General features: G+C 64.9%; 40 protein-coding genes and 2 pseudogenes. 19 read left to right on the top strand and 23 right to left on the bottom strand.

Annotated elements, in window-relative coordinates:
- Positions 1-110 precede the first annotated feature (110 nt).
- From Q0C57_RS17465 to Q0C57_RS17440, 6 genes are all read right to left on the bottom strand, one after another.
- Entirely contained in the window at positions 111-2,648 is a 2,538-nt protein-coding gene (locus Q0C57_RS17465; protein ID WP_296578111.1) for a strawberry notch family protein, read from the bottom strand.
- Between the two features lie 159 nt (positions 2,649-2,807).
- The gene (locus Q0C57_RS17460; protein WP_058096491.1) at positions 2,808-3,104 is read right to left on the bottom strand and encodes a hypothetical protein; all 297 of its coding nucleotides are present in this window, start codon (positions 3,102-3,104) and stop codon (positions 2,808-2,810) included.
- A complete protein-coding gene (locus Q0C57_RS17455) occupies positions 3,101-3,367 on the bottom strand; it encodes a DUF6117 family protein (RefSeq protein WP_058096492.1) in 267 nt (88 codons plus the stop codon). Before Q0C57_RS17455 ends, Q0C57_RS17460 begins: the two co-directional genes overlap by 4 nt.
- On the bottom strand, positions 3,364-3,780 hold the full coding sequence (locus Q0C57_RS17450; protein ID WP_058096493.1) for a hypothetical protein: 417 nt from the start codon (positions 3,778-3,780) through the stop codon (positions 3,364-3,366). The genes Q0C57_RS17455 and Q0C57_RS17450 overlap by 4 nt, the downstream gene beginning before the upstream one ends.
- 99 nt (positions 3,781-3,879) lie before the next feature.
- Positions 3,880-6,006, bottom strand: a complete 2,127-nt coding sequence (locus tag Q0C57_RS17445; RefSeq protein ID WP_058096494.1) for a ParB/RepB/Spo0J family partition protein — start codon at positions 6,004-6,006, stop codon at positions 3,880-3,882.
- A gap of 159 nt (positions 6,007-6,165) precedes the next feature.
- Entirely contained in the window at positions 6,166-7,128 is a 963-nt protein-coding gene (locus Q0C57_RS17440) for a zincin-like metallopeptidase domain-containing protein (protein ID WP_058096495.1), read from the bottom strand.
- 235 nt (positions 7,129-7,363) lie between these two features.
- Here Q0C57_RS17440 and Q0C57_RS17435 point away from each other — a divergent pair, with 235 nt between their 5' ends.
- Genes Q0C57_RS17435 through Q0C57_RS17415 form a run of 5 tightly spaced genes read left to right on the top strand, consistent with a single transcriptional unit; the run spans position 7,364 to position 13,530 of the window.
- Positions 7,364-7,957, top strand: coding sequence for a DUF6088 family protein (locus Q0C57_RS17435; protein WP_058096496.1), 594 nt, complete (start codon positions 7,364-7,366; stop codon positions 7,955-7,957).
- On the top strand, positions 7,950-8,966 hold the full coding sequence (locus Q0C57_RS17430; RefSeq protein WP_058096497.1) for a nucleotidyl transferase AbiEii/AbiGii toxin family protein: 1,017 nt from the start codon (positions 7,950-7,952) through the stop codon (positions 8,964-8,966). Before Q0C57_RS17435 ends, Q0C57_RS17430 begins: the two co-directional genes overlap by 8 nt.
- Positions 8,967-8,978: 12 nt before the next feature.
- A complete protein-coding gene (locus Q0C57_RS17425) occupies positions 8,979-10,775 on the top strand; it encodes an AAA family ATPase (protein WP_012115023.1) in 1,797 nt (598 codons plus the stop codon).
- Positions 10,776-10,784: 9 nt separating this feature from the next.
- Positions 10,785-12,611, top strand: a complete 1,827-nt coding sequence (locus Q0C57_RS17420; RefSeq protein ID WP_012115024.1) for an ATP-dependent helicase — start codon at positions 10,785-10,787, stop codon at positions 12,609-12,611.
- A 22-nt stretch (positions 12,612-12,633) separates the two neighbouring features.
- Positions 12,634-13,530, top strand: coding sequence for a 3'-5' exonuclease (locus Q0C57_RS17415; RefSeq protein ID WP_012115025.1), 897 nt, complete (start codon positions 12,634-12,636; stop codon positions 13,528-13,530).
- Positions 13,531-13,548: 18 nt separating this feature from the next.
- On the opposite strand, the gene Q0C57_RS17410 is transcribed toward Q0C57_RS17415, so the two are convergent.
- Together Q0C57_RS17410 and Q0C57_RS17405 are read right to left on the bottom strand one after the other, a co-directional pair.
- Entirely contained in the window at positions 13,549-13,962 is a 414-nt protein-coding gene (locus Q0C57_RS17410) for a thermonuclease family protein (RefSeq protein ID WP_012115026.1), read from the bottom strand.
- 52 nt (positions 13,963-14,014) lie between these two features.
- Complete coding sequence (locus Q0C57_RS17405) at positions 14,015-15,256, bottom strand: site-specific integrase (RefSeq protein ID WP_012115027.1); 1,242 nt, start codon at positions 15,254-15,256, stop codon at positions 14,015-14,017.
- 309 nt (positions 15,257-15,565) lie between these two features.
- Between Q0C57_RS17405 and Q0C57_RS17400 the strand changes: the two genes are divergently transcribed.
- The 5 genes from Q0C57_RS17400 to Q0C57_RS17380 all read left to right on the top strand — a co-directional run bounded on the left by Q0C57_RS17400 (position 15,566) and on the right by Q0C57_RS17380 (position 18,445).
- The gene (locus Q0C57_RS17400) at positions 15,566-15,970 is read left to right on the top strand and encodes a transposase (RefSeq protein ID WP_366937850.1); all 405 of its coding nucleotides are present in this window, start codon (positions 15,566-15,568) and stop codon (positions 15,968-15,970) included.
- On the top strand, positions 15,967-16,314 hold the full coding sequence (gene tnpB / locus Q0C57_RS17395; protein WP_108179805.1) for an IS66 family insertion sequence element accessory protein TnpB: 348 nt from the start codon (positions 15,967-15,969) through the stop codon (positions 16,312-16,314). Before Q0C57_RS17400 ends, tnpB begins: the two co-directional genes overlap by 4 nt.
- A gap of 111 nt (positions 16,315-16,425) precedes the next feature.
- On the top strand, positions 16,426-18,009 hold the full coding sequence (locus tag Q0C57_RS17390) for an IS66 family transposase (protein WP_296578088.1): 1,584 nt from the start codon (positions 16,426-16,428) through the stop codon (positions 18,007-18,009).
- The gene (locus Q0C57_RS17385) at positions 17,967-18,236 is read left to right on the top strand and encodes a hypothetical protein (RefSeq protein ID WP_245902218.1); all 270 of its coding nucleotides are present in this window, start codon (positions 17,967-17,969) and stop codon (positions 18,234-18,236) included. Before Q0C57_RS17390 ends, Q0C57_RS17385 begins: the two co-directional genes overlap by 43 nt.
- Complete coding sequence (locus Q0C57_RS17380; RefSeq protein WP_366937851.1) at positions 18,131-18,445, top strand: signal peptidase II; 315 nt, start codon at positions 18,131-18,133, stop codon at positions 18,443-18,445. Before Q0C57_RS17385 ends, Q0C57_RS17380 begins: the two co-directional genes overlap by 106 nt.
- Before the next feature lie 41 nt (positions 18,446-18,486).
- On the opposite strand, the gene Q0C57_RS17375 is transcribed toward Q0C57_RS17380, so the two are convergent.
- The 6 genes from Q0C57_RS17375 to Q0C57_RS17350 are packed head-to-tail and all read right to left on the bottom strand — an operon-like array spanning position 18,487 to position 25,525.
- The gene (locus tag Q0C57_RS17375; RefSeq protein WP_296578083.1) at positions 18,487-20,742 is read right to left on the bottom strand and encodes an AAA family ATPase; all 2,256 of its coding nucleotides are present in this window, start codon (positions 20,740-20,742) and stop codon (positions 18,487-18,489) included.
- Positions 20,743-20,744: 2 nt separating this feature from the next.
- Positions 20,745-22,019 (bottom strand): DUF2130 domain-containing protein, encoded by a 1,275-nt coding sequence (locus Q0C57_RS17370; protein WP_296578081.1) that lies wholly within the window; start codon positions 22,017-22,019, stop codon positions 20,745-20,747.
- A 59-nt stretch (positions 22,020-22,078) separates the two neighbouring features.
- Positions 22,079-22,843 carry a DUF5677 domain-containing protein gene (locus Q0C57_RS17365; protein WP_296578080.1) on the bottom strand — a complete coding sequence of 255 codons (765 nt, stop codon included), beginning with the start codon at positions 22,841-22,843 and terminating at the stop codon, positions 22,079-22,081.
- A 47-nt stretch (positions 22,844-22,890) separates the two neighbouring features.
- The gene (locus tag Q0C57_RS17360; RefSeq protein WP_296578078.1) at positions 22,891-24,096 is read right to left on the bottom strand and encodes a GIY-YIG nuclease family protein; all 1,206 of its coding nucleotides are present in this window, start codon (positions 24,094-24,096) and stop codon (positions 22,891-22,893) included.
- Complete coding sequence (locus tag Q0C57_RS17355; protein ID WP_296578076.1) at positions 24,089-24,334, bottom strand: type IIL restriction-modification enzyme MmeI; 246 nt, start codon at positions 24,332-24,334, stop codon at positions 24,089-24,091. Before Q0C57_RS17355 ends, Q0C57_RS17360 begins: the two co-directional genes overlap by 8 nt.
- A 3-nt stretch (positions 24,335-24,337) precedes the next feature.
- Positions 24,338-25,525, bottom strand: coding sequence for a Fic family protein (locus tag Q0C57_RS17350; RefSeq protein WP_296578074.1), 1,188 nt, complete (start codon positions 25,523-25,525; stop codon positions 24,338-24,340).
- Between the two features lie 785 nt (positions 25,526-26,310).
- Between Q0C57_RS17350 and Q0C57_RS17345 the strand changes: the two genes are divergently transcribed.
- Positions 26,311-28,086, top strand: a complete 1,776-nt coding sequence (locus tag Q0C57_RS17345) for a hypothetical protein (protein ID WP_296578072.1) — start codon at positions 26,311-26,313, stop codon at positions 28,084-28,086.
- On the opposite strand, the gene Q0C57_RS17340 is transcribed toward Q0C57_RS17345, so the two are convergent.
- From Q0C57_RS17340 to Q0C57_RS17325, 4 genes are read right to left on the bottom strand one after another with little or no spacing between them, the layout of a single operon-like run.
- On the bottom strand, positions 28,048-29,220 hold the full coding sequence (locus Q0C57_RS17340; protein ID WP_296578069.1) for a TniQ family protein: 1,173 nt from the start codon (positions 29,218-29,220) through the stop codon (positions 28,048-28,050). The genes Q0C57_RS17345 and Q0C57_RS17340 overlap by 39 nt on opposite strands.
- Before the next feature lie 5 nt (positions 29,221-29,225).
- Positions 29,226-30,143: a TniB family NTP-binding protein gene (locus tag Q0C57_RS17335; protein WP_296578066.1), complete on the bottom strand. Its 918-nt coding sequence runs from the start codon at positions 30,141-30,143 to the stop codon at positions 29,226-29,228.
- Complete coding sequence (locus tag Q0C57_RS17330) at positions 30,140-32,029, bottom strand: Mu transposase C-terminal domain-containing protein (protein WP_296578063.1); 1,890 nt, start codon at positions 32,027-32,029, stop codon at positions 30,140-30,142. The genes Q0C57_RS17335 and Q0C57_RS17330 overlap by 4 nt, the downstream gene beginning before the upstream one ends.
- 7 nt (positions 32,030-32,036) lie before the next feature.
- Positions 32,037-32,615: a TnsA endonuclease N-terminal domain-containing protein gene (locus Q0C57_RS17325; RefSeq protein ID WP_296578060.1), complete on the bottom strand. Its 579-nt coding sequence runs from the start codon at positions 32,613-32,615 to the stop codon at positions 32,037-32,039.
- Positions 32,616-32,783: 168 nt separating this feature from the next.
- On the opposite strand from Q0C57_RS17325, the pseudogene Q0C57_RS17320 reads away from it, so the two are divergent.
- Positions 32,784-33,584: pseudogene (locus Q0C57_RS17320) on the top strand (ATP-binding protein); the annotation flags it as partial.
- A gap of 383 nt (positions 33,585-33,967) precedes the next feature.
- A complete protein-coding gene (locus tag Q0C57_RS17315) occupies positions 33,968-36,049 on the top strand; it encodes an ATP-binding protein (protein ID WP_296578058.1) in 2,082 nt (693 codons plus the stop codon).
- On the opposite strand, the gene Q0C57_RS17310 is transcribed toward Q0C57_RS17315, so the two are convergent.
- Positions 35,994-36,605 (bottom strand): HAD-IA family hydrolase, encoded by a 612-nt coding sequence (locus Q0C57_RS17310; RefSeq protein ID WP_296578056.1) that lies wholly within the window; start codon positions 36,603-36,605, stop codon positions 35,994-35,996. The genes Q0C57_RS17315 and Q0C57_RS17310 overlap by 56 nt on opposite strands.
- 125 nt (positions 36,606-36,730) lie before the next feature.
- Here Q0C57_RS17310 and Q0C57_RS17305 point away from each other — a divergent pair, with 125 nt between their 5' ends.
- Both Q0C57_RS17305 and Q0C57_RS17300 read left to right on the top strand, forming a co-directional pair.
- Complete coding sequence (locus Q0C57_RS17305; RefSeq protein WP_296578053.1) at positions 36,731-39,313, top strand: GGDEF domain-containing phosphodiesterase; 2,583 nt, start codon at positions 36,731-36,733, stop codon at positions 39,311-39,313.
- A 289-nt stretch (positions 39,314-39,602) separates the two neighbouring features.
- Positions 39,603-42,128: an EAL domain-containing protein gene (locus tag Q0C57_RS17300; RefSeq protein WP_296578051.1), complete on the top strand. Its 2,526-nt coding sequence runs from the start codon at positions 39,603-39,605 to the stop codon at positions 42,126-42,128.
- Positions 42,129-42,137: 9 nt separating this feature from the next.
- Here Q0C57_RS17300 and Q0C57_RS17295 read toward each other — a convergent pair whose 3' ends face one another.
- Both Q0C57_RS17295 and Q0C57_RS17290 read right to left on the bottom strand, forming a co-directional pair.
- Positions 42,138-44,423: an NADP-dependent malic enzyme gene (locus Q0C57_RS17295; protein ID WP_296578049.1), complete on the bottom strand. Its 2,286-nt coding sequence runs from the start codon at positions 44,421-44,423 to the stop codon at positions 42,138-42,140.
- Between the two features lie 109 nt (positions 44,424-44,532).
- The gene (locus Q0C57_RS17290; RefSeq protein WP_296578047.1) at positions 44,533-45,747 is read right to left on the bottom strand and encodes an NAD(P)/FAD-dependent oxidoreductase; all 1,215 of its coding nucleotides are present in this window, start codon (positions 45,745-45,747) and stop codon (positions 44,533-44,535) included.
- Positions 45,748-45,878: 131 nt separating this feature from the next.
- On the opposite strand from Q0C57_RS17290, the gene Q0C57_RS17285 reads away from it, so the two are divergent.
- On the top strand, positions 45,879-46,568 hold the full coding sequence (locus tag Q0C57_RS17285; protein WP_296578045.1) for a nitroreductase: 690 nt from the start codon (positions 45,879-45,881) through the stop codon (positions 46,566-46,568).
- A gap of 101 nt (positions 46,569-46,669) precedes the next feature.
- Here Q0C57_RS17285 and Q0C57_RS17280 read toward each other — a convergent pair whose 3' ends face one another.
- Positions 46,670-47,470 (bottom strand): MOSC domain-containing protein, encoded by an 801-nt coding sequence (locus Q0C57_RS17280; protein WP_296578043.1) that lies wholly within the window; start codon positions 47,468-47,470, stop codon positions 46,670-46,672.
- A 261-nt stretch (positions 47,471-47,731) separates the two neighbouring features.
- Here Q0C57_RS17280 and clpB point away from each other — a divergent pair.
- The 3 genes and pseudogenes from clpB to trmFO all read left to right on the top strand — a co-directional run.
- A pseudogene (gene clpB, locus Q0C57_RS17275) lies at positions 47,732-50,284 on the top strand (ATP-dependent chaperone ClpB); the annotation flags it as partial.
- Between the two features lie 139 nt (positions 50,285-50,423).
- Entirely contained in the window at positions 50,424-52,361 is a 1,938-nt protein-coding gene (locus Q0C57_RS17270; protein ID WP_296578040.1) for a hypothetical protein, read from the top strand.
- Between the two features lie 43 nt (positions 52,362-52,404).
- Positions 52,405-53,823: a methylenetetrahydrofolate--tRNA-(uracil(54)-C(5))-methyltransferase (FADH(2)-oxidizing) TrmFO gene (gene trmFO, locus Q0C57_RS17265; protein ID WP_296578037.1), complete on the top strand. Its 1,419-nt coding sequence runs from the start codon at positions 52,405-52,407 to the stop codon at positions 53,821-53,823.
- Between the two features lie 3 nt (positions 53,824-53,826).
- Here trmFO and Q0C57_RS17260 read toward each other — a convergent pair whose 3' ends face one another.
- The gene (locus tag Q0C57_RS17260; RefSeq protein ID WP_296578034.1) at positions 53,827-55,764 is read right to left on the bottom strand and encodes a M23 family metallopeptidase; all 1,938 of its coding nucleotides are present in this window, start codon (positions 55,762-55,764) and stop codon (positions 53,827-53,829) included.
- Positions 55,765-56,393 lie beyond the last annotated feature (629 nt).

Here is a 56,393-nt window from a genome sequence, read left to right as displayed (position 1 = left end):
CATATTATCTGGAGTGAAATCATGGAAAACCGAAGGAAACCTGCGTCTCTCGCCGCCACGCTCGACATAAACTGCGACTGCAAAGAATACGTCTAATGTGGAGCTCCACATTAGACATATTCGCGCGGCGTGATGTCGACGCGAACATCGTTCCATTCCTCGGTCGGGATCTCGGCCAGACGGCGTTCCATCAGGGCTTCGCCGGTCGAGACGATCTGGATGACGGCAGCGTGGCCATCGTTCAGGTCGCGTTCGATGGACCGGATCAGGGTCGGGGTCTTCATCGACGTGAGCAGATGGCCGAAGAAGCGCTGCTTCGCGCTCTCGAATGCCGAGCGGGCGGCGGATTTGGCCTGCCGGTTCAACGTGCCGTCGCTGCCGGTAATGTTGGCGGCCCGCATCGCGGCGTCGAGGTGGTTGTGGATGACGGCGAAGGCGCCAGCGTAGGCATCATAGATGCGGCGCTGCTCGTTGGTCAGGGCGTGTTCGACCAGCTCGTATTCGACGCCATCATAGGAAAGCGAACGGGCGGTATAGAGGCCGAGCGCGCGAAGGTCGCGGGCCAAAACCTCCATCGCCGCGACGCCACCGTCCTCGATCGCCTCCACGAATTCGGCGCGGGTGGCGAAGGGGAAGTCGTCGCCGCCCCACAGGCCGAGCCGCTGGGCATAGGCGAGGTTATCGACGGTGGTCGCGCCGGTGGCGGAGACATAGACGACGCGCGCGTTCGGCAGGGCGTGCTGGAGGCGAAGCCCCGCGCGGCCCTGCTGCGAAGCGGCAATGTCGCCGCGTTCTCCCTTGCCGCCTGCGGCATTGGCCATGGCGTGGCTCTCGTCGAAAATGATCACTCCGTCGAAATCGGAACCCAACCAATCGACGATCTGCCGGACGCGCGAAACCTTCTCGCCGCGGTCGTCGGAACGCAGCGTGGCATAGGTTGCAAATAGGACGCCGTCCGACAGCATGATCGGCTTGCCCTGGGCAAAGCGCGATAGCGGCGTGACCAGCAGGCGCTCCATGCCAAGGGCTGACCAGTCGCGTTGCGCGTCCTCGATCAGCTTGTCGGATTTAGAAATCCAGACCGCCTTGCGGCGACCGCGTAGCCAGTTGTCCAGGATAATGCCCGCAGACTGACGGCCTTTGCCGGCTCCGGTGCCATCGCCGAGCATGAAGCCACGGCGGAACCGCACGGCGTTCTCGGCCTCGGCCGGCGCTGCCTGGACGAGGTCGAAGGTCGCATCGACCGTCCACGATCCTGCGAGAAAATCCGAATGGGCTTCGCCGGCATAGATGACGGTTTCGAGCTGGGCGTCCGACAGCAGATCGGTGATGCCCGCCGGCAGCATCGGCCGATAGGCGGGTTTGGGCGGCGCAATGCTCGCCATGGCTGCCGATTGCACGAGTTTTGTCGGGTGCGCCTGCGAGCCGGAAATGCGGATCGACTGCAATCCGTATTCTTCATAGATCGCATCCGTGAGGTTCGCGCCCTCAGGTGGCGTCCAGTCCACCGTGTCATAGGCGAGTTCGACGCCCTCCGGGTCGATGGACGAGCAAGCGGCCGGGCGCGCGGTTGCGGCCCGTGCGAGATAGCCGCGCACGGTGCGGGGCGCTGAGCCCGACACAAGTGGCGTGATGTCGGGCAGAGAAACCGGCAGGCGTGGTGGAACCTGTGCCGCGATCCATGCGAGCAGTGTGGCGACGTCGGGCGCGAGACCGGCGGATGGCGAGAACATGGCCGGGTCTTCGGCCGGCAGCTTGTCGATGACGGTGAGCCGCGTCTCGATGGTCGTGCCGTGCTTGGCATAGACCGAGCCGTCGATCGTCGCCGTGAAGACGACGCGACCGCGCTCCTGAAGCCGCACGAAGGCATCGCGCCAGGCGGGTTGCTCGGGACCGAAGTTCGCGCCGGTGATCGTTACCAAACGCCCACCGTCGGCGAGCCGCGCCAGAGCCGAGGCGACATGGCGGGCGGCGGCGTCGGCCACGCGGCCGGAGACGTTCGCCATTGCCGAGAACGGCGGATTCATCAGGACAACGGAGGGAATGGCGCTCGCGGGGAGGTGATCGTCGATCTGGGCGGCGTCGACGCGCGTGATAGCAAGGGCCGGAAAGAGCTGGCCAAGCAGATCGGCGCGGGTTTCCGCCAACTCGTTGATGAGCAGCGAACCGCCGCTGATCTCGGCAAGGATGGCGAGCAGTCCCGTGCCGGCCGAAGGTTCCAGCACGATGTCGCGCGGCGTGATGGCGGCAGCGGCAATGGCGGCAAGGCCGAGCGGGATCGGGGTCGAGAATTGCTGAAGCGCTTGGCTCTCTTCGGAGCGACGGGTGTGCGTCGGCAGGAGGCCGGTGATTTTCGACAAAGCGGAAAGCCGTGCAGCCGGGCTGTCGGCTTTACGGAAAAGCGCGCGTCCGTATTTGTGCAGGAACAGGACGGTCGCGCATTCGCAGGCTTCATAGGCCGTCTTCCAGTCCCAGACGCCGGTCACGTCGGAAGCGTCGAAGGCGGTCTCCATGCCGGTGCGAAGAGCGGCGCTGTCGATCCGCTGCCCGCGTTCGAGCAAGGCGAGAAGACGATGCGCAGCGGCTATGATGGCGGACGCACGGACGATGGGCGCGGCCGGAACGGCTACGGGTGACATGATGTTCATGGACTGGAACCTCGGGAGAGCGGGAACGGGAAGCCCGAACGACGCTCTCTCTCGACCGCCCGGACTCACCTCGTCCCGGCGGCCCTCTCACTCTCGAAACGCTTTTCGCGGCCGGCATGAGAAAAGCGCCTCGGCCGATCGGCGGGGCGCTTTGAGGCGTCAGGTCCAGTATCCGTCGGCGATCTCACTGGCGATGAGCATGCGCGCCTTGCGGATCAGGTCATCGCCGCTGGTGTCGATGTGCTCGAAGAACCTGGCGCGCGCGCCGTTCGTGGTCCAATCGGCATAGGCGCAATATTCACGGGCCTCGGCCCGGAATGCCCTCATGTCGCTGGCCCAATGAGGCTTGGGCTCTATGACGACGGTGATGCCGTCCCTGATCTCTGGCCAGGGGAACGACCGTTCGGTGGGCGGCCGCTCGTGATCGGCGGCGAAGATGGCGTCGATGTCCATCATGGCGCCTCTCCCGGTGTGTCGGGATGTATGAAACGGTCAGGATCGCCGGGGTCGGGCGGCAGATAGGCGTCATAAGGATTGCCGTCGGCGAGATGGCCGAAGGGCGTGAAGACGAAATCCCCATCGTCTCGTCCCACTGCGCAGATGACGTAACGCGGAGCGCCGGTCACGGCGTCGAGGCACTCCATGAGCGCGAGGTTGCCGTCACCTGCGGCGCGCAGAAGGGTCTGAAAATTGGTCTGGGCGAAGGAGGGGATGCTCATATCCGGTCTCCTGAGTCGGAGATGGTCTCGGCGAGCCAGCCATCGGTGTAGATCCAGTCCACCGTCTCCCCGGTGGCGAGATCGAGGACATGCGCGCCACCGCCGAAGCCGTCGAGCCGGGGCTTGGAGCAGGTGTTGGCATATTGGAAACCCCAGCGGCCGGTCAGGCCGAACTCCGCGGCGCAGCGCTTCACGAACTGGATCAGCCGCTCGGGATCGCCGGTGATGTCGTCGCGCATCCAGAGCTGGGCGCCGCCATGCTCGGGCTGGATCGAGAGGAGAAAACCCTCGGAAGGCGGTTCTTCCGACGCGCCAGCCTCGGACAGGCGGTTGTATAGGTCGAGCGCGCGGGCGGCGTTCTCCGGCGTGACGACGTCGAGCAGGCACGAGAAATGGGTGAAATAGTCGGCCATGACAGGCTCCTGAAACGAAAATGCCCGGTGCGATGACCGGGCAGATGGAAGATCGGGGTGGGACGCGCGGGACGAACGGAGCCGCCCCGCGCTGTTGCGTTATTCAGCCGCTATGGCGTGCTGGACTTCGTCCTCGTCGTCGCTGGCCGCTTCGTCCTCGCTCTCATCGGTGAGGAAGTCCGGCAGCGCGGTGTTGTCGCCAGCGTCGGCCTGATCGTCCGGGCTGGGCTGATCGCCGTCGAGGGACGCCAGGCGCAGCGGTTCCGGCAGCCAGCCGGTTTCCGCAAGAAGGCGTTCGGCTTCCTTGGCCATGTCGCTCTTCTTCAGGTGATCGATGAGCTGGGCGGCCCGCTCGCCGGCGCCCTCACGGACGGCTTCGAGAATACGGGGCTTGGTCACGCGGCCGAGATAGTTGCCGACCGTGGGCTTCCAGCCAACGGCCACCATGTCGAGACCGGTCGCGCGCGAGAGCCGGTCGGCCTGGGCCAGGCGCACGTCGAGACCGTGCTGACTGACGCCCGAGCCCGAATAGGGGTTCGGACGCTCGAACAGCGCATTGACGCCATAGCTGACGCAAAGCGCCAGCAGCTCCATGCGCGTGCCGTCATCGAGATCGGTCAGCCAGTCCCACAGCGCCTGATCGTCGGCGGGGATGTGATCCCCCCAGCGTTCGTGGCGATCGTTGACCGCCCGCGCCGATGGGCTGTCCTTCAATTCCTCGGACTGTCCCGGGAAGAAGATGTGGCGGACATTGGTCTCGAGGCAGCCGGTCGCGTTGGTGTGGATGAAGGTGTCGCTGAGGAGCTTGTGCAGCAACATCGTCATGGCGACGTGCGGATTTTCCGCCACCGCGTTGCGCAGCGCCACTGTGCGATGGGCCGTCAGCTCGATCACGAGACGCTCGGGGAGTGGCTTGATGCCGTCCTCCTCGTCGTCCTCGGGTTCGGCGGGCTTGCCGCCGATGGTGATGACCGCCCGTTGGACGACCGGCGTGTCGGTCTGGTCGCCCCCGGTTGCCTCACCATCGGGCCCGGCCTGGGCTTCATCCCCGGCGCGGACATAGCCGCGGTCGATCGACAGAGAACCGTCGGCGTCGAGGCTGACGAAGGCGCCGGCGATCGCGATGTCGGCCGGATCGTAGCTGACCGGGCGGTTGTCGAAGGCTTCCAGCGCCTGTTCGATTTCGCCGAGACGCTGATCGATGGCGTCGGGCAGCTCGTCGGCTTCGGAATATTCCGCTTCGATCCGGTCATATTCTTCGCGCAATGCCTCGCGGGTCGCGCGTTCCTCGTCGGTCAGATCGACCGTCGTGCCGCTGAGTTCACGAAGACCATGGTCGTGGCCATAGGGGAAGCTCATGGCGACCTCGATCCACTTCCAGCCTTCCTCGGCGATCTGGTCGGCGGCGCTCTTCAGCTTCTCGGCCACCATGCGGTCGAGCAGGGCCGGGTCTTGCAGCCAGCCGCCGTCGTCGGACTGGAACAGATCGCGCAGCATGATGCCGCCTGCGGCCTCGTAGGCGTCGACACCGACGAAGACGGCCCGCTTGTCCGAAGCGCGGACTGCGGTTTCGGTCAGCATCCGCCGGATCTGATAGGGTTCCTTCTGCCAGCTATCCTTGATCGCATCCCAGACCTGTTCCTGACGGGCATGGTCGGGGCTGACGGTGAAGGCCATGAGCTGTTCGAGCGTCATGCCGTCATCGGCATAGATCTCGAGCAGGGCCGGCGAGACGGACGTGAGCCGCAGGCGCTGCTTCACCACGGTGACGCTGACGAAGAAAGCGGCGGCGATGGCCTCCTCGGTCATGCCCTTGTCGCGCATGGCCTGAAAGGCGCGGAACTGGTCGAGCGGATGGAGCGGTGCGCGTTCCATGTTCTCGACCAGCGACACCTCGTCGATCAGGATGTCGCTGTGGGCGTCGCCAATGACGCAGGGGACCGGAGCATTTCTGGCCAGGCGCTTCTGCTTCACCAGCAATTCGAGCGCGCGATAGCGGCGGCCGCCGGCGGGCACTTCGAACATGCCGGTCTCATGGCCATCGCCATCGAGGACCGGGCGCACATGCAGGCTCTGGATGAGGCCGTGCCGGGTGATGGACTCGGCCAATTCCTCGATCGAGACGCCGGCCTTGACGCGGCGGACATTGGACTGACTCAGCACCAGCTTGTTGAAGGGAATGTCGCGCGCCGACGACAGGGTGATCTTCTGAACGGCAGTTGCCATGATCTTGACTCCGCGACGGGCGCCGAGAGCCTCTCTCTCGACCTCCAACCCGTCACGAAGCGAAGCGCCGCCCTCTCACTCTCAGGAGGGCAGCGCCACGGAAGCGAAAAGGCGTGAAGCCGGAGACCTGCTTTCCCGCCTTTCCGGTTTTCAGGTCGATCATGCTGCCTGCCGTTCACCATCTGCCGAGGCGTCGTCGGAGCTGAGATCGGCGTCCGGCAGGAAGCCGAGCAGCCAATCGGCCGCCTTGCTCGCCTGGGAGGCGGCGCGGACGATGGCGCGATTGTCTTCGCGCAGCACCTCCAGCCAGGAGCCGATATAATCGGCATGACGGACGGTGGGCGCGATGCCGAGGGATGCGCAGCAGAAGGCCGCGTTGATCTCGGCCACCAGTTCCTCGAAGGCGTATTTCCTGGTGCCGAAGCCGCCGGTCAAGTCGCGGCCGAGCCGGGAGGCATGGCCGGTGGCGTGCCCCATCTCATGCAGGGCCGTGCGATGCCAGTTGATCGGCTCGAAATATGCCTGGGGCGGCGGCACCTGCACATAGTCGTGTGCCGGCACATAGAAGGCGCGGTCGCCGCCGATGCGGAATTCGATGCCCGTGGCCCGGATCAGGGCATCGACCTGCGGCTCGATGAGACCGGGCGGAGGCGGTGGAGCAACGATGGCGACATCCTCTGGCAGGCCGTCGCATTGCGCCGCGTTGAACACGGTGAAGCGCTTGAGGAACGGGATCGCCGCCGCTTCCTCGCCGGCCTCACGGGCGCGGCGCTTTTCGTCCTCTGGGGTGAAACGATCGGCATAGACGACGGTGGTGCCGCGTTCGCCCCGGCGGACATTGCCGCCGAGCGACAGGGCCTGACGGAAGGTGATCCAGCTCTGGCCGGGAAAGCCGTGCTGGATCACTGCGCCCCAGAGGATCAGCACATTGATTCCCGAATAATGCCGCCCGGTCGCGGCGTTCCTCGGCATGGCGAGGGGCGCCTTGGCCGTGGCGGTGCCCCAGGGCTGGACCCAAGGGAAGCGGCCTGCCTCCAGCTCGTCGATGATTTTGCTGGTGATGTCGTCGTAAAGGCTCGTCCGGCCGGAGCCGGCACGCCCGTTGCGGTCATTCCTGAACATCGCGGTTCTCCGCGACGGGCGCCGGAGACCTCTTCTCCAGCCCTCAACCCGCCACGGAAACCCCGTCCGCACTCTCACTCTCCAGGGGGGCGTTGCGGGGCTCTCCCCGCAGAAGGGGTCGGCCGAGACCCCGGCTCGGCCGCAGGGGAAGGCTTTCCCCCTTATCCGGCCTGTTCTCATGGGCATCCTTGAAAACTGTCAGAAACTCGCATATGTTTCCAACAGGAGAAAGACGATGACACGGCTAACCGAACAGATTCTGTCGCATGCGACGGGCCTGCCCGAAGGCGCCCCTGTGTCTGCCAAGAGCCTGCTTCACCTCGGAAACCGGGCGGCCGTGGATCAGGCATTGTCGCGTCTGTCCGAGCGCGGGCAGCTCATCCGCGCCGGTCGCGGCGTCTATCTGCGTCCCATCGCCAGCCGGTTCGGCACGCGCACACCTTCGGTCGAGCAGGCTGTCGAGGCCCTTGCGAACCAAAAGGGGGAGATCATCGTCTCGAACGGCGCCGCCGCGGCGAACGCCCTTGGCTTGACGACGCAGGTGCCCGTCCGCTCGGTCTATCTGACCTCCGGGCGCAGCCGAAAAATGCACCTCGGCAAGCAGGTCGTGGAATTGCGGCACGCACCGCGCTGGCTATTGGCGCTGGCCAACCGGCCGGCGGGGGAGGCTGTGCGGGCGCTGGCCTGGCTCGGCCCGGAAAAGGCGGAGGCCGCGCTCACGACATTGAAGCGGAAGATGCCGCCTGGCGTGTTCGGCGAACTGGTCGCCGCCGCGCCGCAGCTTCCGACATGGCTCGCGCAGAGCGTTGGCAAGGCGGCCTATGGCTGACGTCTTTCTCCAGCTTTCGGCCGAGGATCGGCGCGATGCGCTGGGCGTCGCTGCCGACCGCTCGGGCCGGCCTACCCATCTTCTCGAAAAGGATGTGTGGGTGGTGTGGGCGCTGGCGACCCTCTACGCCGCGCCGCTCGGCGACCATCTGGTGTTCAAAGGCGGCACGTCGCTGTCGAAAGCCTATCAGGTCATTCGTCGGTTTTCGGAGGATGTGGATCTGACCTACGACATTCGGGCGATTGCGCCCGATCTGGTCGGGGACAATGGCGAGGGTCTGCCGAAAACCCGAAGCGAGGAAAAGCGCTGGTCCAGCGAGGTCCGCAGGCGGTTGCCAGCATGGGTCGCGGAGACCGTGCAGCCCGTGATCGCGAACGCGCTGGCCGCCGAAGGTCTGGCTGCGGTCATTCGCGTCGAGGATGAGAGGCTCTTTATCGACTATGAGGCGACCGCAGCCGGGTCCGGCTATGTCGCGCCCAGCGTCATGCTGGAGTTCGGCGCCCGCTCGACGGGTGAACCGGCGAGCGGGCGCGACGTCGTCTGCGATGCGGCCGGCCTGATCGACGGGCTGATATTCCCGACGGCGCGGCCGCGCGTCATGCACGCGGAGCGGACGTTCTGGGAGAAGGCGACCGCCATCCATGTCTTCTGCCTCCAGGAACGGCTACGCGGCGACCGCTTCGCAAGACACTGGCACGATGTTGTCCGGCTGGATGAAACCGGCTTCGCGAACGCCGCTTTCGCCGATCGCGAACTGGCCAACGCTGTCGCCCGGCATAAGGCGATGTTCTTCGCGGAGAAGGCCGCCGACCGCACGCCGATCGACTATGCAGCGGCCGTCAACGGCGGCTTGCAGCTCGTGCCGGTCGGCGATGGCGCAAAGGCGTTGGAGGACGACTATGCCCGCATGGTCGAGGATGGGCTGCTCTTCGATGACGCCGAGCCGTTCGAAGCGCTCATGGCGCGATGTACAGATATAGCTGCGCGGGCTAACCGAATGGGGGCCTAAAGGGGGGCGGCGTTGAAGATATTCTCGGTAGGGATCGAAAATTTTCGCGGCATCCAGTCGGCCAAACTGGTGCTGCCTGATCACGCCGTACTGATCGGCGACAACAATACCGGCAAATCGTCGGTATTCGAAGCGATCGATCTCGCCTTGGGGCCGGACCGGCTGAGCCGGCGACCCCCCGTGGATGAGCATGATTTCTATCAGGGGCGCTATCTTCCTAGCCCAAACCCCGATGCTCCCGAGGGCGCGGAGCCCGGCCCCGCGCCGAAAATCACGGTCGAGGTGACGATCACCAATCTGTCGCCGGAGCAGGAGGCACGATTTGGAGCCAACGTCGAGTGGCTGAATACTACTACCGGAGACTTCTATCAGGAGGCCAACCCGGCTGGGGTCGATGCTGCCGAGATCAAGGCGGCGCTGCGCGTCACATTCGTCGGCCAATACGATCCCGATGAGGATGACTTCGTCGGCAACAGCTATTTCACGCGCAGCCTTTCAGAGGATGAGACACCTGCATCGTTCTCGAAGAAGGACAAGCAGCACTGCGGATTTCTTTTCCTGCGGTCGTTGAGGACAGGATCTCGGGCGCTCAGCTTGGAACACGGCAGCCTGCTGGACATCATCCTCCGGCTGAAGGAAATCCGGCCGCAGATGTGGGAAGGGACGATCGGAACGCTCGCAGCCTTCGATGTCGCGAGCGACCCGTCCATTGGCATCTCAGGCGTGCTCGAGAGCATCGACAAGTCGCTGAAGAAATACGTCCCGCGCGAATGGGGAGTGAAGCCGCACCTAAAGGTGTCGAACCTGACGCGCGAGCATTTGCGCAAGGTCATCACCGCGTTCATCGCCACGGGTGCGGGCGATCATGCCGCTCCCTTCTTTCGGCAGGGAACAGGGACGATCAACATGTTGGTGCTCGCGATGCTGTCACAGATCGCCGAGGACAAGCAGAACGTCATTTTTGCGATGGAGGAAGCCGAAACGGCGATTCCGCCATACGCGCAGAAGCGGATTGTCCATGAGCTTCGCAAGCTGTCGGCGCAGTCGATCTTCACGTCGCACTCGCCGTATGTGCTCGAAGAATTCAGCCTCGACGAAACCGTCATCCTCTCGCGATCGGACAATGGCCAACTGAGCCAATCCAAAATCGAGTTGCCTGAGAGCATCAAGCACAAGCGTTATCGGCAGGATTTCCGAACCCGATTTTGCGAGGGGCTTCTTTCGCGCCGAGTTCTCATCGCCGAAGGCGCTACGGAGGCGACCTCCTTCCCGGTCGTCGCGCGGCGACTGGCCGAGCTCAACCCGGCTGCTTATGCGTCTTTGGAAGCCTTGGGCGTCTGCGTGATCGACGCCGGAAGCGAGACCCAGATCGCCGACCTTGGAGCGCTGTACAAAAGTCTTGGGAAACGGACCTTTGCGTTATGCGACAAGCAGACGGATGCCGCCAAGGTGGCCATAGAAGCCCAGGTGGAACGCCTGTTCATGCACGACGAGAAGGGTATTGAGGATCTGATCCTCAAGAACACCACCCAAGCGGCCCTGGAGCGGTTTGCCGATCAGCTCGATTGGCCACAGCATCTGCTCGCGAAATACCCCGACCCAAAAGCTCAGGCTGCTGCCGCGCTCGGGGCCTATTTCAGCTGGTCGAAAGGCAATTGGGGAATCGCTGAGTTCTTGGCACAGTGTTCCGAAGCTGAGATCCCGCAGTGGCTACGGGATGCCTGCGTCACCCTGAAGGCACTGTGTGATCCGCCTCTACAGCCAGCCGAGCCCGAACCCGAAGACGATTTTGCTGACCTGTTAGGATAGGCGATTACTGTGGTCGACCTAACAGAAGCGCAGAAGGAAATTCTACAAGCTGTCGGGCATCAACTCGTCACCGGCGGTCCCGGTTCGGGGAAGACTACCGTCTCTATCCTCAAAGCGGCCAAGATCGCGCGGGAGGAATTGAAGCCAGGACAGCGCATCCTTTTCCTCAGCTTCGCGCGTGCAACCGTTTCGCGCGTGCTGGAGGCAATCGACGAAGAAAGCGCAATCACGCGAGAGGAGAGGCAACGGATCGAGGTCGATACCTACCATTCGTTCTTCTGGCGCATCCTTAAAACGCACGGCTACCTTGTCGGCTTTCCACGACGGATGACGATCCTCACGCCTCCGAATGAGGCGATTGCATTGTCGGCGGTTCGAAGCGGCTACAAGGCGGCCAAAAATCTGTCGGACGAGGAAAAGGCTGAGAAGCGCGCGAAGGAGGAAGCGGAGCGTGTCCGGCTGGCGACCGAAGAAGGGAAGGTCTGCTTCGACCTCTTCGCAGACCGCGTGGCGACCCTGCTTCATGGCTCAGATAAGGTTCGAGCGCTCGTCTCTACGATGTATCCGTACATTACCCTGGACGAGTTTCAGGACACCAGCGCCGATCAATGGCGAGTGGTCCAAGCCCTCGGCGCCAACAGCACGTTGATCGCTCTTGCCGACCCGGAGCAGCGCATATTCGATTTCATCGGCGCCGATCCGGAAAGGCTGAACCACTTCAAGGCCGATTTCGCGCCGACGGTCCACGACCTTGCCGGTGACAACCATCGGAGCAAGGGGACGGAGATTGCCCTATTCGGCAACGACATCCTGACCGGCAATTTTCGGCAGAAGGAATACCAGGGTATCGGCTACGCGCCGTTCGCGTCGAACCCCAACCAAGCTTATGCTTCACTGGTTGGCCAGGTGTTGCAAGCCCGGAAGCGCTTGGTTGAGTCTGGCCGGCGTGACTGGTCGTTGGCCATTCTCGTGCCGACCAAGAAAATGACGCGGATGGTGTCTGACATCCTGCGCGAGCCATTCGGTAATGTTCCGTCGATTTCTCACTCAGCAGCAGTTGATATGGAAGGCCCGATCCTCGCCGCAGAGATCATTGCTTTCCTGCTCCAAAAGTGCGGGCATGACGGAAGTTTCGACGAATTTGTCGAGTTGATGTGCAGCTATTTTCACGGTCGAGGAGGCACGGCGCCGACCAAGGGCGACATGGACGAGGCTGCGCGGTTCCGGAAGGCGCTGTCCAAGTGGAACGAATGTCTAGCGAAAGGACGAACAACGCCTGGTAACAGCGTCTTGCAAGGAACCTTTGCCGTGCACCAGGCAACTGCCGCACTGACATTCACAGGTGATCCGGATGCAGATTGGGTCTCGGTGCGCGACGTTCTGGATACTGGGGCCTGTGAGCGACTGAAGGATGTCGCAAAGGACGTCCGTAACGTGCGTCTGCTTGAGCGCGGTACGCAGCTCCGTCAGGGGTTGGCGCAGGACTGGCGTGACGTCGGCCGCTATAGCAACGCCCTTGCGATCACCCGCCAGTCGTTTGTTCAGGAGCATTTCGCAACAGCCCACAAGCCTGAATCCGGCGTCGTGGTGATGAACATGCACAAGGCGAAGGGAAAGCAGTTCGACGAGGTTGTGATCTTTGAAGGATGGCCAAAACGGTTCAAGGGCGAAATCGTGGCCAATCCTGACCGGATCGTCTTCGGCAATGTCCACGACGGGGTGATGACTCAGGCGCGTCAGAATTTTCGGGTCAGCATCACGCGCGCAAAGGCACGCACGACGATCATGACACCAAGGGATGATGTCTGTGTTTTGCTCAGACCCGTACCGGCATGACTCAAGCCTCTGGGTATGAAGGATGACGACATCTTCTGATCATCTGGAGTCCATGGCGCAGACGCTAGAGGCTACCGGGGATTATCGCGTCATCCGGCGTCTTAAGCCGCGTCCATCCAATATGCCGTCTCCCGCAACGCCCGTCCGACTCGGCATGGTGGTGGATGTCGAGACCACGGGGCTAGATCCCCAGCGTGACGAGATCATAGAACTCGCCATGACGCCATTCAGCTACGGCTTGGATGGCACCATTTTCAGCGTGGGCGACAGCTTCCAAGGGCTGCGTCAGCCGAGCGAGCCTATCCTCCCGGAAATCACCGCGATCACGGGCATCACCAACGAGATGGTGGCCGGCCAGATCATTGATCCCGCCGTGGTGGCCACATTCGCGGCGCCGGCTTCACTCTTCATCGCGCACAACGCGGCGTTCGACCGCCGCTTCTTTGAACGATTCAGTGACGTGTTCTCGACGAAGCCGTGGGCATGCTCGCTCAGCCAGATCGACTGGGCGGCGGAAGGATTTCAGGGCGCGAAGCTCGCCTATCTCGCTCAGGCGGCCGGCTTCTTCTATGACCGCCACCGCGCGATGCACGACTGTCTTGCGACGATCGAGCTGTTGGCGATGCAGCTGCCCCGATCTGGTGTTACGGGCCTTAGCCGCCTTCTGGATGGTGCTCGTACTGTCTCCTGGCGCATCTGGGCGGAGAACTCGCCCTTCGACCTCAAGGATGTTCTCAAGGCGCGGGGATACCGCTGGAACGGCGATCCCGGCCCGCATCCCCGCGCTTGGTATATCGACGTTCCCGAAGCCCAACGCGAGGCCGAGGTGCGGTTCTTGAGCACGGAGATCTATCGGTATGAGGTCGATCCCCCCGTCCGGCGGATCGATGCCTATGATCGGTTTTCAGATCGCATCTAAGCGCCACCAAGGGTCGGGCTAACTCTTGCGCTGGTCGTATCCGTTGCCGCCCTCGACGTTTCCGGCCGCCTTCAATAAATCCCCGATGGAGCGTCCGCCGATCCGGCAGGTGCCGACTACACGGTCGTAGGACTTATGGTTGGCGACGCACTCCGCGTTCCGACCCATGGCAAGTCTTTCCAGCGCGGCCTTGGCAGCAGGGCCGGTGGGGGAGTGGAGTTCGGGCGCGTAGAAATCTTCCAGCCGGATCTCCACCCAGTTGGCTGGCCCTTGGCCCACGGCCACGCACAGCGAGTCGCCGTCGCCGACATAGACCACGGGACCGGAGAAGTGTGCGCCCCGGTGGAGATAGGACGGCATCGGGCCGCGGTCGGGAATGGCCTTGCAGGGATCGGCCTTGGCCGCGGTCGCCGTGGTCAGCGTCGCCAGCAACGCCAGGCCGATTATAGTCGTTTCTCACTTCCTCTTTATAGGCGCCGGAGGCTCATGCCGCCGCTTTCATGCGCTTCTTGGCGAGCATGGCTCGGACGAACTTGTCCCACTTCGCCATGCCGGCACGCTTCTCAACCATGTAGTTCCAGCGGTCGTAGTGCTTCGAGCTGACATCCTGCAAGGCGTGGTTCTGGAGACGGTCGCGGATCTCCTTCGGGACTCCCGCCTTGCCAGCCAAGGTTTTGAAGGTGCGACGGAGGTCGCGGTTGGTCGCATGGGGGATCACGCCGCGATCCCGCTGGCGCCAGATAAAGCTGTAGAGTGTGCCGTGGCTGACGGGCTTTGACGGGTCTTTGGCGGAGGGGAAGAACCAGCCGTGTTCGTTCGGGATAATCGACTCGATCAGTTCCGCGGCCAACAAGGGCACCGGAACAGCGTGCGGCTGAAGGTTTTTGGTCTTGGTCCAGTCGATGATCCGTTCCTTGGCATCCCATTGATCGACATGGAGACGGGCGATTTCCTCGACCCTCTGGCCAGTCAGCATGATGATCTGGACGGCGCGGGCATAGGAAGGATGAACCGGCGTGTCGGGGCATTCGAGCCAGCGATAGAGTCGAACGAACTCTTCCTCGCTCAACCAGCGCGTTCCGATCGTCTTGGGTTCCGTCGGTATGCCCGCAGCGGGGTTGTAGGTCAGCCGGAAGCGGCGCGCAGCGGTGGAGCGATAATCGTGCTCGGATTTCAGGCCCCAGCTAAAGGCAGATCGAATGTAGCTGCGCACATGATCGGCCATTGAACGCTTGCCGCGTTCATAGATGGGCCGGATGATCGCCGTGATCTCATCCGGTTCGATGTCGCGGGCCGGGCGGTTGCGTCCGAGCGTATCGGCGATCTTGTTGAGGCCCTTTTCCGCCTCCTTCCAGGACGACTTCCCGCCCTCCTTGAGGTAGGCGACATACGCCTCGAAGAGGTCGGCGACGGTTCCCGGTCGCGTGTCGCCGGCAACCTTGATGCTACGGCCTTTCTGGATCAGCTCCGCGAAGTCGCGGTTGAATATCTCGCGGGCCTTGCTGAGGGGCATCGAGGGATACGAGCCGAGCTTCTTCTTGAGGCGCTTCTCATCGCGCCATTGCTGCGCCATCCAGTCTGCGGTCACACGGGTAGGCATAGGCTTCATCACGAGGACCAGCCGGCCGGTTCCGTGACCCTCGCCATCGACAAGGCTGAGCTGCTTGCCGGTCGTTTCCACCTGCTTCAGGGCTCGGCGAATTTCTCCATCTGTAAGGCTTGGCACTGGGGTTCTCCGTCGGCTTCCAACTGGGGTCGCTCGACGGGTTCGTGGGGTCGGCGACTGGGGTCAAAAAGGGCCTTGATCCCCTTAAAACCGACCCCAATATGCCACAATGACCGACTCTACGACAAGCCTAAAAGCTCTTGTGTTTCAAGGTGATGTGGCGTGATTGAACGTGATCGAAAAGGCCAAGTGGGATGGTTATGCACTAATCGCGGGCGGCGGGTTGTATGCATCCGGCGAAGGCCGCCTTGCGCTGAGTGACGCAAATCGTTGAGCACTGTGAGTATGGACAGCCATACTGACAGTGTCTTGAGCCGCCTCGACATGGTGGAGACTGGGCGCCGTCGCCGCTGGAGCGAGGGCGAGAAGGAGCGGATCGTGCTGGAGAGCATGGCCGGTCCGCGCCAGATCTCCGCGACGGCGCGGCGGCATGGGATCGCGCGCTCGCAATTGCTGGCTTGGCGGCGGGCGCTGTTCGTCGAGCCCAGTGCTGCACCTGCAGGCTTTGTCCCGATGATTGTGACGTCCGAGACTGACCGGCGTGAGGACGCCCGGATGATGGGCGCGGGAGCGCCGTCGGCCTTGGCGGTCGCCGCGCCGACGCCGGGGCGGATCGAGATCGTGCTGCGCGGCGGTCGGCGCATCATAGTCGAGGGCGCGGTGGATGCCGATACGGTGTTGACCCTCGCACGCGGCCTCGAGGGGCTCAGGTGATCCCGGTTCCGGTCGGCGTGAAGGTGTGGCTGGCGACCGGCCACACGGACATGCGGAAGGGGTTCGCCTCCCTGGCGCTGGTGGCACAGGAGGTCTTGAAGCGTGATCCGCTGGGCGGCCACATCTTCTGCTTCCGCGGGCGTCGCGGCGATCTGTTGAAGGTGATCTGGCACGACGGGCAGGCGGCGAGCCTTTACGTGCGTCGCTTGGAGAAGGGTCGCTTCCTGTGGCCGTCGCCGGCCGACGGCGTCCTCGCGATCACGCCCGCTCAGATGGGCTACCTGCTCTCCGGCATCGACTGGCGCAATCCGGTGGAGACCTGGCGTCCGACGGCGATCGGATAGAGCTTCGAGTCTTGTGTTTGCTGGCGGATGTGATTCCCTCTCCTTGTGAACGCGCCCGCTGAATCGCCCGTCCCGCCGACGCTGCCGACTGATCTGGCAGCGGCGCATGCGATGATCCTGGCGGAGCGCCAGGCGCGTATCGAGGCGCAAGCCGAAGCCCTCACCGCGAAGGCCGCGGCGTCATCGACCGAGGCGACGATCGTGCATCTCAAGCTGATGATCGAGAAGCTCAAGCGCGAGCTCTACGGTCAGCGCTCGGAGCGCACGATGCGCCTCATCGACCAGATGGAGCTTCAGCTCGAGGAGCTCGAATCGAAGGCGACCGAGGACGAACTTGCGGCGGAGGCGATGTCGCGCCAGGCATCGCTGCCCGTACGGGCGCGCGGTCGTCCTGTCCGCAAGCCCTTCCCGGAGCATCTGCCGCGCGAGCGGGTCGTGATCGCAGCACCGACATCGTGCCCGTGCTGCGGCTCGATGAAGCTGTCGAAGCTCGGCGAGGACGTGACGGAGACCCTGGAGGTCGTGCCGCGGTCCTGGAAGGTGATCCAGACCGTGCGGGAGAAGTTCACGTGCCGCGCTTGCGAGATGATCACACAGCCGCCGGCGCCCTATCATGTGACGCCGCGCGGCTTCGTGGGGCCGAACCTGCTGGCCATGGTACTGTTTGAGAAGTTCGGTCAGCACCAACCGCTGAACCGGCAGAGCGAGAGATACCTTCGAGAGGGCATCGACCTCTCCGTCTCGACGCTCGCCGACCAGGTCGGCGCGGCGACTGTGGCGCTGGCGCCGTTACATGACCTGATCGCCCGGCACGCCATGGCGGCGCAGAGGCTGCACGCCGACGACACGACGGTGCCGATCCTCGCCAGGGGCAAGACCGACACGGGCCGGATCTGGACCTATGTGCGCGACGACAGGCCCTTCGGCGGCGCCGATCCGCCGGCGGCGCTCTACTTCGCCTCACGCGACCGGCGGCAAGAGCATCCGGACGTGCACCTCGCGACTTGGAGCGGCATCCTGCAGGCCGACGCCTATGGCGGATACAACGGGCTGTACGATCCCGCGCGTCCGGGCGGGCCGGTCACGTCGGCGCTCTGTTGGTCGCATGCCCGCCGGGGCTTCTTCGAGCTCGCCGACATCGCCGCGAGCGCACGGCGCGGGCCTGGCGCCGCGCCCGTGTCGCCGATCGCCTTGGAGGCGGTGAAGCGCATTGACGCGCTCTTCGCCATCGAGCGCGAGATCAATGGCCTGGACGCCGACGAGCGCCGCCAGGTCCGGCAGGAGCGCAGCCGCCCGATCGTCGACGACCTGCGCGCCTGGCTTGGCGAGCAGCGCGTCAAGCTCTCGCGCTCGGCGACCGTCGCCAAGCCGATCGACTACATGCTCAGGCGCTGGGACGGCTTTGCCTCGTTCCTCGACGACGGACGGGCCTGCCTGTCGAACAATGCCGCCGAGCGGGCGCTCAGAGGTTTTGCCCTCGGTCGAAAAGCCTGGCTCTTCGCGGGCTCCGATCGCGGCGCCGAGCGTGCCGCCGCCATGGCGACGCTGATCCAGACAGCGAAGATGAACGACGTCGATCCACAGACCTGGCTCGCCGACGTGCTTGCCCGCATCGCCGGAATGACCCAAGGCCGGCTCGACGAGCTTTTGCCGTGGAACTGGCGCGCGCCGTCGATCACAGCAGTCGCGGCCTGACGATGCACGTCAACAAGGTCCACTCCGTCCGGACCTTGGCGCTCGTCGCTCGCGATCTCGACAAGGACGAAGACTGGCTCGCCGATCTCGCGCTCGACATGGAGCCGGAGGACGGGCTGATCTGGGTCTACGATCCGCAGCACGAGGACGGGACCATGGCCTTCACCGAATACGGCGTCGAAAGCCTGCTCAACCTCATCGAAATCCATCGCAGCAGGCCAAAATAGGCCTGCCGCGGCCTACGCCGGATGATTACGGCGGGTTCGCCAACCTGGCGGATCGTCTGCATGACGGCGTGGTCACGGATTTCATCGACTTGCACGCGGGCGGCCTTCATTTCCCGACCTTCAATCTGGCCGATGTGGTGATCACGCTCGGAGCTGCGCTGCTGCTGTGGACCGCTCTACGAGAGCGCCAGACCGTGCAGGGTTCTTAACTTATGCGCAGCACGATCCGTGATTGGCTGCGGGTACCAAATTAGTATAGTCCGATAATTCGCTGAACGCGCTGACACTGGGCGCGGAGTGCAATGGGCTCCGTCACCAGTGCTCCCCCGTGCATGGTCGGGCGGGTGTACTCGTTCAAGGCAAGAAGATCAGCCGTCGACGCGTGCATCGGATCCGTCGCACCGGACGCCTCGATCGCGGTGGCCATCTCGTGGAGATAGGCATCAGCGGCAAATCGTCCCGGAAATCTGTTCTTGATGAAGTCTTCGAGGAACGGCCGGATCGCCTTGTGGACCCCGGCGTGATCGGTGCCGGCGAGCAGTGTTCCGTGCTTCGCATACTCGGTGATCATTTCGTAATGTCGGATGTAGGTCGTCTTTAGCTCCGCCTCCGACGACCAGACCTTGATATCTCCCACACCCTGGTCCGTGCAGCTAATCTGATAAGCTTGGACGTCGGCGCTGGGAGCATCACGCTCAATCATGTGAAGGAAACGGGCATCGTGCGAAAACACGATCGTCTGACAGGCCAGCTTTGCCACTGCTCTGATCTGGCTGGTGGTTTCAAACTGCCGACCCATGTCCTGGCTATTGAAGGGGTCGTCGAAAACTACAACGGCGTCTGCGATATTCGGATCCGCCCGTACCTGGCAAAGGAAAAGGGCCAAGGCGAGAGTGCTCTTGTCGCCCGCGCTCAACACCGTTTTGAAACTCGGCTCATCGTTGGAGCGGTCTCCGACCTTAACCTTGTGAGAGCCGACAGCGAGCGCATAGTCTGTGTTAGGCTCACGGCCCACATAAGTAGCCTTGACGTCGACAATCGAAAATCCAGCACCGAACAGGGCGAGTAGTTCATTGATTTGAGTCTGCCGGGTGGCAATCGTGGTTTTTGAGTAAGCGGTCAGCGCGGTTTGTGCGGCCTTCTTCTCGGTGTCCAGTTCCTTTCGCCTATTGTCAGCGGCGATGTAGTCGTGCACCGCAGATTTGACCGGCTCAGCCTGCTTCGCCTGCAATGCCTTCCAGGACTCATTGATCCTGTTTGCCTCGGCCACGTCGATCGCTGCCGTGGCCGCTTTGGCCGCATCAACCGCCGCAGCGCAGGCTGCAATATCTACATTGTAGGCGTCCATCAGAGCGAAGGCGTCTTCGAGGATTTGGGCAGCTGCACCAGGACGTACGACGGCAAGCGGGTTGGCAACCTTCAGCTGATAGAGGCCATCCAGAGTCTTGAAGGCGTCCACGCACGCCATGCGCTGATCGGCGCTCATGTCGGGGATAACGGGAAGCTGGCAAACGGTTTTCCAGAATTCCACATCAACGCCGTTGCCATCCAGCAAGGCTAAGAATGTTGCACCTTCGACGCCGAAACCGGCATTCAACTCAGCCAAGCCTTCATCTCGATCCGTGGAAAGCTGGGAAAACGCCTCGCTGAAATACCCCTTGTAGACCCCAATTAGGTCGAGGTCCGCGGTAGGCTGATTGCAGAAAGGGCAGCTCTCTCCGTCCGCATGATCTGCGCCGAACTTCAGCCAGGCCTCGCCTCGCGCTCCCAGTTTGTGCAGTTCAAGCTGTGCCCTGATGCGCGCTGTTGCGTCGGCCGAAACGGAATCAAGTGTCCTGCTCAAAACATTCAGGTGATGACTTAGCGTCCCGGCCGAGATCACCCTCAGGTTCGCCTTCTGGCGGACGACATGGGCGTTTTTGGCGAGCTCGAGCTTGCGGCCGTAGTCTTCAACCTTCTCGGCGATATCGGCAGGCACGGCATTGCGGCAAAAGCTCTCGACCTTGTTTTCAGGGATGACAGGCAGCCTCGCCCTGATAATCTGAGAAGCGCCCCTGATCTTTTCGCCTAGCTCGCGCTGTTCCTTATCGAGATCGATGATCTTCTGCGCCAAGGCGACGCCGTCCTGTCCCAGGATTATCGGTAAAAGACTACGTTTGTTGTCGCGGGTTACGCTCTCCCCAATGTGAAGGTTCTGGTGGACGAACTCCTGGTCAAAAACGTGAATCATCCCCGGGCATGAATTCCAGGCAACCCCCGCGAAAGTGAATGACTTTCCGGCTGCCCAACTGAGCCGCACTGAAGACGGGTTCACCGCCCCCAGTCGGCGGCGAGCGGAGATGTGGTGTCCCTTCGATTCTGAAGCGGATCGAAGGATCGAACACAAAGTGCTTTTCCCGTAGCCGTTCCTTGCGAACACGAGGGGCAGTTTCGGAAACTGTGGCGCCTTGTGTTTGAAACTCGAAAAGCGCCCTATCTCATCGATCTGCTCGAACTTTAGAAGCATGGTTAGAAAGCCTCGTCAGATTTAGCCTCAATCGCCAGCACATCCAAGCTCTCAATTTCCTGAAGCGCCCGCCCGGCAATACCCTGCAGATCCCCGTACATCCCCACCGTCGATTCTATGACCCCCCGGATCTGCTCCTCGCGCTTCGCCCAAAGCCGTGTCATTGCTTTTCGCTCGCGCTCTAGGTCCGCCTGCATGTCACCGAACCGCTCGACGATTGCCTCTATCCGGTGCCGGAATCGTGGCCCGGTCAGATACTGGTAGACCAGCTCCATCTTCGTCTGCTGACCCTCTGATGCCTGACGTGCACTGGCCAGCTCCACCAGGGTCTGGCGTAACGCCAGGGCAACAGGAATCATGCAACGCGGCTCGGTGACCCACACGCCGTCAACCTGGTCAAAGGTTTCCACACCCTTGGGCAGTGCGTTGGATACGATGAGCGCAACTTCCGCCTTGGCGGTCCGCTGATCTTCGCGAAGCTTCGGCAGCCACCCGTCACTCCAGTTCTTGGTACGCTTGCTCTCCCAAAGAATGGTCCCGCAGACCTGTCCCGACGGTCCGACAACCCTGTGCAGCACGTCCCCACCAAACTCTCCCTTGGGTACCGGCTCGATGATGTCCCGAGGGAACTTCGCCCGCAAAACGGCCTCCAGCTCGATCTCGAAGGCCTCGCCCTGGAGCTGCTGAGAGCCCTGCTCAGCCTTCCGACGTAGCTCCTCGATTTGGCGCTGCATCGAGGCAATCTGCTCTTCTTTCTCAGTAACCTTCAGTTTGAGGCTATCCTCCGCTTCTTGCTTCGCCTTGTCGCGGACCACCACCAAGGATTCCTGGACCTTCTTTTCGACCGTTAGATCCAGCTCGCGCTTAGCATCGTCTAGCTCACGCTGCTTCTTCATCAACTCAGCCTGGACTTTCTGAGCTTCCCCGAGCTTGACGTCCTTATCCGCTACAATCTGCTGAAGCTCGGCCACCTCCTTGGCCCGTTGCTCTAGGTCCGCACCAAGCGCCAGCCGAGCCTTCTTCGCCTCCTCGGCGGCTACCTTCTCACGCTCGATCTTCAGCTGTGCTGCCACCTGTTCGGCTACAGCGGCTTTCGCGTGCTCAACGGCGGCTTGTTGGTCGCGAACGGCGGCCTCGCGGGCCTGGATTTCCTTATCCTTGAGCGCCAGCTTCTGTTCAAACTGATGCCGAGTCTGTTGAAGCAGAGGAGCTGCCAGCGACTCCGTGAGCTTCATCTCGTGCTGGCAGTTGGGGCATACAATCACGGGCTCTGTCATGCTCTGACGCTCTCATAGATTGTATTCTAGATCAATGAAATCTGTCTGGATCTTCGATCTCACCCCAGAAACTGGCGGACAAGCTCGGCCTTCTTTTCCGCGACCCAGATCTGGGTGAAGAGCGGCTCGATGCCAGTGAGCCGCTGGACTATCTTTCCTGCCGGAATCCCCATCACGTCTAAACACAGACAAAAGGCGTGGCGCCATTGCCGCGGCTCGATGCTCAGCTCAATCTCTTTCATACTCCCAAGATTGCGCCTGTATAGCCACGTAGAATAATGTCCACCGTGAGCATATTGCGATGCGTGGATATAGTGCTGTGCCATGTCTCGGCCAAAGACATCACTAATCATGACCACGATTTTGGGCATTCTTGGAATGTGAACGTATCCTTGCTCCGCGAGGGCTGTTTTGAGGCTCTCGTAGAATTCCTTGATGGCGTCATTCTCTCTATCTTGTTGAATGAATTCATCTCCCTTGCGCTGTGCTATCCGAGTGCGTGCAGAGATATCTCGCTCAAGATGGGCGATATAGCGGCACTCTCGTTCAAACGGATCTTCTGGACTGATTAGCCAGGCGGCTAGCGTAACAGACTCTAGGGCCGCTCGGGCGAGGACCATGGCACTGGGAACATAGTCGGGAGACGAACGCGAAAGCTCAATAACAGCGTCGATGTGGCGTACTCCTTGAAGCAGCAACAACAGGGCTTCTACCTCGGACTCATATCGCCCAACGCTGGCCCCGAGAGGCAGTGACCTGTAGTGTGCCTGCATATCGCCGACAATCTTGCCCGCATAAACGACTGCAAAGTTAGGTATTGCCATAGCGAGACCTCAGCACGCTTAAGCCAAATGCGGCGTCTAAGCCTCAATCAACGGTGTTTGAGAGCGGCTGCCGCTGGATCGTAGACAAAATCGGTGATTGTCCCGTCCTTGATCCGCTCGACGGCCTCGTCAATCACGAACAGCGGCACCAGGAACCATTCCCGCGGGGTCACAGGCTGGCCAAACCGGTCCATGATCTCGATGTTCAACCGCGCCGGGCCAAAGACCTTGTGGATGAGGTTCTCGAGCTTCACCCGATTAATATTGAACAGCTTGTAGGTCGTAACGACCTCCACATCTGCCATCAGGAAGGTGGGCTCCAGCCGCGCATTCGCGAACCGACGTTCAACCGCACCTCCGGTCACACCGATCTTATGGATCAGCTCTCGGCTTGCTGAGACCGTGGGGTGGTCGGATTTGCTTCGCAGTACATAGATCGTGCCGCTTTCCAGGTCCTCGGGCTCGGCGGTATCGGCAAAGAGGGGACCGGCCGAGGGCTCCGAGATCCTCCGTCCTGCCTCGTCCTTATAGAGGGCGCGCTGGAGCGATCGCAGGAGCAAGTTGCTCTCGGTTCCGTTGTCATAAATCACCCGCATACGGGCGTCGAATTCCCCATTCGGCGCGCGGATCGGATCCCCAATCTCGGCAACATAGGCCATCTGGCCGCCCAGGATCACGAAGCTACCCTGGGTGATGTCGGCTTTCAGGAAACCGGCGTCCTTGCGGAAGAGCAGGGCGGTCCGCACCCCATCTTTCAGCTCGCGCTTCACCCGCTCAAACAGCGGTTTGAAGTCCGCAAAGTCCTCGCATTTCTGGCGGTTGGCGATCTCTTCGGCTTCCCGCTTCTCGGCAACCGAGCGGACATGGCGAAGCTCGCCAATATCTGGGACCTCAGCCTCAACGCCCAGCAGAGTCAGCAGCGCGTCATCGTCCAGATCGTCGGGCACCGTGGCTGAGGAGGGCAGGGGAGAGCCCTCGAGGAGCTTTTGATGGTCAAGCGGGGCTAGGAGAGCCCGACAGTCTTCTTGGGCCCTGAGCCGGTCCAGCCGCACGGCATAGAGACGCTCGAAGATGTCTCGGCCCTCACCATGCTGTGGCGCGCGACCATGGGTCTCCACGAAGCGCTGAATGTCCTCAAATCCGGCGATGATCCGCTCATCCCGGGCGCTGCGGCCGCTGCTGGGTTTGGCCTCAACCTCGACGCCCAGCTCCTGGAGCAGCGCGTCGTCCTCATCGGTGAACTGCCTAGCCATCGGCGACCTCGGCCTTCATGCGCGCAAGGAAGGCCACGCCCTCGGCCATCCGCTTTTCCCAAGGATCGGCCGCCGTGATGGACGGCAGCCGGCCGCGCTCGAGCTTGAACTTCAATGCGCGCTTCAGGGCCGTCTCTTTGCGCCCAAACGCCTCGAGGAAGGCATAGGGAAACTCGGCGGTGTCAAAAGGCTGCTCAGCGAGCGCTGAGATGGCTTCTTCGATTTCAACGGCGTTCATGGATCAGGGCGCAGTCTTCGGCGAGAGCGGATCGGTACCTTGGTTGAGGATACTCAGGTACTTCGCGTAAGCGTAGAGGCGGCGGCGGCGCTTTCCTGTCATCTCCCGCACGATCCCCAGCTTCATCATCGCGTCGAGGGACTTCTGGACGGTCGGCTCTGAAAGCTGGAGCTGCTTGGCGGCCGCGGCCACGCTCGTCAGAGGACGCCGCTGAAGCATCTCGTGGACCCGCAATGCTGACGGGCCACCCCGCCCTATGCCTGACAGCGCCTTTCGATCGGCCTCGAACAACGCCAGGAGCTGGCGGGCTGTGTCCGTCGCCTGGTTGGCCGTCTCCACCACCCCGGTCAGGAAAAATTCGATCCAAGACTCCCAGTCGCCACGCTCGCGGACGGCCTGCAGAAGGTCGTAGTAGGTGCTCCGCTGCGTCTTGAAATAAAGACTGAGGTAGAGGATCGGCTCGCGAAGCGTGCCCTCAGCACACAGCAGAAAAGTGATGAGCAGCCTGCCCAGGCGCCCATTGCCATCCAGAAATGGGTGAATGGTCTCGAACTGGACGTGCACGAGAGCCGCGCGAACCAGTAGTGGCAGGCTCTTGTGGTCCTCATGCATGAACTTCTCGAGCTGCCCCAGGCACTCCATGACCTGATCGGGGGGAGGGGGCACAAACAGCGCATTTCCTGGTCGGGTGCCGCCGATCCAGTTCTGCGTCCGGCGAAACTCCCCAGGCTGCTTGCTGCTGCCGCGTCCTTCACTCAGCAGAATCTCATGGATCTCGCGGATGAGCCGTAGAGAGAGGCGAAAGCCTCCCCGAAGCCGGTTGAGGCCATGCTGAAGCGCCCGTACGTAGTTCGAGACCTCTGCCACGTCGTCGAGGGGAACCTGCGGGATCTCGTCGTTCTCAAAAAGCAGTAGATCGGAAAGGGACGACTGCGTGCCCTCGATCTGGGACGAAAGCAGGGCCTCTTTCCGAACGTACATGTAGATGAACAGCGGCGAGTCGGGCAGGACCGTCGTGACCCCGTCCAGCCGGCCGAGTGCCGTGGCGGCCTGGTCAAGCAGCGGAACCAGAGGTCCTAAGTTCACCTCCGGGACTGGCGGTAAGGGTGGGGGAATAAAGGCGCGCACGGCTTCATCGCCGAACACCGACGTCACATAGCGGCCGAGCCGCGGGTTGGTACCGGTGCTCAAGCCAACGAACCTTTGCTTACGAATCGCATAAGCAAACGATAGCGGATTATCCTTTGCTTAGCAGGCCTAGTGCCTACCGATTGACCACTTTCCTGATTGACCCTCGGAGAGTACCGCACCACCTTAACATAACGGCCATTATGCGAACTAAGCTATTGATTGTATGCGCATAACGTATGTTATGGACCCTGCTAGCACCTTCAGGGTTAACATTCGTGGTCGTCGGGCCAACCGCAATGCGGACAGACGCCCGAGCCTAGTCCCCCTTTGATCCATGATCGGCTGCTGGGCCTCCCGAGTGGGGCTGGCTGCGACTGAAACGCCTCTTGTACTCTCGTGGTCGGCTGGATCGCGCCCCAACATTCTCGCTTGAAATGACGAAGACCCCGCCGAGTAGCGGGGCCTTCAGGGTCAAATGTCACGTTATGGGTGGATTGCGCCACGTTAACCCGGCATTTGGTGCCAAGTTATCTGTCGCTCCACATCCACAACCCGATACGCGCCCTTGGTGCGCTGATCGAGCTCCCGCAGTCCGAGCATTCTGAACAAGCTCTGCCCTTGACCAGAGGCCGGTTCCATCCGGAATGTTCTCATTTTTGAGCTGGGGCTCTCACGATCAATTTGAGTGACCAGCTGACGCCGTGCCGAGTGCCACGGAAATAGTGGGCTCGGCTACCGGAATGTCACGGGGTAAAGGTCGTGCGAGCGATCGTCGCCTCGGTTAATCGCGGATCAACCGGGAGCATTTAAGCCCGAGAGCCGGAGCGTTAGCAGCGAAGTCATCCGTGAACAGTTTGCATCTGCCGCAGTTCAAGTTCGACAGCCTGCCGCAGGATAATCGCGAGTGGGAAGTTATCGCTGCGGGTCGTGTAGGACGGCCAGGTCCGATGTCAGGCGAGGTGGAAGCTGAACTGCTCCTTGCCGAGGCAGGGTGGAGGAATGGCGCTGCGACCCAGAAACCGGAGATCAGAGCCGCCCCTGTCGCCGTCTCCTGGCTGAGCGGCCTGCGCCCGGGGACGATGGTGCGAAACGGCGAAAGAGTCGGGTCGATAACTGGGCAGTATCCCGGTCGACTATCGTGGCGCGCCGTAACTTTGACGCGCGAGAGATCGCATCCGGTCAGCGAGGAGCTGAGGGGCTTCGTCGATGCGGCTGATGAACTGCCTCATCCTGCACACCCCATCGGGGAATTTCAGGGGCTACGCTATTTCGCCGTCAGGCTGAACCGCTACGCATTAGCCTTCGTGCCAGTCCTTGAGCTCCTCATGGCGGTCTTCCGCCTAGGCGGGCCCTGGCTGCGGCATATGATGGAGGGACTTGGTCTGCCGGATCGCCCGGAGGCTGGCCGGCTCGTTGATCTTTCTCCGGAGAGCTTCAGCGTCGAGGATGGTTTGCTGACGTGCCGCGGATTTTCCCATCCGGGGTCGTATCCGGCGCCGATTCCTCTCATCCTCGGCAACGAGGAGCGCTACCGCTCCTACACTGCCGTTTTCAAGAAGCTGAGCCAGTCGGACTTCCTCAACAGCCCCCAGTTCGTCGACACGTTGTTTCCCCAAAATGTCGGGTTCGTCTGCGATCTTGAGACCGATAAGGTAAGGTTGGCTCGCACCGACGCTACAGGGGCGCTGATGGAGCCGCGTAGACCCTTGCTTGTGACGCGGATCCGGACGGCGCGATTTGAGTCGGATGTGCGGTCAGTCAGGATGTTTGTTCCTGATCGAAGTGCGGGCGATCGGGACGTGCCGACGCGGGTTTCCGCTCAGATCATTGACGACGGCGAATTGGTCGCGGCGCAGCCCGCTTTGAAGCTGCGTGCTTCACCAAGCCGATCGCTCGAGGCGAGAGAGTTTGCGGTCGATGGTGAGCAGCCCGCCGAGATCCCCATATCCATCATTACCGACCCCAGCCGATCGGCCCCCCGGCATTACCGCCGCAAGTCCGATGACCAGATCCAGGTTGAGGGCTCTTCGACTGGGTCGCCGCATGGAAGGACAGCGAAGGTTGAGCCTGCGTCTCTCCAGCCAACAAAGATGCACAGCGGGATCACGAGCCGGATGCAGCAGCTTATCGACGCCCTCGAGGCCGCAGCGCGGATGGATGGAGCGCTCTTCAGACTGGAGCCTCCTCCAGCACCATATGATGCCGGGGACGGCCTATGGAAGGTCGATGATAGGGACCTGCACAAGCTGCTTCCATGGATCAGACCGGGCGGCCTATCCCGGAGGATTGCGGTGATGTCGCTGATCTCCCGGGAGGGGGTGCTCTACACATTTGACGGGGAGAGCCTGGCGTCAGGCGGGGAGCGCTCAGCGCTGCTTGTATGGTCGCCTGGCCCTCCGCTCCCCTCTGTTGCTCTCTATGACATCATCATCTCACTGGCGATGGCGAACGGCACGTTCCGCGAGAGCCAGATCGTTCCTGGCCAAGACCCGGACCGGCCTTCGGCTGCGCGGGGTAGAACGCTGCCTGTCGCCACGATCCGCCATCGCCCCGCTCGCGTCCTGCCGGACCAAATGGCGAAGTCAATCCTGCGAGAGCGGGACCGCCTCCGCGGGCTCTAGCGCGGGTACCAGAGGGGGCGCCAGGACGCGGGCGACGGCTTCCCGATGATGAATGCTGTCTCCGATCAGACGCCGCAACTGGCGACCGCTGACCCCGTTTCCGCGCCTGGCGATGTAGCGTGCAGCTTCTACGACTTCCTCGACGGGGGGACTATAGGTGCGTGGCCGCAGTCCAGCATCCACGACGGTTCGAAGAGCGTGAGGAACATTCGGCATGTCCCGCAGAGCCCATGAGTGCCACATTCCGGCCGCGGACATGCAAGCGAGATAGGTGTGCGGCCAGTCGTCGACCAGAGCGGTGATCATAGCATGCATACGGTGACGCTCGTCGGCGCTGAGGAACTCCACCTCACCTCGACCACCGACGAAGACGAAGGGCCGGTCGCTGACGTTCGAGAGCCCGCTGAGAACTGTTCGCAATGCCTGCGAGCGCGGTCCGGAGATGATGGTCCGGCCCAGCTGCCTCAGCACGCTGAACATCACCGGGCTGTAGTGGAAGGTCGATGGTCCAAGTGACCCCCAGCCAGAGCGCAAGGCGTCCTGGGCCATCTGGTTGAATCGGACCGCGTGAGGATGCGCGGGTTCAGTTGCAGCCTCTCGGAGGTCGGTGTTGCAGGCCCAGCAAACGTGAAGCGCACGTGATCGGAACGGCATGAGCGGTGAGGCACAGCCGTTACAACGGTCGAGCAGCATCCGCTGGTGCTCGAGGCATACTGACGCAACAGCAAGACGCCAGCGCTTGCGAAGATACGGCCGCTCGTCAGCTGCAAGGCAATGGGGGCAGTATTGCTGGCCTGGCAGCTTCCGGTCGCGGTTGCGGACGCCGACGGGCAGAACCCAGGGATAGATGCCCCGCGACCCGCAGTCCGAGAAGAGAAGCCCGTCGAGAGAGCCGAGGGAGGTCGACGCTGCCACGTCTGCATCCGTGCCGGTGCCGAAGGCCATGCCGGCGATGACCCGGGGATCGCTCATGAGGTCGATGTCCCGGCTGAGCACTGGCGGCTCCGAGCGCCAATAGGTGTGCACGAAGGCGTAGGGGATGAAGAACATTCCGACCGCCGTTCTCTGGATCCATGACGACAGGAGCTCGTCCGGGAGGGGCGGTGGTCTGAACGCGAAACGCGACGGGAACATTACTCTTAAGGTTCGGGCGCCAGAGTGCGAACTGCACCCAATCTCCTCAGGATATTTTTCGCGTAAATGGTTGAAATAACGTTGTCTGCAGTGATGCGTTCCGTACCGTCTTCGACCGCGGCGATCGCGGCGTGATACAGAAGTTCAGATAATCTACCCGTGAGCCCCTCCGAGAGGTTATAGAGCAGGTCGACCATCTCGGACTTCGAAAGGGGCGAGGGTTTCTTTAGCGGGATGAGACGCGCAATTGTTCTGAGGAACGTGGGGAACTCGTCGCCTCTCTCGAGCCTCGGCATCTCGATGTCGATGAAGCGCTCCTTCAGCTCAATGCTTGCACTGATAAACTCATATGCCTCGCGCGTGCCGGATAAAACCATTGGCCGCCGTATCTTGTTAGACAATTCCTTGATTTGCCGGAGCATTTCGGCTTTTGCGTCGTGGGCGGGGATGACGTTATGGATCTCGTCGAAGATGGCGAGGCGTAGCCCCACCTCTTCCATGAGTTTACGGGTGACCGGCGACAGGGCGTCGTTTTTACCGTAGGGGTTGAACACGCGACCGAGCTTGGTCAGCATCAACTCGAAGAATTCCGTGCGGTTGTTGTCCGCCGGCATTGAAATCATGATGACGGGGATGTTCGGGTAGAGGCTGGCTCTTACCTCACCCCCTTGGACAGCCTCTTCCATCTTGTCTCGGACATATCGCTCGAGAAGCGCCGTTTTGCCGACGTTTGAGTCTCCCCAGAGCAGAAGAATAGGGGAGCGCGCCTGATCGCCCCGCAAAACGAGTCGGTCCATCTCGCGGTAGATTGCTTCAACTGTCTTGGTTTGCACGAAGATGCGAGGCCAGAACTCATAGATCCTGACCTTGATCGGTTCGGAAGCCAAATGCCGGACGTCTGGGTGAAGGTGATCGAGGGTCATAGTTTGAACTTGAAGATATCGTCGTAGTCTTCCTGCGCGGTGGCTGCGTCGATGGTGTCCTTAGCCGCATTCAATGCAGCTTTGACCGAGGCCGCAACAGGGTCGTTGAGCAGCTTGGGATTCTGAGCGTTGCTCATCTTCATGCCACGAAGTGCCTTGGCCTTGTCGCGACGCATATTTTTTGTCTTCGTTTTAGCCTTATCGGCAATATGCTTTCGGTCTTCCTGTGCCCTGATCTGGTTTTCCTCGGTGCTCTTGTCGCCGTGAGACCTCAGAATTCGTAGAAGTCGGCGGTGCTGCCACAGGTTGATCGGCTCGCGCGAGGGCGTCACCCAATGGACCTGGATGTAGGTCTTGGCGAATGGATCCATCACATAAATGTACGAGATATCCCGCGGATCTCTCCTCATCCGCATCGGGATCCGTTCACCCGTGGCGTATCGCTTCTTAATTGCTGTGAGCTGAGGGCTGTCATAGTGAATATGGTCGAGGAGCAAGCCCTTCTGGGTCAGTTTTCGATCGAAGAACGGCATAAGCTCGATTCGTAGGGCCTGCGGATCTTCGGGTGGCATCGGAATCGTTTTCTTCTGCTCGCCTGTGGCGGGATCAAAGAAATACGAGTTCCACTTTTGAAGAGGCGTCATTCCGCCGAACCGTTTGCTGGGCGTGTTAATGTGTTCCTTTAGCAAATTGATTAAGTAGAGTTCGAACTCATCGATTGTGAAGATGGCCTCTTTGCTTGGGTTGCCTCTCCTGGTGGTGTGGTTTGACCCGGTAGCTCCCGGCAGGTGGTCGATCTTGCTGGCCAACTGCTTGAAGCGGTTCTCGATTGCCCCTCCGAAATGCGGCGTCCGCACTGGTCGGTGCTGGAGGTCGATACCCCAGCTTTTGCAGAACGTGCTAATCATCTCGCCGCGGAAATCTTTGGCGTTGTCGAGCTGCAGAACTCTGGGTGGTCCCCACACGGGCCACTGCATTTCCACCCCAAGGCGGCTCAGAAGCTGGTCCTTGGGTATCATGCCTTCATACAGCGTCACCCCGATGAAGCCTGCGTTGGGGGGTTCGTAGCTGAGATAGTAGCCGTAAGGCATGCCCGTCGCGATGCAGGTTGCCAGGCAGAGAACGGGGCGGCCGACCGACTCTCGCGTGGCGTCGTCCACCAGGATGCAATGCACATCCCAATAGTCTGCTTGGACGCAGGAGAGGGGACCGGTTGCCAGGGGGTGGCTGCCGCGGTTCTGACGGTAATGATGGTCTGCGACACGCCTTCCTTTTTGGGCGACCTCGACCGCATACGGATCGCGTCGTTTGACCTCGTTTATTCGGCGCACCAACGTCCAATAGGGCGGAACATTGCAGCCTAGCGCCCTGCAAATGGCGGGCAGCATTTCTTTATGAATCGTTTGGTATTTGAGAGGCTTCTTGCAGAGAATGTGGCGTTGTATCGCCGTTTCCATTGCCTGCTCCGCCGCGCTCTGCTTGACCTTGCTTTGGGCTCTGGGCTTCCAGGTGCGATCGGGAAGGAACGCGGATATGTCGTCGGTCGCCTTATACGCCGCGATGCGCCTGTAGGCAGTGGCTATGCTGAGACGGAGATCGGGACGATTGCGATGCGGGGCGATGAGCTCGCCAAGAGCTTTTCGTCCTTGTACCTCGCCGTCTAGAACGGGTTGAAGGATATCCCGGGTCTCGGTGGCGATGGCCAACTGCTCGGCGGTCAACACGTCGATCGCGAACCGGCGGTCTGGTGACGGGTCTGGGCGCTGGTGAAGGTCCGACGCCTTGTAGATGGTGATCCCGTCCTGGTTCTCGTGGCGCACACCGATGTTGTCAAAATTCGCAACACCGGTGACGAAGCCTCTGCGCCCGCCGGCGTAGACGACCATGCCGACCTCAATCCCGTGCGTCTTCCTCATGGCGAGGCATGCCCTGAAGTACCAGCATAGTCCACCACAGACATTTGGTGGTTCCTGTAACAGGGCGGTTGAGATCGCACTCGATGAACCCCCGCGAGACCCAGTGCCAAATGAACTCTTGCGCCTCGAAGGGGCGAGCCCCAGCACGCAACAGGACGTTCTCCAGCTCGACTAACTCGAAAGGCTCTTGCCGCCATCGGAACACCTCTGATGCCGCATTGTACCACTCGTCCTTCGGCCGGTAAGAACGCGCCTCAATCATCTTGCGCGCGTTGACCAGACGGGGCGTTTCGATCGACCGGTCTGTAATCACCCGGAAGCCGATGCCGATTTCTTTCAGCACCTGACGTGCGGCACGAAGCTTAGGCGCCAGCGAGTAATGCTTGTCCCTCAAGATCGCGAATGGCTTGACCTCAAATGCAACAGTTTGGGAGCCGTACGGCCATTCGACATCAGAGCGCCACGTTACGAGCACGTCCGGTGTGTATTTTCGCTCCTTGCCGCCCACGTCGACCATCACGGTCGGTTGCTGTGTGGCTATGCTCTTCAGCAGCACGTCGGAGTCCAAGATCGCGAGGAATTTGCCCTCGAGAGCCGACTCGTACTGTAGCGGGGCGTCTGAATATCGACTGGGAAACCTCCCTGTGATGGCAAACCTGCCGAGGGGCACTTTACGCATAATGTCTCCTACGCGATTCGTCTCATATGTTCCGCAAAATGCGCAATTCGTCTCAACTATGTTGTCTCGCGGAAGGGGCGCTTGGCGGGTGCGATGGCTCCTCTGGGCACGACTCTGTCTCACTACCAGTGTAAATGCTCACTGATCGGGGGCGGGTTGCGCGTCCGGCCGGGGGAGGTGTCGCTCGCCCATCACGGCGTTCTGTTCCTGGACGAACTGCCCGAGTTCCAGCCGCATGTGCTGGACGGGCTGCGGCAACCGATCGAAGCCGGCGAGGCCGTCATCGCCAGGGCCAACCAGCGCGTCAGTTTTCCCGCCCGGTTCCAGCTCGTGGCCGCCATGAATCCCTGCCGCTGCGGCAAGGCCACCGAACCGGGCTTTGCCTGCCCGCGCATGCCCAACCCCCGCTGCATGGCCGATTACCAGGCGAAGATCTCCGGGCCCCTCATCGACCGGATGGACATGGTGATTGAGGTGCCGGCGGTCTCCGCCGCCGATCTGATCCTCCCGGCGCCGGCCGAGGGGAGCCCGGAGATCGGCCTGCGGGTCGCGGCGGCACGGGCGCTGCAGCAGGCGCGCTATGGCGGGCGCGGGCTTCCCGTCAGGCTGAACGCCCATGCGCCGCCAGCCCTTCTCGACGAGGTCGCGGCCCCGGATGCGGCGGGTCTTGCCCTGCTGCGCGACGCCGCCGAGGCCCTGCGGCTGACGGCGCGGGGTTATCACCGGGTCCTCAAGCTTGCCAGGACCATTGCCGATCTCGACGGGGCGGCCGGCGTCAGGCGCGTCCATCTCGCCGAGGCCATCAGCTATCGCGGGGCAACGGATCGGGTGCGGGCCGCCGCCTGATGCCGCGCGCGGCGGGGCTGTCTTTGTGAGGACGCCGCAGGCGGCGGGACGTTTGTCGTCCTGGCGCCGCAAGTGGCGGGGTGTTCGTCGCCATGGCCCCGCAGGCGGCGGTCTGTGTCCCCTGGCCGCGGGCCTCATGCCTGTGTCCCCTGGCCGCGGGCCTCATGCCGCGGGCCTCATGGCGCGGGCCTCATGGCGCGGGCCTCATGGCGCGGGACTCATGCCTGGCTTCCCCCTCATGCCTGACTTCCCCCTCATGCCACAGACCTCATGCCACAGACCTCATGCCACAGACCTCACCCCGCTCAGCGGTCATGGTAACCCGGCGTCAACCCTGTCTGTTTACGCTCTGCCCATCGTTCGGGGTTGCGTGGAGAGTTGCGGTGGATGCTTTCGCCCTGGTCGCGGGTGGCGCGGCAGCCTTCGGCGTGGCCGCCGTCGCGGCCCTTCTGCACCTCGCCCATGGCCGCCGGGCGCTGCTGCGCAAGACGGCGGCGCTGGAGGACGCGGTCGAGGCCCTCACCGACCGGGTCTTCGAACTGGCCGAGAGCGAGGAGCGGCATCGCGGGCTGATCGATGCCCAGGGCGATCTCATCGTGCGGCGCGACCGCCAGGGAACCATCACCTTCGCCAACCGGGCCTTCGGCGATCTCGTCGGCCTTGCCGCGGCCGATCTGGTCGGCCTCGATCGCGGCCCGGTGGTGATCGACCGCGCGGAAGAGCGGCGCGAGGCCGACGGCTCCTGCAGTGCCGACGAGCTGATCGCCACGCCCGCGGGGCATCGCTGGATCGCCTGGCGCCACCATCCGATCCGCGATGGCGAGGGACGTTGCGAGGAGATGCAGTCGGTCGGCCGCGACATCACCGACCGCAAGGCCGCGGAGGCGGCGCTGGCGCTGTCGACAGCCCGGGCGGAAGGCGCCAACGAGGCGAAGTCGCGTTTCCTCGCCACCGTCAGCCACGAGATCCGCACCCCCCTGAACGGCATCCTCGGGATGGCGGACCTGCTGCTGGATACCCCCCTGTCGCCGGACCAGAAGACCTATGCCGATGCGGTCAAGGGGTCCGGCGAGGCGCTGCTGGCGCTGATCGACGAGATCCTCGATTTCTCGAAGATCGAGGCGGGCCGCCTCGACCTCGACGTCGCTCCCTTCGACCTGCTGCCGATCATCGAGGGCGCGGCGGAGCTGCTCGGCCCGCGCGCCCAGGCCAAGGGGCTGGATGTGGCGACCTCCGTCGCCCCCGACGTGCCGCCGCGGCTGACCGGCGATGCGACGCGTCTGCGCCAGGTCCTGCTCAATCTCGCGGGCAATGCGGTGAAGTTCACCGAGACCGGCGGCGTGACCATCGCGGCGACGCGCGACGACGATCATCTCGTGCTCACCGTCGCCGATACCGGTCCGGGGATCGCACCCGCCGATATCGAGCGCATCTTCGGCGAATTCGAGCAGGGCGAGACGACCTTCTCCCGCCGCCATGCCGGCACCGGGCTCGGTCTTGCCATCTCGCGGCGCATCGTCGCCCTCATGGGCGGGACGCTCACCGTCGCCACCGCGCTCGGTGCGGGCGCGACCTTCACCGTCCGGCTGCCGATGACGATCGCGGCCACGGCCGGCCCGGCCGATGAGGGCCTTGCAGGTCTGGCCGTGCTGATCGTCTCGCCCTCGCCGATCGAGCGCGCGGCGCTGGCCCAGCGGCTGACGGCGCGCGGGGCGGTCGCCACGGCCTGCGAAGGCCTGCCGGACCTTGCGCCGGGGCGCTTCGACACGGCGATCCTCGACTACCGCCTCGGCGAGGACGGTGTCGCCGCGGTCCTGTCGGTGCTGTCCGCGCGGGTCGAGCGCACGGTGCTCCTGGTGCGGCCGGCGGAGCGGTCGGCCGTGGCTGTCTGGCGCCAGAAGGGGATCGGCGGCTGGCTGGTGTCACCCGTCCGCGAGGCCTCGCTCCTCATGCAGATGCGCGGCCAGGGCCCCGGCCCGGCGGAACGGGAGGCCGAGGGGGAGGGCAGGGCCGACCCGCACGCCGTGCCAGCCGGCCCGTCCCTGACGGTGCTGATCGCCGAGGACAATGACATCAATGCGCTGCTCTGCCGCAAGCTCCTTGAAAAGCTTGGCCATCGGGCCGTCTGGGTGAAGGATGGACGCGCCGCCGCGGCCACGGCCCTCGACCCGGAGGCCGGCATCGACCTCGTGCTGATGGACATGCAGATGCCGGAATGCGACGGCCTGTCAGCGGCCAAGCTGATCCGGGCAGGAGAAGGGGACGGCCGGCGTCTGCCGATCGTCGCACTCACCGCCAATGCCTTCCCCGAGGACCGGGCCGCAGCCATCGCCGCCGGAATGGATTCCTTCCTCACCAAGCCTCTCGACCGCGACCGCCTGGCCGAGGCGATCGACCTCCATGGCAAGGTCACCACGCCAGGCCCCGCGCCCGCAGCGCGGCGGAAAGGGAAGGCGCGTCGGTGAAATGGACCGCGTCCATGCCGAAGGTACGCGCTGCCTCCACGTTGCGGGGCGAGTCGTCGATGAAGAGACAGGCCTGCGGTGCCAGGGCATGGCGCTCGCAGAGGACCGCATAGATCCGCGGGTCCGGCTTGTTGATGCCGACATCGGCGGAGAGGACCAGCCCGGAAAAGGCGTCGAGGAAGGGATGGGCCGGCCGCGTCCGGTCGAAAAGCTCCCGCGAGAAGTTCGAGATGCCGTAGACCGGGCCGCGCGCGGCGAGGCCCTCGAAGATGGCGCGGGTGCCCGGGACCTCTCCCGGCACCGCGTCCAGCCAGTTGTCGTAGAAGGCGGCGAAGACCGGGGCATGGTGGGGAAAGCGGGCGGCATGGTCGGCGACCGCTTCGGCGACCGCCCGCCCGGCATCCTGGCGGGCGTGCCAGTCCATGAACCCGACCTCCTCCATAAAGGCGTCGAGCGCCGCCCCGTCATCGAAATGCGGCGCGAGCGCCGCCCGCGGCTCCCAGCGCAGCAAAACCTGGCCGATGTCGAACACGGGTATCGCGTGAGTTGCCGTCATGAGCGCCGTCCCCCGGGAAATTAACCGTCATGTAACGGTCAGATCGCGGCATAGTGGTGGATCGTAACGAACTGATAACGCCCTGAAGGGACAATCTGCGCAACAAGACTCAGGGTCCGCTCCAGATGCCGGGAACCAGAAAGGCGATGCGGAAAGGCGGCGATGTGCCGCTTCCCGTATCCTCCGCTCGCGAGGCCGGCCTGCTCAAGCGCGCCCTGGCGATCGCCGGCATGGGCTATTGGCAATCTGCCGGGCCCGACAGCCAGACGTTGTGGATCTCGCCCGAACTCGCATCCCTGTATGGCCTTGCCACCGCAGAGGGGGTGATCGCGGTTGACGCCATCCGTGGGCGCTATCTCGGCACCGCAGCCGACGACCTCCATCGCGGTCTTCTCCTGTGCTGGAGCGAGGGCCTGCCCTACCGCGTCGAGGGCCAGTATCGTCATCCCGATGGACGGGTCATCGATCTGTCCGTCCATGGCGAGGCCGAGCGCGACGCGGCGGGCCGGGTCGTTGCGGTTTCGGGGATCGTCCGCGACGTGTCCGAGGAAAAGGCCGTCCTGCGCTCCTTCGCAGCGAGCGAGCAGCGCCTCGCCGACTTCATCAGCACGGCCTCGGACTGGTGCTGGCAGACCGATGCCGACCATCGCCTTCTCCCCAATGCGCTCCCGGCCGAAAAGAACACGGCGATCCAGACGATTGCCGCAGGCCATGTCGCCCGCTGGGACCTGCCCTATCTTCCCGAGGATCGCGACGCCATGGCGCGCCACCGCGCCGATATGGAAGCACATCGGCCGTTTCGGGCCTTCACCTATTCGCTGATCGGTCCCGGCGGCGACAAGGCGACGATCCGCACCAGCGGCAAGCCCGTCTTCGATGAAAACGGCGCCTTCCAAGGGTATCGCGGCACGGCCAGCGACGTCACCAAAAGAAAGGCGACCGAGGAGCTTCTCGCCCGCCGGACGACGGCCCTCGCCGAAGCGCAGCGGCTCGGCCGGATGGGATCCTGGCATTATCGGCTGGGCGACGCGCAGGTCACCTGGAGCGAGGAGCTCTATGCGCTGACGGGATATGATGCGGCGACGCTCGACATGTCCCACGCCAACATCCTCTCGCATTTCGCCGCCGACGATGCCGCGCGCCTCCAGGACATGCAGAAGCAGGTGCTGAAATCCGGGGGGGCGACCAGTGCCGACCTGCGGTTCCGGTGTGCCGACGGCCGCGTCGGCGATTTTGCCGTCAACTGCAAGGCGGACGTCGTCGCCGGCAGGATCGTGGGCGTCATCGGACTGGTGCAGGACATCAGCGAACGCAAGCTCGCCCACCGCCAGCTGGAAGAGCTGGCTTTCACCGATCCACTGACCGGCCTCGCCAATCGCACGCAGTTCAAGCGGACGCTGACCACCATGGTCGGACGCGCCCTGCTCGAGGATTGCTTCGGGGCGCTGTTGCTCATCGACCTCGACCGCTTCAAGGAGGTCAATGATTCCCTCGGGCATGCCGCCGGTGACGAATTGCTCTGCCGGGTCGCCGGCCTGCTGCGCCAGCAGCTTGGCGCGGAGGCCTTCATCGCCAGGCTCGCGGGCGACGAATTCGCGGTGCTGATCGAACGCCCGACGCGGCATGACGACATGCGGGAACTGGCCGACGGGCTCATTGCCCTGATCTCCGGCCCGCTCGACCTGGCCAACGGCGAAGCCTTCATCGGCGCCACCATCGGCATCGCCAAGCTGCCGGAGGATGGGGCGACGACGGAACTGGCGATGCGGCACGCCGACCTCGCCCTGTCCATGGCCAAGGAAACCGGTCGTGGCCGGTGCATGGTGTTCGAGACCGAATATGCGGAGGCGGTCGAACAGCGGATGATCCTGGCGCGCAACCTTCGCTATGCGATCGAGCAGAACGAACTCCACGCCCACTACCAGCCGCAGGTGGAACTTGCGACCGGCCGTGTCATCGGCTTCGAGGCGCTGCTGCGCTGGACCCATCGGGAACGCGGCGCGATCTCGCCGGCCGAGTTCATCCCGGTGGCCGAGAGTTCGGGCATCATCGTCGACCTCGGTCTGTGGATCCTGCGGGAGGCCTGCCGCCAGGGGCGCGCCTGGCTCGACCAGGGCCTGCCTCCCCGCGCCATCGCCGTCAACGTCTCGCCGGCGCAGTTCTGGAACCTGGATTTCGAGACCGCCGTCTCCGCCGTGCTCGCCGAGACGGGCCTGCCGCCCCACCTTCTCTGCCTGGAACTGACGGAGAGCCTTTTCGTCGATCAGAGCGAGCACCAGATCAGCCGGACGCTGGGGGCGCTCTCCGCCCTCGGGGTGCGTCTGGCGCTGGACGATTTCGGCTCCGGCTATTCCTCGCTCGGCTACCTCACGCGCCTGCCCTTCGACCGGCTGAAGGTCGACAGGTCCTTCGTCGACGGGGTCTCGACCCAGCCCGACAAGCGCAAGCTCCTCGGTGGCATCATCGCCCTGTCGCGCGGCCTCGGCATGTCCGTGGTCGCGGAAGGGGCCGAGCGGCCGGCGGAGGTCGACGTGCTTCGTGAACTCGGCTGCGACGTGGTCCAGGGCTATGTCTATTCGCGTCCCGTGACGCCGGACATGGCCCCGCTCGTCGCCGAGTCGATCGAGCGTTCGCCACTGGGCGAATGGTCCCGCCGCCCGGCGCGGCTGGAACGGGCCCTGCCGACCGTCGCCGCACTGACGGTCTGAGGCAAGGCTTCAGCCGCCGCGTTTCCCGGTGTTCGCGCCGGATCGTTCTCGGCGCGCGCTGCAGGCGCTGCGTCCCGTCGCCGACGCAGCCGGGCTGGCCGATGCCATGGACGAGCATGCCGGCTGCCTGAGCGGCACCCCCTCCAAGGGCACTAATGGCATTTGATTACATTTTGTTCAGCGCTTTTGCGTTACGTCATGTCGAGCAATTGTGCTGCAAGTCTTGTTCGGGATCTTGAAACTGTCGAGCGCCGCCCCCAACCATGTCCAATCAGTCGGCACCGGAGACATGAATGCGCCGCTCCCCGAGCCTTCCGGGCACGCCAGCCGCGCCATGCGTATCGCCGGGGTGGGTTACTGGGTCGTCGAAGCGCGTGATCCCTCGACAAGCTGGGTCTCCCCGGAATTCGCCGCCCTGATCGGCGTGTCGTCTGCCCCGGTCCGCATCGATATGGTGCGAAGCCGCTACCAGGGCGACGGCGCCGTGCGGATGGAGGAAGCGTTCCAGCGTTGCCTTTCGGATGGGACGGCCTATGCCATGAACGTGGTTTACCTCCATCCCGATGGGCGGGTTCTCTCACTGCGTTTCCATGGCGAAGCAGAGCGGGACGCGTCGGGAGCCATCGTCCGCGTCATCGGTATCGTCACCGACGAAACCAGCGAGACCCAGGCGTTGGAGAAGGTCGCCGCCTCGGAACAGAGGCTGGCGGATTTCCTCGACACCGCGACAGACTGGTGCTGGCAGACCGATGCCGCGCACCGTTTCGAGAAGTTCGACGCGGGCAGCGCGGCACAGTCGATCGACATCCGCCTCGTCATCGGCAAGCGTCGCTGGGACCTCGACATCCCGGCTTCCTCCCGCCCAGAACTGGAGGCTGTGCGAGAGGCGATGGAGGCCCGCCGGCCGTTCCGCAATCTCGACTACACCGTCAATACCCGCATGGGACCCCGCCGTGTCCGCACCAGCGGCAAGCCGATGTTCGACGCGGACGGAACCTTTCGCGGCTATCGCGGCACGACGAGCGACATCACCGAGCTGCGCGAGACCGAGCGCCTGTTGCTGAAGCGGTCGGTCGCGCTTGCCGAGGCCCATCGGCTCGGCCGCATGGGGTCGTGGTCCTATCTCCTGGGCGACGCGAGCGTGACCTGGAGCGAGGAGCTCTTCTCGGTCACCGGCTTCGACCCGGCGACCTTCGACAGCTCCCGCGAGGCAGTCCTGGCGCTGTTCTTGCCGGAGGACCGGCAGAAACTGCTGGACGTGCAGCGCGCGGTTCTGAACGATGGTGGTGCGCATAGCTGTGACGTGCGCCTGCGCTGTGCTGATGGCTGCATCCGCGATTTCGCTTTGACCTGCAAGGGCGAGGAGCTCGGAGGCAAGGTCGTCGGTTTCGTCGGCACCGTGCAGGACGTCACCGAGCGCAAGCAGGCGCAGCGGCAGCTTGAGGAACTCGCCTATGCGGATCCGCTGACCGGCCTCGCCAATCGTGCGATGTTCAAGCAGGCGCTGACCAAGGTCATCGGCAAGACCCTGTTCGAAAGTCGCTTCGCGACGCTCTACCTGGTCGATCTCGACCGGTTCAAGGAGGTCAACGACGCCTTCGGCCATGCTGCGGGCGACGAACTCCTCTGCCGTGTGGCCGCCATCCTGCGCCGGGAGTTCGGCGAGACCGCCCTGATCGCGCGGCTGGGGGGCGACGAGTTCGCGGTGCTGATCGAGCGGGCCCACCAGCACGAGGATGCCCGGCTCATCGCCGACGACCTGATCCATGCACTGTCCGGGCCGATCGACCTGACCAGCGGCGAGACCTTCGTTGGCGCCACCATCGGCGTGGCGATGCTGCCGGAGCACGCGACCTCGACGGACCAGGCCATGCGGCATGCCGATCTCGCGCTCTACACGGGCAAGGAGGCGGGCCGCGGCCGCTCGGTTCTGTTCGAGCCGGCCTTCGCCGCAGCGGCGGAGCAGCGTCTGCTGCTGGCCCGCGACCTGCGCCATGCGATCGAGGACCAGGAGCTTCACGCCGTCTATCAGCCGCAGGTGTGTATCAGCTCCGGCAGGGTCATCGGCTTCGAAGCGCTGCTGCGCTGGACCCACCGCGAGCGCGGGGCGATCTCGCCGGCGGTGTTCATCCCCGTCGCGGAGAACTCCGGCATCATCGTCGACCTTGGCCTGTGGATCCTCCGCGAGGCCTGCCGCCAGGCGAAGACCTGGCTCGACCAGGGTCTGCCGCCGCGCACCATGTCGGTCAACGTCTCGCCGGCCCAGTTCTGGGCCATGGATTTCGAGACGGCCGTCGCCGCCGTGCTGGCCGAGACGGGCCTGCCAGCGGAGCTGCTCTGCCTCGAACTGACGGAGAGCCTCTTCGTCGACCAGAGCGAGGAGCGCGTCAGCCGCACGCTCAGCGCGCTGTCGCGGCTCGGGATCAAGCTCGCCCTCGACGACTTCGGTTCGGGCTACTCGTCACTCGGCTATCTGACGCGGCTGCCCTTCCACCGGCTGAAGGTCGACCGCTCCTTCATCGACGGCATCGCCAGCGACCCGGCCAAGCGCAAGCTGCTCGACGGCATCATTGCCCTGTCCCGCGGCCTCGGGCTCGCCACCGTGGCGGAGGGCGCCGAGAAGCGGGCCGAGGTTGACGTGCTGCGCGACCTCGGCTGCGACTCCGTGCAGGGCTTCGTCTACTCCCGCCCGGTCGGGCCCGACGCGGCGACGGCGGTGGCAGCCTCCATCGAGGCAGAGCCGCTACCGGTCAACCGCGCACCATGCCTCGTCCCCGACGCCGAGACGACGGCGATGACCGCCGCCCTCGGCTGACCCCGGTCGTCAGCCGCCGATATTGTAGGCCGCCAGCGCCGCCATGTTGACGAGGTCGGAGTCGCGGGCGCCGAGCGGCACGATCTGCACGGGCTTGTCGAGGCCGACCAGCAGAGGCCCGATGACGGTGGCGCCGCCGAGTTCCTGCATCATCTTGGTCGAGATCGATGCCGAGTGGAAAGCCGGCATGATCAGCACGTTGGCCGGTCCGGTCAGGCGGCAGAACGGATAGGCCTGCATCAGTTCCGGATTGAGGGCGACGTCGGCCGACATCTCGCCGTCATATTCGAAATCGACGCGGCGGGAATCGAGGATCTTCACGGCCTCGATGACCTTCTCCGAGCGTTCGCCCCTGGGCTGGCCGAAGGTGGAGAAGGCGAGCAGCGCCACCCGCGGCTCGGTGCCGAGGCGGCGTGCCGCATGGGCAGCCTCGATGGCGATCTCGGCGAGATCGGCGGCCGAGGGCATCTCGGTGATGGCGGTGTCGGCGACGAGCACCGTGCGCCCGCGCGACAGCACGATGGAGACGCCGATGAGGCGGTGGCCCGGCTTGACGTCGATGACGCGGCGCACCTCCTCGAGAGCCGAGGAATAGTTGCGGGTGACGCCGGTCACCATGCCGTCGGCATCGCCGGCTTCCACCATGGCGGCGCCGAAGATGTTGCGGTCCTGGTTCACCATGCGCTGGCAGTCGCGGTACAGGTAGCCGTGGCGCTGCAGCCTCTCGTAGAGCTGGCTGGCATAGTCGGCATTGCGGGTGGAGAGCCGGGCATTGGCGATCTCGATGCCCTCCTTCAGGTCGATGCCGGCGGCCTGCGCCGTGGCGCGGACCCGGTCCTCGCGGCCGACGAGGATCGCCGTGCCGAGGCCCTGGTTGACGAAGCTCTGGGCGGCGCGGATCACCTGTTCCTCCTCGCCCTCGGCGAAGACGACGCGGCGCGGCGTGCGGCGGGCGCGCTCGAAGATGCGGGCGAGGACGCCGGCGACGGGATTAAGGCGGGCGGTGAGCTGCGCCTTGTAGCCGGCCATGTCGACGATCGGCCGGCGGGCGACGCCGGTCTCCATGGCGGCCTGGGCCACGGCGGTCGGCACGGCGATCATCAGGCGCGGATCGAAGGGAACCGGAATGATGTAGTCCGGGCCGTATTTCGGCCGTCCGCCGCCATAGGCCGCGGCGACGTCGTCGGGCACGTCCTCGCGCGCCAGGGCGGCGAGCGCATTCGCGGCGGCGATCTTCATCTCCATGTTGATCTGCGTGGCGCGCACGTCGAGGGCGCCGCGGAACAGGAAGGGGAAGCCGAGGACGTTGTTGACCTGGTTCGGGTAGTCGGAGCGGCCGGTGGCGACGATGGCGTCGGAGCGCACCGCATGCACCTCCTCCGGGGTGATCTCCGGATCGGGATTGGCCATGGCGAAGATGATCGGCTTCGGTGCCATGGACATGACCATCTCGGGGGTGAGCGCGCCCTTGACCGACAGGCCGAAGAAGACGTCGGCGCCCTTCACCGCCTCGGCGAGGGTCCGCGCATCGGTCGTCACGGCATGGCCGGACTTCCACTGGTTCATGCCGTCGGTCCGGCCGCGCCAGATCGTGCCCTTGGTGTCGCAGAGCGTCACATTGTCGGGCGTGAAGCCCATGGCCTTGAGGAGCTCGACGCAGGCGATGCCAGCGGCGCCGGCGCCGTTGACGACCAGACGCGTCGTCTTGATGTCGCGGCCGGTGATGTCCATGGCGTTGATCAGGCCGGCGGCGGCAATGATCGCCGTGCCGTGCTGGTCGTCATGGAACACCGGAATGTCCATGAGCTCCTGCAGGCGCTGCTCGATGATGAAGCACTCGGGCGCCTTGATGTCCTCGAGATTGATGCCGCCGAAGGAGGGGCCGAGATAGCGCACCGCATCGATGAACTTGTCGGCGTCCTCGGTGTCGATCTCCAGGTCGATGGAATCGACATCGGCGAAGCGCTTGAACAGCACCGCCTTGCCTTCCATCACCGGCTTGGAGGCGAGCGCGCCGAGATTGCCGAGGCCGAGGATGGCGGTGCCGTTGGTGATCACGGCCACCATGTTGCCGCGCGTCGTGTAGTCGAAGGCGCGGGCCGGATCCTCGGCGATGGCGAGGACGGGAACCGCGACGCCCGGGGAATAGGCGAGCGACAGGTCGCGCTGCGTCGCCATGGGCTTGGTCGGCACGATCTCAAGCTTGCCGGGCTTGCCGACCTGGTGGAAGGCCAGCGCCTCCTGGTCCGTGATGGTCGGGCGGTTGCGTCGGCCGGTCGTGTTGTCGGTCGCCATGTCGGGTTCTTCTTGCAGCGTTCCTCGGAAGGGACGGGGACCATAGGGTTTGCCCACCCGGACGGCAACGGGCCGTGAGGGGGAGAGGGCTGCGCCCGTCAGGCCGCCGTCAGGCCGCCTTGCCGGCCGCCCAGCCCGACGACCAGGCCCACTGGAAGTTGTAGCCGCCGAGCCATCCGGTGACATCCACCGCCTCGCCGATGAAGAACAGGCCTGGGACGGACTTCGCCGCCATGGTCTGCTGATCGAGGCCGGCGGTGTCGACGCCGCCGAGCGTCACCTCGGCGGTGCGCCAGCCTTCGGTGCCGGCAGGGCGGATGCGCCAGGCATTGACCGCCGCGTCGATGCGGGCGAGCACCTTGTCGGAACAGTCGGCGAGATTGCCGGTGAGGCCCTGGCTCGCGGCGACGGCCTGGGCGAGGCGCCGCGGCAGGATCTCGGCGAGAACCGTCTGCACCGCCTGACGGCCGTTGCGGGTGCGGGCGGCCTTCAGGCCCTCGACAACGTTCACGCCGGGCGCCAGCGAGACGACGATGTCGTCGCCCTCGCGCCAGTAGCTGGAGATCTGCAGCACGGCGGGGCCGGAGAGGCCGCGGTGGGTGAAGAGAACCGCCTCGGCAAAGCGCGTCTTGCCGTGTCCCACCACCGCCTCCTCCACCGCGATGCCGGCCAGAGGCGTCAGGGTCGCCAGCATGTCGGGCGCGAAGGTGAGGGGGACGAGCGCCGGGCGTGGCGGGACGACGGCGAGGCCGAAACGCGCGGCAATGTCATAGGCGAGGCCGGTGGCCCCCATTTTCGGGATCGACTTGCCGCCGGAGGCGACAACCAGCGAGGCGCAGCGGATGGTCCGGTCGGAGAGCCGGACGGCAAATCCGTCCTCGGAGCGCGCGATGTCCTCGACACCGGTGGCGAGCCTGAGCGTCACCCCGGCCCGGTCCATCTCGTCCGTCAGCATGGCGATGATCTGGCGTGCCGAGCCGTCGCAGAAGAGCTGGCCCAGGGTCTTCTCGTGCCAGGCGATGCGGTGGCTGTCGACCAGGGCGATGAAGTCGCGCTGGGTGTAGCGGGCGAGCGCCGAGATGGCGAAGCGCGGGTTCTGCGACAGGAAGTTCTTCGGCGACGTGCCGAGATTGGTGAAATTGCAGCGGCCGCCGCCGGAGATGCGGATCTTCTCGCCCGGCGCCTCGGCATGGTCGATGACGAGAACGGAGCGGCCGCGGCGCCCGGCCTCGATGGCGCACATCATGCCGGCCGCGCCGGCGCCGAGCACCAGGACGTCAAAGGCCGTCGTGGCCTTGCGGCCGGATCCGGAGAGATGGGTCATCACCGAGCGGTAGCCCCGAAGTGCCCCGGCTGTCGAGCGGTTCCGAGCCCAGGGCATGCCGAACGGCGGATGGCGAAACGGCCGGCGAGCAGAGACGATGGCGGCAGCCCCCGAACGATCCGGCGAGACCGATGACCAGCCCCCTGCCAACCGATGCCGAAGCCTTCGACCGCCTGATGGCCGCCCGCCATTCCTGCCGCGCCTTCCGGCCCGAGCCGATCCCGCGGGAGACGATCGCGGCGATCCTGACGACGGCGCAGAAGACCGCCTCCTGGAACAATACCCAGCCCTGGCAGGTGGTGATCGCCAGCGGCGGCGCGGTCGAGCGCTTCCGCGCGCTGATGCTGGATCTCGCCGCGCGTGGCGCCGAACCGGCCCCGGACTTCGCCTTTCCGCGTGAATATCGCGGCGCCCTGCTCGACCGGCGGCGGGCCTGCGGCTTCCAGCTCTATGACGCGGTGGGCGTCCAGCGCGGCGACAAGGCCGCCTATGCCCGCCAGAGCCTGCGCAACTTCGCGCTGTTCGATGCGCCGCATGTGGCGATCATCACCACGGATGAGGCGCTCGGCGCCTATGGGGCGCTGGATTGCGGCGCCTATGTCAGCAATTTCATGACCGCGGCGACGGCCCATGGCGTCGCCACCATCGCCCAGGCGGCCCTGGCGGTCCATGCGGCCGCGATCCGTGACCATTTCGGCATGGCCGATGACCAGCGCGTGGTCTGCGGCATCTCCTTCGGGCGGGCGGATGAGAGCCATCCGGTGAACGGCTATCGCACGGTGCGCGCGGAGCTCGGCGAGGTCGTGCGCTGGGAGGATTGAGGGGAGAGGGGGGGTGCACACCGCAAGTGCGTCCTTCGAGCCTCGAAGGACGCATGTCGGTCTTGCTACGCATCGCTTGCCCGCGCCTTGCGGGACTGCCCTCAGAACGGGACGCCGGCCTGGTCCTCGTCGGTGATGGCCAGCCTGTCGCCTTGGGCGATGCGCCCGCCCTGGGCGACGGCGGCATAGATGCCGCAATCGGCATGGCCGTAGCTGCGCATCAGCACGGCGGGGATCATCAGGTCGCGGACGGCCGTGGCCGGATTGACGGTCGTCGCGGCGCAGCGCTCGGTGCGCTTCAGGCCGCGCAGGGCGGCACCGCCGAGGGTGATGCGCTTGCCCACCCAGGCGAATTCGGCAAAGGCCGGCACGCCGTCGACATAGATATTGGCGCGGAAGCGGATCGGGTCGATGGCGGTGCCGGTCTCCTTTTCCAGAGCCCGGACCGTGGCGAGATTGATGAGGGAGACGAAGCCGGAGCGCGAATCCATGAAGCGGAAGCCGGGCGGGCCCTCGAGCACTTTCGGCGCGCCGGCGAGGTCACTCGCCAGGAACATCCGGAAGAAGTCCTCGATGGCGGCGCGCCCCGCCGATGTTCTGAGGTCGCCGCGGGCGACCTCGACCTCGTCGGCGACGATGGCGAGGCTGTGGCTGGCGTCGTCATAGCGGGTCTTGAGCTTGGCCAGCGCCGCCTGGCGGGCGAGGACGAGGAATTTCTGCTTCGGCTGGTGCTCGGGATTGGCAGGGTCGAAGCCGGAGGGACCGTTCTCGATGGCGAAGAGCCGGTCGCCGGGGAAATGCGCGCCACTGGTCAGCGGCGCCTCGGCGAGAGGCTCGGCGGAAAGCCCCTTCACGGGATAGCGGTAGAGGGCGGTGATGCGGGCAGCGGGTGTCTCGGTCATGGCCTGAGGTGGCCCGAGGGGGCCGTCGCGGTCAAGCCCGGGGGCACGGTCCGGGGCTCCTGCGGACAGGGCAGGGGGCGTTTCCGGTGACGGCGCGGCCGGTTTGACGCGCCTCAAAAAGTCCGCCGCGGTCTCTTCTCACAGCCGCGTGACACCCCCATATCCGACGCGTGCCGGTCGCTTCGGGAGCGGCACATCCAACGGTCGGACGTTTCCTTCGGGCTCAGGCGAGACGGGCGGAACGGGCAAGGGAGTGACCTCATGAACATCGAGAAATACACCGAACGCTCGCGCGGCTTCATCCAGTCGGCGCAGTCCCTGGCGCTCCGCGAGGGCCATCAGCAGTTCCAGCCGGAGCACCTTCTGAAGGTGCTCCTGGACGATCCGGAGGGCCTTGCCGCCGGCCTGATCCGCCAGGCGGGCGGCCAGCCGCAGCTGGCGCTTCAGAAGACCGAGGAGGCGCTGAGCAAGATCCCGAAGGTGCAGGGTTCGGGGGCCGGCCAGATCTATCTCGGCCAGGGCCTCGCCCGCGTCTTCGACACGGCTGAGAAGGCCGCCGAGAAGGCCGGCGACAGCTTCGTCGCGGCCGAGCGGCTGCTGCTCGCCCTGGCGCTGGAAAAGGACACCGAGGCCGGCAAGGCGCTGGCCGCTGCGGCCGTGACGCCGCAGGCGCTGAACCAGGCCATCGAGGGCCTGCGCAAGGGCCGGACCGCCGATTCCGCTTCCGCCGAAAACGCCTATGACGCGCTGAAGAAATATGCCCGCGACCTGACCCAGGCGGCGCGCGAGGGCAAGCTCGATCCGGTCATCGGCCGCGACGAGGAGATCCGCCGCACCATCCAGGTGCTGTCGCGGCGGACCAAGAACAATCCGGTTCTCATCGGCGAGCCCGGCGTCGGCAAGACCGCCATCGTCGAGGGCCTTGCTCTCCGCGTCATCGACGGCGACGTGCCGGAGAGCCTGAAGGACAAGGCGATCCTGTCGCTCGACATGGGCTCGCTCATCGCCGGCGCGAAATATCGCGGCGAGTTCGAGGAGCGGCTGAAGTCCGTGCTGTCGGAGGTGACCGCCGCCGCCGGCGGCATCGTGCTGTTCATCGACGAGATGCACACGCTGGTCGGCGCCGGCAAGGCGGACGGGGCGATGGATGCCTCGAACCTCCTGAAGCCGGCGCTTGCCCGGGGTGAGCTGCACTGCATCGGCGCGACCACGCTCGACGAGTACCGCAAGCATGTGGAGAAGGACGCGGCGCTGGCCCGCCGCTTCCAGCCGGTCTTCGTTGGCGAGCCGACGGTGGAAGACACCGTCTCGATCCTGCGCGGCCTGAAGGAGAAGTACGAGCAGCACCATCAGGTGCGGATCACCGATGCGGCCATCGTCGCGGCGGCGACGCTGTCGAACCGCTACATCACCGACCGCTTCCTCCCCGACAAGGCCATCGACCTCGTCGACGAGGCCTCGGCGCGGCTGCGCATGCAGGTCGATTCCAAGCCCGAGGAGCTCGATGAGCTTGATCGCCGCGTCATCCAGCTCAAGATCGAGCAGGAGGCGCTGAAGAAGGAGAGCGATGTCGCATCCCGGGACCGGCTGAAGCGGCTGGAGACCGATCTCGCCTCCCTCGAGGCGCAGTCGGCCGAGATGACCGCCCGCTGGAAGGCGGAGAAGGACAGCCTGGGGCGCGCCGCCGAGATCAAGAAGCAGCTCGACGAGGCTCGCACGGCCCTCGCCAATGCCCAGCGCAAGGGTGACTGGGCGAAGGCCGGTGAACTCTCCTACGGCACGCTGCCCGCGCTGGAGAAGGAGCTCGCCACCGTCGAGCAGCAGAACGAGCAGGCCATGGTCGAGGAGGCGGTGACCGCCGACCACGTCGCCCAGGTTGTCTCGCGCTGGACCGGCGTGCCGGTCGACCGGATGCTGGAGGGCGAGAAGGACAAGCTCCTGCGCATGGAGGACGAGATCGCCCGCCGCGTCGTCGGCCAGGGCGAGGCGGTGAAGGCCGTGTCGACCGCCGTGCGGCGCGCCCGCGCCGGGTTGCAGGATCCGAACCGGCCGATCGGCTCGTTCATGTTCCTCGGCCCCACCGGCGTCGGCAAGACCGAGCTGACCAAGGCGCTCGCCGAGTTCCTGTTCGACGACGAGACCGCCATGGTCCGCCTCGACATGTCCGAGTACATGGAGAAGCACTCGGTCTCCCGCCTCATCGGCGCGCCGCCCGGCTATGTCGGCTATGACGAGGGCGGGGCGCTGACGGAGGCGGTGCGCCGCAGGCCCTATCAGGTCGTGCTGTTCGACGAGATCGAAAAGGCCCATCCCGACGTCTTCAACGTGCTCCTGCAGGTGCTCGATGACGGGCGTCTGACGGACGGGCAGGGCCGGACGGTCGATTTCCGCAACGTGCTCATCATCATGACCTCGAACCTCGGCTCCGAGCTTCTGGTCATGCAGGGCGAGAACGAGGAGGTGGATGCGGTGCGCGACGGCGTCATGTCGATCGTGCGCGGGCACTTCCGCCCCGAATTTCTCAACCGCGTCGACGAGATCATCCTCTTCGGCCGGCTTAAGCGCGAGCAGATGACGACCATCGTCGACATCCAGCTGAAGCGCCTGCAGAAGCTGCTCGACGAGCGCAAGATCGTCCTCGACCTCGATCCCGGCGCCAAGGCCTGGCTCGCCGACAAGGGCTACGACCCCGCCTATGGCGCGCGCCCGCTGAAGCGCGTGATCCAGAAATATGTCCAGGATCCGCTGGCCGAGAAGATCCTCGGCGGGACGATCAAGGACGGCGACAGGGTCAGCGCCGCGGCAGCCGGAGACCGGCTGGTCTTCGAACCCGCGACGCCGGCCATGGCGGCGGCCTAGCCGACGGCCGCACCGCATCCGGACTTATAGCCCTCTTGCCAGACCGCCCGATCGGGGTTTCGATCGGGTGGTCTCGTGGCTTTGGAGGGACGCGATGGCTGCTCGCTCGGGTGGAGACAAGGCCGCAGCCAAGACGACGCCTGCTCCGGCTCCCCGGACGGCCGTCCTCGTGTTCCACGGTATCGGCGACCAGCGGCCGATGGAGACCCTGCTGGGCGTGGTCGATGCCGTCCTCGGCAAGCCCGAGACCGATCGCGCGGCAGCGCGGCGCAAGGGCGCCATTCCCCGCTGGATCAAGCCCTATGTCGGCAAGGACGGCTCCTTCGACCTGAAATCGGTGACCACGCCGGCGCTCGGCCTGACCGAGAAGCGGCGCTACGATTTCTTCGAACTCTACTGGGCCCATCTGATGAGCGGCACGCGCTTCGTCGCCGTGCTGCTCTGGCTCTGCGACCTCGCCAAGCGCGACCGCTCCAGCCTTCCCGCCGATGCGCGCTGGATCTGGTTTGCCGCCGTCACGCTCCTGACCGCGGCCCTGCTTGCCGCCGTTCACCTGCTCTGGGTCGTGGGAACAGGATTGATCGGGCTGTCATGGCGCGACGTCGCCGCCCGTGCCGGCCTTGCAGCGCCGCAGGCGACCGTGTCGTTCCTCGTTCTTGCCGTCCTCGTCGGCGGCTTCGCGACCTTCGGCCTGCGCAAGGGCTGGGCGACGGGGCTGGGCGTGGCCGGAATCTTCCTGGTCTTCGCCGCCCTCGCCGCGTGGCACCCGCTGGCGCTCCTGACCCTGGTGCCGGCGCTGGCCAGCCTCGTCATGTTCCTCGGCCCCGTCGCCACGGCCTATGGGGTCGCCGGCACGGCGGGGCTGTCGCTTGTCGTCGCCCTCTGGGGGCCGGTCTGGGCCTTCGTCGGGATCGGCCAGGCGGGCTGGCCCGAGGGCGCCCGGCTGCTCGACATCGCGCTGCTGACGCTCGGCCATCCGCCGACGACGCTCTGGCTTCTCGTCTTCCTAACGCTCTTCGTCTTCCTCGCCTGGGTGTTCCTGGTTCCCTATGTCGGTGACTGCGCCCGCTACCTGCGCGATGCGCCGGACAATATCGAGGCGCGCAACCGCATCCGGAAGCTCGGCCTGCAGGTCCTCCAGGACCTGCACGACCAGCGCAACGGCGACGGCGCGCCGCGCTATGACCGGATCGTCGTCGTCGCGCACAGCCTCGGTACCGTCATCGCCTATGACGTGCTGCGCGCCTTCTTCGTCGAGCAGATGGCCAGCGCGCGGCTGACCGACAGGGTCATCGCCGCCTTCGCGGCCATCGACGGGCTGCCAGCCGATGCGATCGGGGAGGGAACCTATGCGGTCGCGGCGGTGGATGGGGGGCTCGCCTGGCAGCGGATCGGGCCGGGCGGCACGCCATCGGCAGATGCGTACCAGGCGACGGTCCGGCAGGCCTTCGCGACTTTCACGGCGGAGCAGGTCAGCGTGGCGAAGGGCCAGATCGTCGCTTCGCCCTGGCGCATCAGCGATTTCGTCACGATGGGCAGCCCGCTCGCTCATGCGGCCCTGTTGATGACCGAAGCCGGGACCAACAAAGCCCTCGACGAGAAGGTGTCGCTGCGGGAGTTCCCGGTCGCGCCGCCCGCCTTGTCGCCGGGTGAGGACGGGCGCGTTCTCTTCGCACCGAAGACCCAGAACCCGGGCATGCCGCCGGAGCGCCCGCGCCTGCAGCACTCCGCCATGTTCGCCCTGACCTGCTGGACCAATCTCTATTTCGCCCAGCGCGCCGGGGTGAAGGGCGATTTCATCGGCGGGCCGATCCCGCCGGAGCATTCGCCCGGCACGATGAACGTGCCGCTCGAGACAGCGATCTCCGGAGGCTATTTCAACCACATCCATTATTGGACCGCGGAAGCGCCGTCCGGTGATGGGACGGCGCATCTGCGGGCGCTGAAACTCGCGGTCCTCGGTGTCGATGCCTGCCGTGAGGTGAACAGGACGCGGCGGATTCTCGCAGCCGGCGAGACACTGGCGCTCTGATCCCTTGCTTGCCGCCCGCGCGGCTCGGCCCTAGAAGGTCCGCATGACACAGATCGCCCCCATTCACGTCGTCGGCGGCGGCCTCGCCGGTTCCGAAGCCGCCTGGCAGATCGCCGAGGCCGGCGTTCCCGTCGTGCTGCACGAGATGCGCCCCCTGCGCGGCACCGAGGCCCACAAGACCGAAGGCCTCGCCGAGCTCGTCTGTTCGAACTCGTTCCGTTCCGACGATGCCGAGACCAATGCCGTCGGCCTCCTCCATGCGGAAATGCGGCGCACGGGATCGATCATCATGCGCATGGGCGATGCCCACCAGGTGCCGGCCGGCGGGGCGCTGGCGGTCGACCGCGACGGCTTCTCGCAGGCGGTCACCGCGGCGCTGGAGTCCCATCCGCTGATCACCATCATGCGCGAGGAGGTGGCGGGACTGCCGCCGGCGGACTGGGACAGCGTCATCGTCGCCACCGGCCCGCTGACCTCGCCGGCGCTCGCCGCCGCCATCGGCCAGCTGACCGGCGAGAAGGAGCTCGCCTTCTTCGACGCGATCGCGCCCATCGTCCATTTCGAGTCCGTCGATATGGACAAGGCCTGGTTCCAGTCGCGCTATGACAAGGCGGGGCCTGGCGGGACGGGGGCCGACTACATCAACTGTCCGCTCGACAAGGCCCAGTACGAGGCCTTCATCGACGCGCTGCTGGCGGCCGAGAAGACCGAGTTCAAGGAGTGGGAAGGCACGCCCTATTTCGACGGCTGCCTGCCCATCGAGGTGATGGCCGAGCGCGGACGCGAGACGCTGCGCTGGGGGCCGATGAAGCCGGTGGGGCTCACCAACCGGCACAATCCCACGGTCAAGGCCTATGCCGTCGTGCAATTGCGGCAGGACAACAAGCTCGGCACGCTGTTCAACATGACCGGCTTCCAGACCAAGCTGAAATATGGCGCGCAGGCCGCCATCTTCCGCATGATCCCCGGCCTTGAGAAGGCCGAGTTCGCGCGGCTCGGCGGCATCCACCGCAACACCTATCTGAACTCGCCGAAGGTGCTCGACCAGACCCTGCGGCTGAAGGTCGAGCCGCGGCTGCGCTTCGCCGGCCAGATCACCGGATGCGAGGGCTATGTGGAGAGCGCCGCCATCGGCGGCATGGTCGGGCGGTTCGCGGCGGCCGAGCGGCTGGGCCGGGAGCCGTCGCTGCCGCCGGTGACGACGGCCCATGGCGCCCTCATCAACCATATTACCGGCGGCCATGTGTCGACCATCGACGAGGGGCCGCGCTCGTTCCAGCCGATGAATGTCAATTTCGGCCTGTTCCCGCCCTTGTCAGAACCGGCGCCGAACAAGGGTCCGGATGGCGAGCGGCTGCGGGGCAATGCCAAGACCCAGGCGCGCAAGCGGGTGCTGAGCGCCAGGGCGCTGGCCGATTTCGACGCCTGGCTCGGCGGCGCGGCGCGGGGCGCCGCCGCATAGGTGTCAGCGCGAGGGTGCCGCCGCGGTGACGCGCGTCTCGGCCCGGTCGCGCGTCATCAGGTTGTCGATGCGCTCGCGCTCGGCGCGGAAGGCGGCGAGCATCGGGCCGGCCAGTTCGCGGCCGCGGGGGACGCGGACCCGCATCGGATCGACGAAGCGCCCGTTGACCATCACCTCGTAATGCAGGTGCGGGCCGGTCGAGAGGCCGGAATTGCCGAGATAGCCGATCACCTGGCCCTGGCGGACGCGCGCGCCCTCGCTGATGCCGCGGGCGAAGCCCGACAGGTGGGAATAGGTCGAGGTGTAGCCGTTGGCGTGCTCGATCTCGATGCGCCGACCATAGCCGCCGGACCAGCCCGCCTTGGAGATGACGCCGTTGCCGGCGGCGACGATCGGCGTGCCGATCCGGTCGGACCAGTCGACGCCGGAATGCATCTTGTAATAGCCCATGACGGGGTGGCGGCGCATGCCGAAGCCGGAGCGCATCTGGCCGCCGGCGATGGGCTTGCGGATGAGGAACTTGCGGGCCGATTTTCCCTGCTCGTCGTAATAGTCGACGATGCCGTCGGCGGTGGAATGGAAGCGGTAGTAGCGGCGGGTCTCGCCGGCGGTGGTGATCGAGGCATAGAGAATGTCGCCGCGACCCGCCTCGCCCTCGTCGTCGGAGGCATAGAGGACCTCGAACAGGTCGTTGGTGCCGGCGCGGCGCGAGAAGTCGACATCGTTGCCGAAGACGCGGATGAGTTCGTCGATGATGGGACGCGGAATCTCCTGGCGCAGGGCCGTTTCGTAGATCGCGGCGAAGAGGCGCAGTCCGGAGCCATCGTCGTCGTCGTCCGATTCGTCGGTGACGTTGAGGGCCTCGGCGGGATCTTCCACCGCGACATAGCGACCCTCGTCGGTCTGGGCGACCGCGGCCTCCGGGGTGCCGCGCTCGCCGACGAGGATGACCCGGACCGGCTGGCTGCGGCCCGAGGCGCCCTGGGCGAAGAGCACGCGGATGCGCTGGCCGTCCCGGAGCGTGATCTCGCGCCCGCCGCGGGTGAAGGCGGCGGCGATGAGGCGGACGTCGTCGCGCACCGCGCCGAGCTCGAGCAGGACCGAGGTGATGGTGTCGCCCGTCTTGGCGATGACCGTGCGGTCCGGCGGCGCGGCGTCGGCCGCGGCCTCGGCGGCCCGTTTGGCGACGCGCACCACATTGGGATCATCGGGGTCGAGGACCGCGCCGACGGGCAAGGGGCGGTTGAGGGGGCTACCCGCCGGGAGCACCAGGGGGACGGCCAGATCCGTCTGGCTTGCCGCCTCGCGCACCTGGCCGAGGATCTCCTCGGTCGACAGGGTCACCATGGTGCGCTGCTGGGGGGGCAGGGAGGCGATGTCACGCATGACGAGGGTCACCTCGCCATCGGTGTCGGGCGCCTGTTCCTCGGCGCGCTCGGCCGTGTCGCCGGCGAGCAGGCGCAGCGGGTTGAATTCGGGAATGTCGTGATTGCCGCTGGATGTCTGGACGAGGTTGGCGACCACGCGGGTGTGCGGCCGGACACGGATGATCTCGCGATCGCCAACCCGGGTCGTCTGGGAGACGCGGATCGTCTGCTTGGACGACGAGAACAGATCGGCGAGGGGGGTGAGGCGGTCGCCCTTGCGGGCGGTGTTGGTCGGCCGGTCGGAGGCCGCACCGGCGCCGCGGGCGAGGGGCTGGACGATCTCGGCGGGGGCCGGGGGACGGGTGGGGTTCTCCAGCGCCGCCCAGACCGCTCCGCCCATCAGCCCGGCGCCGCATAGGCCGGTGAGGACCGTTCCCGAGAGCCAGCGGACATTGACGCGCCGGGCGTCGATGCCGCGGCGCTCCCGGCCGTCACTCGACAGCGGCGCCTCGTCCCCGAGCGTCGCGCTGGGGCCGCCGTGATGAGGAAAGGACGATCGGCCAGACAGAAGCAAACGCGAATTCTCCGATCGATCTCGCCGGGCGGCGCCCGGCCAGCGATGCGCGGCGGACGTTGCCCGCACCGCCTCCATCCGTCAAGCAATGGACCGCATCGAGGCCCAGGCGAGGAAAGAGCGAAAAATGTGGCGCCGTCAGGGCTGCGGGCCACCGGAGGCTGTTCGTCGGCGCACCGGGTGCGGTCGCAGGAGAAGCGGGATCCCGGCGCCTGGGGCGGGGTGGACATGATCCTGGCGGGGCGCGGCCGGCCCGGGCCGGGCCGGGCGGCGGCCGGGGCGGCTGGCGGTTCGCGGAGCGAGCGCCGCGCCCGCCGGAATGGTATCGGGAGTCGGGGCCCGCTGTGGAAAAGTCCTTGTCGAATCGCCGATTGGACCATCCAATCAAAGACCTGATGGCGTACACGGTTACGGGGCTTCGGGCCCGGCGGCAGGCACTGTCGTCGGGACGTCATTTTTTTCCCGGATCCGTGTTGACAGTCCGAACGGGGCTGGCCTATAAACCGCCCATCGACGCGGCGCCGCGCTTTGACCGGCCCGGCTTCGCGTCTCTGAAGCTTCTCAGTCACCTTCTGGTGCATGGTGCTTCCGGCCTCCGGGTTGGGAGATGGGTTTCAGTCGCCCTTTGG

It is taken from the genome of Phreatobacter sp. (assembly GCF_022843985.1).
Classification (GTDB): Bacteria; Pseudomonadota; Alphaproteobacteria; order Rhizobiales; family Phreatobacteraceae; genus Phreatobacter.
Note: the sequence above shows the minus strand (reverse complement) of the source record. Positions and strands in the feature narration are given on the sequence as shown.

Bases quoted from the DNA above. Each gene is read 5' to 3' on its own strand.
- Q0C57_RS17440 (WP_058096495.1), bottom strand. From the start codon at position 7,128: ATGTTCAGGAATGACCGCAACGGGCGTGCCGGCTCCGGCCGGACGAGC.
- Q0C57_RS17430 (WP_058096497.1), top strand. From the start codon at position 7,950: ATGGCTGACGTCTTTCTCCAGCTTTCGGCCGAGGATCGGCGCGATGCG.
- Q0C57_RS17355 (WP_296578076.1), bottom strand. From the start codon at position 24,334: ATGAACGCCGTTGAAATCGAAGAAGCCATCTCAGCGCTCGCTGAGCAG.
- Q0C57_RS17335 (WP_296578066.1), bottom strand. From the start codon at position 30,143: ATGACCCTCGATCACCTTCACCCAGACGTCCGGCATTTGGCTTCCGAA.
- Q0C57_RS17435 (WP_058096496.1), top strand. From the start codon at position 7,364: ATGACACGGCTAACCGAACAGATTCTGTCGCATGCGACGGGCCTGCCC.
- Q0C57_RS17370 (WP_296578081.1), bottom strand. From the start codon at position 22,019: ATGACAGAGCCCGTGATTGTATGCCCCAACTGCCAGCACGAGATGAAG.
- Q0C57_RS17445 (WP_058096494.1), bottom strand. From the start codon at position 6,006: ATGGCAACTGCCGTTCAGAAGATCACCCTGTCGTCGGCGCGCGACATT.
- Q0C57_RS17465 (WP_296578111.1), bottom strand. From the start codon at position 2,648: ATGAACATCATGTCACCCGTAGCCGTTCCGGCCGCGCCCATCGTCCGT.
- Q0C57_RS17290 (WP_296578047.1), bottom strand. From the start codon at position 45,747: ATGACCCATCTCTCCGGATCCGGCCGCAAGGCCACGACGGCCTTTGAC.
- Q0C57_RS17270 (WP_296578040.1), top strand. From the start codon at position 50,424: ATGGCTGCTCGCTCGGGTGGAGACAAGGCCGCAGCCAAGACGACGCCT.
- trmFO (WP_296578037.1), top strand. From the start codon at position 52,405: ATGACACAGATCGCCCCCATTCACGTCGTCGGCGGCGGCCTCGCCGGT.
- Q0C57_RS17365 (WP_296578080.1), bottom strand. From the start codon at position 22,843: ATGGCAATACCTAACTTTGCAGTCGTTTATGCGGGCAAGATTGTCGGC.
- Q0C57_RS17455 (WP_058096492.1), bottom strand. From the start codon at position 3,367: ATGAGCATCCCCTCCTTCGCCCAGACCAATTTTCAGACCCTTCTGCGC.
- Q0C57_RS17460 (WP_058096491.1), bottom strand. From the start codon at position 3,104: ATGATGGACATCGACGCCATCTTCGCCGCCGATCACGAGCGGCCGCCC.
- Q0C57_RS17340 (WP_296578069.1), bottom strand. From the start codon at position 29,220: ATGTTCCCGTCGCGTTTCGCGTTCAGACCACCGCCCCTCCCGGACGAG.
- Q0C57_RS17450 (WP_058096493.1), bottom strand. From the start codon at position 3,780: ATGGCCGACTATTTCACCCATTTCTCGTGCCTGCTCGACGTCGTCACG.
- Q0C57_RS17330 (WP_296578063.1), bottom strand. From the start codon at position 32,029: ATGGTCGTCTACGCCGGCGGGCGCAGAGGCTTCGTCACCGGTGTTGCG.
- Q0C57_RS17285 (WP_296578045.1), top strand. From the start codon at position 45,879: ATGACCAGCCCCCTGCCAACCGATGCCGAAGCCTTCGACCGCCTGATG.
- Q0C57_RS17375 (WP_296578083.1), bottom strand. From the start codon at position 20,742: ATGCTTCTAAAGTTCGAGCAGATCGATGAGATAGGGCGCTTTTCGAGT.
- Q0C57_RS17300 (WP_296578051.1), top strand. From the start codon at position 39,603: ATGAATGCGCCGCTCCCCGAGCCTTCCGGGCACGCCAGCCGCGCCATG.
- Q0C57_RS17415 (WP_012115025.1), top strand. From the start codon at position 12,634: ATGACGACATCTTCTGATCATCTGGAGTCCATGGCGCAGACGCTAGAG.
- Q0C57_RS17305 (WP_296578053.1), top strand. From the start codon at position 36,731: ATGCCGGGAACCAGAAAGGCGATGCGGAAAGGCGGCGATGTGCCGCTT.
- Q0C57_RS17360 (WP_296578078.1), bottom strand. From the start codon at position 24,096: ATGGCTAGGCAGTTCACCGATGAGGACGACGCGCTGCTCCAGGAGCTG.
- Q0C57_RS17390 (WP_296578088.1), top strand. From the start codon at position 16,426: ATGATCCTGGCGGAGCGCCAGGCGCGTATCGAGGCGCAAGCCGAAGCC.
- Q0C57_RS17310 (WP_296578056.1), bottom strand. From the start codon at position 36,605: ATGACGGCAACTCACGCGATACCCGTGTTCGACATCGGCCAGGTTTTG.
- Q0C57_RS17280 (WP_296578043.1), bottom strand. From the start codon at position 47,470: ATGACCGAGACACCCGCTGCCCGCATCACCGCCCTCTACCGCTATCCC.
- Q0C57_RS17295 (WP_296578049.1), bottom strand. From the start codon at position 44,423: ATGGCGACCGACAACACGACCGGCCGACGCAACCGCCCGACCATCACG.